Origin of the sequence: Nocardiopsis sp. NPDC006198, assembly GCF_040613895.1 — a bacterium.
GTDB lineage: Bacteria > Actinomycetota > Actinomycetes > Streptosporangiales > Streptosporangiaceae > Nocardiopsis > Nocardiopsis tropica.
The window spans coordinates 1-56,387 of the sequence record NZ_JBEXSY010000038.1 but is presented as its reverse complement, the minus strand read 5'-3'; the positions used below and the strand labels follow the sequence as shown (position 1 = coordinate 56,387).

Annotated in this window: 49 protein-coding genes and 1 pseudogene; 20 read left to right on the top strand and 30 right to left on the bottom strand. The window is 74.8% G+C overall.

Annotated elements, in window-relative coordinates:
• Positions 1-251: 251 nt before the first annotated feature.
• Positions 252-1,091 carry an SAM-dependent methyltransferase gene (locus ABZ234_RS22890; RefSeq protein ID WP_344181377.1) on the top strand — a complete coding sequence of 280 codons (840 nt, stop codon included), beginning with the start codon at positions 252-254 and terminating at the stop codon, positions 1,089-1,091.
• Between the two features lie 62 nt (positions 1,092-1,153).
• Here the strand turns inward: ABZ234_RS22890 and pcaD are convergent, their stop codons facing one another.
• The 7 genes and pseudogenes from pcaD to ABZ234_RS22855 all read right to left on the bottom strand — a co-directional run bounded on the left by pcaD (position 1,154) and on the right by ABZ234_RS22855 (position 8,177).
• Positions 1,154-2,287, bottom strand: coding sequence for a 3-oxoadipate enol-lactonase (gene pcaD / locus ABZ234_RS22885; RefSeq protein WP_355013394.1), 1,134 nt, complete (start codon positions 2,285-2,287; stop codon positions 1,154-1,156).
• Between the two features lie 234 nt (positions 2,288-2,521).
• Positions 2,522-3,853, bottom strand: a pseudogene (pcaB, locus tag ABZ234_RS22880) (3-carboxy-cis,cis-muconate cycloisomerase); the annotation flags it as partial.
• A gap of 12 nt (positions 3,854-3,865) precedes the next feature.
• Positions 3,866-4,429 (bottom strand): protocatechuate 3,4-dioxygenase subunit alpha, encoded by a 564-nt coding sequence (gene pcaG / locus ABZ234_RS22875; protein WP_355013384.1) that lies wholly within the window; start codon positions 4,427-4,429, stop codon positions 3,866-3,868.
• Positions 4,426-5,190, bottom strand: a complete 765-nt coding sequence (gene pcaH / locus ABZ234_RS22870) for a protocatechuate 3,4-dioxygenase subunit beta (protein ID WP_355013383.1) — start codon at positions 5,188-5,190, stop codon at positions 4,426-4,428. The genes pcaG and pcaH overlap by 4 nt, the downstream gene beginning before the upstream one ends.
• Positions 5,191-5,295: 105 nt before the next feature.
• Positions 5,296-6,474 (bottom strand): thiolase family protein, encoded by a 1,179-nt coding sequence (locus ABZ234_RS22865; RefSeq protein ID WP_355013382.1) that lies wholly within the window; start codon positions 6,472-6,474, stop codon positions 5,296-5,298.
• Positions 6,475-6,576: 102 nt separating this feature from the next.
• Positions 6,577-7,332, bottom strand: coding sequence for a CoA-transferase subunit beta (locus ABZ234_RS22860; RefSeq protein ID WP_355013381.1), 756 nt, complete (start codon positions 7,330-7,332; stop codon positions 6,577-6,579).
• Positions 7,329-8,177, bottom strand: a complete 849-nt coding sequence (locus ABZ234_RS22855) for a CoA-transferase (protein WP_344181367.1) — start codon at positions 8,175-8,177, stop codon at positions 7,329-7,331. Before ABZ234_RS22855 ends, ABZ234_RS22860 begins: the two co-directional genes overlap by 4 nt.
• Before the next feature lie 177 nt (positions 8,178-8,354).
• On the opposite strand from ABZ234_RS22855, the gene ABZ234_RS22850 reads away from it, so the two are divergent.
• The gene (locus tag ABZ234_RS22850) at positions 8,355-9,158 is read left to right on the top strand and encodes an IclR family transcriptional regulator C-terminal domain-containing protein (protein WP_267949883.1); all 804 of its coding nucleotides are present in this window, start codon (positions 8,355-8,357) and stop codon (positions 9,156-9,158) included.
• Between the two features lie 132 nt (positions 9,159-9,290).
• Here the strand turns inward: ABZ234_RS22850 and ABZ234_RS22845 are convergent, their stop codons facing one another.
• Positions 9,291-9,827, bottom strand: coding sequence for a CGNR zinc finger domain-containing protein (locus ABZ234_RS22845; RefSeq protein WP_267949882.1), 537 nt, complete (start codon positions 9,825-9,827; stop codon positions 9,291-9,293).
• A gap of 26 nt (positions 9,828-9,853) precedes the next feature.
• Here ABZ234_RS22845 and ABZ234_RS22840 point away from each other — a divergent pair, with 26 nt between their 5' ends.
• Both ABZ234_RS22840 and ABZ234_RS22835 read left to right on the top strand, forming a co-directional pair.
• Positions 9,854-10,024 carry a hypothetical protein gene (locus ABZ234_RS22840; protein ID WP_267949881.1) on the top strand — a complete coding sequence of 57 codons (171 nt, stop codon included), beginning with the start codon at positions 9,854-9,856 and terminating at the stop codon, positions 10,022-10,024.
• A 341-nt stretch (positions 10,025-10,365) separates the two neighbouring features.
• Complete coding sequence (locus ABZ234_RS22835) at positions 10,366-11,247, top strand: aldo/keto reductase (RefSeq protein ID WP_344181366.1); 882 nt, start codon at positions 10,366-10,368, stop codon at positions 11,245-11,247.
• Positions 11,248-11,327: 80 nt separating this feature from the next.
• Here the strand turns inward: ABZ234_RS22835 and ABZ234_RS22830 are convergent, their stop codons facing one another.
• Complete coding sequence (locus ABZ234_RS22830) at positions 11,328-11,849, bottom strand: GNAT family N-acetyltransferase (protein WP_267949879.1); 522 nt, start codon at positions 11,847-11,849, stop codon at positions 11,328-11,330.
• A gap of 228 nt (positions 11,850-12,077) precedes the next feature.
• Between ABZ234_RS22830 and ABZ234_RS22825 the strand changes: the two genes are divergently transcribed.
• Positions 12,078-13,073 carry a glycoside hydrolase family 6 protein gene (locus ABZ234_RS22825; RefSeq protein WP_355013380.1) on the top strand — a complete coding sequence of 332 codons (996 nt, stop codon included), beginning with the start codon at positions 12,078-12,080 and terminating at the stop codon, positions 13,071-13,073.
• Positions 13,074-13,240: 167 nt separating this feature from the next.
• Entirely contained in the window at positions 13,241-15,076 is a 1,836-nt protein-coding gene (locus ABZ234_RS22820; RefSeq protein WP_355013379.1) for a glycoside hydrolase family 13 protein, read from the top strand.
• A gap of 22 nt (positions 15,077-15,098) precedes the next feature.
• Here ABZ234_RS22820 and ABZ234_RS22815 read toward each other — a convergent pair whose 3' ends face one another.
• Both ABZ234_RS22815 and ABZ234_RS22810 read right to left on the bottom strand, forming a co-directional pair.
• Positions 15,099-15,854 carry a thioesterase domain-containing protein gene (locus ABZ234_RS22815; protein ID WP_355013378.1) on the bottom strand — a complete coding sequence of 252 codons (756 nt, stop codon included), beginning with the start codon at positions 15,852-15,854 and terminating at the stop codon, positions 15,099-15,101.
• 622 nt (positions 15,855-16,476) lie between these two features.
• Positions 16,477-16,761, bottom strand: coding sequence for a hypothetical protein (locus ABZ234_RS22810; protein WP_355013393.1), 285 nt, complete (start codon positions 16,759-16,761; stop codon positions 16,477-16,479).
• Between the two features lie 56 nt (positions 16,762-16,817).
• Between ABZ234_RS22810 and ABZ234_RS22805 the strand changes: the two genes are divergently transcribed.
• Positions 16,818-17,453 carry a hypothetical protein gene (locus tag ABZ234_RS22805; protein ID WP_355013392.1) on the top strand — a complete coding sequence of 212 codons (636 nt, stop codon included), beginning with the start codon at positions 16,818-16,820 and terminating at the stop codon, positions 17,451-17,453.
• Between the two features lie 73 nt (positions 17,454-17,526).
• Here the strand turns inward: ABZ234_RS22805 and ABZ234_RS22800 are convergent, their stop codons facing one another.
• From ABZ234_RS22800 to ABZ234_RS22780, 5 genes are all read right to left on the bottom strand, one after another.
• A complete protein-coding gene (locus ABZ234_RS22800; RefSeq protein ID WP_355013377.1) occupies positions 17,527-17,844 on the bottom strand; it encodes an L-rhamnose mutarotase in 318 nt (105 codons plus the stop codon).
• A 77-nt stretch (positions 17,845-17,921) separates the two neighbouring features.
• Positions 17,922-18,986 carry a rhamnose ABC transporter substrate-binding protein gene (gene rhaS / locus ABZ234_RS22795; protein ID WP_355013376.1) on the bottom strand — a complete coding sequence of 355 codons (1,065 nt, stop codon included), beginning with the start codon at positions 18,984-18,986 and terminating at the stop codon, positions 17,922-17,924.
• Positions 18,983-20,086: an ABC transporter permease gene (locus ABZ234_RS22790; RefSeq protein ID WP_355013375.1), complete on the bottom strand. Its 1,104-nt coding sequence runs from the start codon at positions 20,084-20,086 to the stop codon at positions 18,983-18,985. Before ABZ234_RS22790 ends, rhaS begins: the two co-directional genes overlap by 4 nt.
• The gene (locus ABZ234_RS22785) at positions 20,070-21,116 is read right to left on the bottom strand and encodes an ABC transporter permease (protein WP_355013374.1); all 1,047 of its coding nucleotides are present in this window, start codon (positions 21,114-21,116) and stop codon (positions 20,070-20,072) included. The genes ABZ234_RS22790 and ABZ234_RS22785 overlap by 17 nt, the downstream gene beginning before the upstream one ends.
• Positions 21,113-22,633, bottom strand: a complete 1,521-nt coding sequence (locus ABZ234_RS22780; protein ID WP_355013373.1) for a sugar ABC transporter ATP-binding protein — start codon at positions 22,631-22,633, stop codon at positions 21,113-21,115. The genes ABZ234_RS22785 and ABZ234_RS22780 overlap by 4 nt, the downstream gene beginning before the upstream one ends.
• 323 nt (positions 22,634-22,956) lie before the next feature.
• Between ABZ234_RS22780 and ABZ234_RS22775 the strand changes: the two genes are divergently transcribed.
• On the top strand, positions 22,957-24,006 hold the full coding sequence (locus ABZ234_RS22775) for a LacI family DNA-binding transcriptional regulator (RefSeq protein ID WP_355013372.1): 1,050 nt from the start codon (positions 22,957-22,959) through the stop codon (positions 24,004-24,006).
• Between the two features lie 105 nt (positions 24,007-24,111).
• On the opposite strand, the gene ABZ234_RS22770 is transcribed toward ABZ234_RS22775, so the two are convergent.
• Complete coding sequence (locus tag ABZ234_RS22770) at positions 24,112-24,303, bottom strand: hypothetical protein (RefSeq protein WP_344181351.1); 192 nt, start codon at positions 24,301-24,303, stop codon at positions 24,112-24,114.
• Positions 24,304-24,466: 163 nt separating this feature from the next.
• On the bottom strand, positions 24,467-26,734 hold the full coding sequence (locus ABZ234_RS22765; RefSeq protein WP_355013391.1) for a rhamnogalacturonan lyase: 2,268 nt from the start codon (positions 26,732-26,734) through the stop codon (positions 24,467-24,469).
• A gap of 344 nt (positions 26,735-27,078) precedes the next feature.
• On the opposite strand from ABZ234_RS22765, the gene ABZ234_RS22760 reads away from it, so the two are divergent.
• The 8 genes from ABZ234_RS22760 (at position 27,079) to ABZ234_RS22725 (ending at position 33,980) form a co-directional block, all read left to right on the top strand.
• Positions 27,079-27,777 carry a GTP cyclohydrolase II gene (locus ABZ234_RS22760; protein WP_355013371.1) on the top strand — a complete coding sequence of 233 codons (699 nt, stop codon included), beginning with the start codon at positions 27,079-27,081 and terminating at the stop codon, positions 27,775-27,777.
• Entirely contained in the window at positions 27,770-28,504 is a 735-nt protein-coding gene (locus ABZ234_RS22755) for a CDP-alcohol phosphatidyltransferase family protein (RefSeq protein WP_267949865.1), read from the top strand. Before ABZ234_RS22760 ends, ABZ234_RS22755 begins: the two co-directional genes overlap by 8 nt.
• Positions 28,501-29,481, top strand: coding sequence for a zinc-binding alcohol dehydrogenase (locus ABZ234_RS22750; RefSeq protein WP_267949864.1), 981 nt, complete (start codon positions 28,501-28,503; stop codon positions 29,479-29,481). Before ABZ234_RS22755 ends, ABZ234_RS22750 begins: the two co-directional genes overlap by 4 nt.
• A 178-nt stretch (positions 29,482-29,659) precedes the next feature.
• A complete protein-coding gene (locus tag ABZ234_RS22745) occupies positions 29,660-30,043 on the top strand; it encodes a 6-carboxytetrahydropterin synthase (RefSeq protein ID WP_330162148.1) in 384 nt (127 codons plus the stop codon).
• The gene (locus tag ABZ234_RS22740; RefSeq protein WP_355013370.1) at positions 30,040-31,098 is read left to right on the top strand and encodes a glycosyltransferase family 4 protein; all 1,059 of its coding nucleotides are present in this window, start codon (positions 30,040-30,042) and stop codon (positions 31,096-31,098) included. The genes ABZ234_RS22745 and ABZ234_RS22740 overlap by 4 nt, the downstream gene beginning before the upstream one ends.
• Complete coding sequence (locus ABZ234_RS22735; protein WP_355013369.1) at positions 31,095-31,883, top strand: class I SAM-dependent methyltransferase; 789 nt, start codon at positions 31,095-31,097, stop codon at positions 31,881-31,883. The genes ABZ234_RS22740 and ABZ234_RS22735 overlap by 4 nt, the downstream gene beginning before the upstream one ends.
• A 313-nt stretch (positions 31,884-32,196) precedes the next feature.
• Positions 32,197-33,330, top strand: coding sequence for a lysylphosphatidylglycerol synthase transmembrane domain-containing protein (locus tag ABZ234_RS22730; RefSeq protein ID WP_355013368.1), 1,134 nt, complete (start codon positions 32,197-32,199; stop codon positions 33,328-33,330).
• Entirely contained in the window at positions 33,327-33,980 is a 654-nt protein-coding gene (locus tag ABZ234_RS22725; RefSeq protein ID WP_355013367.1) for a DUF6518 family protein, read from the top strand. The genes ABZ234_RS22730 and ABZ234_RS22725 overlap by 4 nt, the downstream gene beginning before the upstream one ends.
• A 126-nt stretch (positions 33,981-34,106) precedes the next feature.
• Here ABZ234_RS22725 and ABZ234_RS22720 read toward each other — a convergent pair whose 3' ends face one another.
• The 5 genes from ABZ234_RS22720 to ABZ234_RS22700 all read right to left on the bottom strand — a co-directional run bounded on the left by ABZ234_RS22720 (position 34,107) and on the right by ABZ234_RS22700 (position 41,491).
• The gene (locus ABZ234_RS22720) at positions 34,107-34,913 is read right to left on the bottom strand and encodes an ABC transporter permease (protein ID WP_355013366.1); all 807 of its coding nucleotides are present in this window, start codon (positions 34,911-34,913) and stop codon (positions 34,107-34,109) included.
• On the bottom strand, positions 34,910-35,590 hold the full coding sequence (locus ABZ234_RS22715; RefSeq protein WP_355013365.1) for an ABC transporter ATP-binding protein: 681 nt from the start codon (positions 35,588-35,590) through the stop codon (positions 34,910-34,912). Before ABZ234_RS22715 ends, ABZ234_RS22720 begins: the two co-directional genes overlap by 4 nt.
• Positions 35,591-35,592: 2 nt before the next feature.
• The gene (locus ABZ234_RS22710) at positions 35,593-37,833 is read right to left on the bottom strand and encodes a polyprenyl synthetase family protein (protein WP_355013390.1); all 2,241 of its coding nucleotides are present in this window, start codon (positions 37,831-37,833) and stop codon (positions 35,593-35,595) included.
• A 536-nt stretch (positions 37,834-38,369) separates the two neighbouring features.
• Entirely contained in the window at positions 38,370-40,055 is a 1,686-nt protein-coding gene (locus ABZ234_RS22705) for an SLC13 family permease (RefSeq protein ID WP_355013364.1), read from the bottom strand.
• 269 nt (positions 40,056-40,324) lie between these two features.
• The gene (locus ABZ234_RS22700) at positions 40,325-41,491 is read right to left on the bottom strand and encodes an enolase C-terminal domain-like protein (RefSeq protein ID WP_355013363.1); all 1,167 of its coding nucleotides are present in this window, start codon (positions 41,489-41,491) and stop codon (positions 40,325-40,327) included.
• A 115-nt stretch (positions 41,492-41,606) separates the two neighbouring features.
• On the opposite strand from ABZ234_RS22700, the gene ABZ234_RS22695 reads away from it, so the two are divergent.
• Entirely contained in the window at positions 41,607-42,308 is a 702-nt protein-coding gene (locus tag ABZ234_RS22695; protein WP_267949854.1) for a GntR family transcriptional regulator, read from the top strand.
• A 117-nt stretch (positions 42,309-42,425) separates the two neighbouring features.
• Here the strand turns inward: ABZ234_RS22695 and ABZ234_RS22690 are convergent, their stop codons facing one another.
• From ABZ234_RS22690 to ABZ234_RS22680, 3 genes are all read right to left on the bottom strand, one after another.
• Positions 42,426-43,118, bottom strand: coding sequence for a hypothetical protein (locus ABZ234_RS22690; RefSeq protein WP_355013362.1), 693 nt, complete (start codon positions 43,116-43,118; stop codon positions 42,426-42,428).
• Between the two features lie 106 nt (positions 43,119-43,224).
• The gene (locus tag ABZ234_RS22685) at positions 43,225-43,980 is read right to left on the bottom strand and encodes a creatininase family protein (protein ID WP_355013361.1); all 756 of its coding nucleotides are present in this window, start codon (positions 43,978-43,980) and stop codon (positions 43,225-43,227) included.
• Between the two features lie 121 nt (positions 43,981-44,101).
• Positions 44,102-44,620: a TetR family transcriptional regulator gene (locus ABZ234_RS22680; protein ID WP_355013360.1), complete on the bottom strand. Its 519-nt coding sequence runs from the start codon at positions 44,618-44,620 to the stop codon at positions 44,102-44,104.
• Between the two features lie 219 nt (positions 44,621-44,839).
• On the opposite strand from ABZ234_RS22680, the gene ABZ234_RS22675 reads away from it, so the two are divergent.
• The 3 genes from ABZ234_RS22675 (at position 44,840) to ABZ234_RS22665 (ending at position 49,299) form a co-directional block, all read left to right on the top strand.
• Complete coding sequence (locus tag ABZ234_RS22675) at positions 44,840-46,507, top strand: MDR family MFS transporter (RefSeq protein ID WP_267949850.1); 1,668 nt, start codon at positions 44,840-44,842, stop codon at positions 46,505-46,507.
• Between the two features lie 308 nt (positions 46,508-46,815).
• Positions 46,816-47,520 (top strand): hypothetical protein, encoded by a 705-nt coding sequence (locus tag ABZ234_RS22670; protein WP_355013359.1) that lies wholly within the window; start codon positions 46,816-46,818, stop codon positions 47,518-47,520.
• 123 nt (positions 47,521-47,643) lie between these two features.
• Positions 47,644-49,299, top strand: coding sequence for a protein kinase (locus ABZ234_RS22665; protein WP_355013358.1), 1,656 nt, complete (start codon positions 47,644-47,646; stop codon positions 49,297-49,299).
• Positions 49,300-49,453: 154 nt separating this feature from the next.
• On the opposite strand, the gene ABZ234_RS22660 is transcribed toward ABZ234_RS22665, so the two are convergent.
• The 4 genes from ABZ234_RS22660 to rhaI all read right to left on the bottom strand — a co-directional run bounded on the left by ABZ234_RS22660 (position 49,454) and on the right by rhaI (position 56,094).
• Positions 49,454-50,851: a condensation domain-containing protein gene (locus tag ABZ234_RS22660; protein WP_355013357.1), complete on the bottom strand. Its 1,398-nt coding sequence runs from the start codon at positions 50,849-50,851 to the stop codon at positions 49,454-49,456.
• 475 nt (positions 50,852-51,326) lie between these two features.
• A complete protein-coding gene (locus ABZ234_RS22655) occupies positions 51,327-52,832 on the bottom strand; it encodes a rhamnulokinase family protein (RefSeq protein ID WP_355013356.1) in 1,506 nt (501 codons plus the stop codon).
• Complete coding sequence (locus ABZ234_RS22650) at positions 52,829-54,928, bottom strand: bifunctional aldolase/short-chain dehydrogenase (protein WP_355013355.1); 2,100 nt, start codon at positions 54,926-54,928, stop codon at positions 52,829-52,831. Before ABZ234_RS22650 ends, ABZ234_RS22655 begins: the two co-directional genes overlap by 4 nt.
• On the bottom strand, positions 54,916-56,094 hold the full coding sequence (gene rhaI, locus ABZ234_RS22645) for an L-rhamnose isomerase (protein WP_344180582.1): 1,179 nt from the start codon (positions 56,092-56,094) through the stop codon (positions 54,916-54,918). The genes ABZ234_RS22650 and rhaI overlap by 13 nt, the downstream gene beginning before the upstream one ends.
• Between the last annotated feature and the right edge of the window lie 293 nt (positions 56,095-56,387).

The window sequence follows — 56,387 nt, the reverse complement described above, 5'->3', positions numbered from 1 at the left end:
GCCGGAGCGGCGACACCCCGGAATCCTTCCGGTGGCATCCCCTCGCCGCACCCGGTCCGGCGCACCCCTCCCGGAGCACCGGCGGCTCCCCACCCGGAGCCCCGCGCTCCACGACGGCGTCCCCGCCCCGGGGTCCCGCCACCGCTGTGTCGGTCCGCACCGGCGGGCCGACGGGTACGCGAACACGACGAAGAAGGAGGCAGGGGCTCCCTCGGCCCGGTCCGCGGACCGGGTACAGCCCCAGACATCTGATGGCCGATCGCTTCCCCCCCGACATCGACATGGAAACCCCCAGCATCGCGCGTATGTACGACTACCTGCTGGGCGGCAAGGACAACTTCGAGGCGGACCGGAAGGCCTGCGAAGTGCTCGCCGCGGGCACGCCCGAACTCGTCTCCTTCGCGAACGACAACCGCGCCTACCTCTCCAGGGCCGTCGAGTACGTGGCGGCCCAGGGCGTGGAGCAGTTCCTCGACCTGGGAGCGGGGCTCCCCACCGCCAACAACACCCACCACGCGGCGCAGCGCGCCAACCCCCGGGCCCGGGTGGTCTACGTCGACCACGACCCGATCGTGCTCGCGCACGGCCGGGCGCTGATCAACGACAGCGCGGAGACGGCCTTCCTGCTCGCGGACATCAGGGAGACGGACCGGGTCCTCGGCGCTCCCGAGACCCGGCGGCTGATCGACACCGACCTGCCGGTGTGCGTGATGCTGGTGTCCCTCCTGCACTGCCTGCCGGACCACGACGACCCGTTCGGCATGGTGCACAGGCTGACGGAGCGGCTGGCCCCGGGCTCCTGCGTCATCTTCTCCCACATCGTCTCCGACGACCCCGCCTCGGGCGCGTGGATGACCGACCAGATCCTCTCCTTCGGCACGCCGTGGGGACGCGTGCGCAGCCCGGAGGAGGCCTCGGCGGTCTTCCGGGGCCTCGAACTGGCCAGCCCGTGGACCGACGGGCGCGAGGACGGCGGGCCCCGGGCCGTGGACTGCGCCTCCTGGCGCCACCCCGACGTGCCCCCCCGGTTCCGTCCCGAGGACCCCGGTGTGAAGCTGTGGGAGCTGTCGGGGGTGGCGTTCAAGCGCTGACCCCGGCCGCTCCGTCCCGCGGCGCGGTCGGCGGGGACCGCGTCCGCGCCGCGGGAGGGCGCTCAGGAGTCCTCGGCCAGGACCTCCTGGGCGATGGCGAAGGCCCTGTTCGCGGCGGGCACGCCGCAGTAGACCGCCGCCTGGAGGAACACCTCGCCGATCTCGTCGGGGGTCAGCCCGTTGCGCAGCGCGGCGCGGACGTGCATGGCGACCTCCTCCCAGTGGCCGTGGGCGACGAGGGCTGTCAGCACCATGCAGCTGCGGGTGCGGCGGTCCAGCCCGGGGCGGGTCCAGACCTCGCCCCACGCGTAGCGGGTGATCAGGTCCTGGAACGGCTCGGTGAAACCGGTCGTGCGCGCGCCGGCCCGGTCGACGTGCGCGTCGCCCAGCACGCTCCGACGCACCCGCATACCGGCCGCGTGGCGGTCGGCGGACGCGAAGTGCTGGGTGAGGAGTGTGTTCACCTTGGCGGCCTGCTGCCAGGACAGCAGGTGCGCGGCGTCGTCCAGCACCGTCAGGCGGGCGTGCGGGACGCGCTCGGCGATGAGTTCGGCGTTGCCCGCGGGCGGGGTGGAGGGGTCGTCGGCGCCCGCGACGACCAGCGTCGGGGCGGTGATGCGGTGGAGCTCGTCGCGCAGGTCGTAGGTCTCGATCGCACCGCAGCAGCCCGCGTACCCCTCGGCGGGGGTGGCGGCGATCTGCTCGCGCAGCCCGGCGGCGTCGCGGGGGTGGGCGCCGAGGAAGCCGGGGGTGAACCAGCGCTCCACCACGGAGTCGGCCACGGCGCCGGTGCCCTCGGCGCGCACCAGGGCGGCCCGCTCGCGCCAGTTCCGGGCCGGTCCCATGTAGGGGGAGGTGGCGAGCAGGGCGAGGCGGTCGATCCGCTCGGGGCGGTGGACCGCCAGCCACTGCCCGACCATGCCGCCGATGGACAGTCCGGCGTAGTGGGCGCGGCCGATGCCCAGCCGGTCCATGAGGGCCACGACGTCCCCGCCCAGGTCCGCCATCGTGTACGGGCCCTCGGGGACCGGTGAGCGGCCGTGGCCGCGGTGGTCGAAGCGGATCACCCGGAAGACCGTGGACAGTGCCTCGACCTGCGGCTCCCACATGTCCACGGTGGCGCCGAGGGATCCCCCGAGCAGCAGCGGCGGCGCGTCGGCCGGTCCGCTCTCGACGTGGTGCAGGTCAACGCTCATGGGTGCGCCCTCCGTTGTTCTCACGATCCGTGTCCTCGGGCCCCGGCCGCGGGTCGTGGCCGGGGCCTCCGCGGGCCCGTGCGCCCGTGGTGTGCCGCCGGGGGCCGGCGCCGCGTGCGCCTCGGGCCCACCCGTCCCCGTACCCGCCCCGGGGGCCCGGGAGACACACGGGCCCCCTGGGACCCCGCCCCCGTCCGGCTCCGGACCGGACCCCGGGGCCGTGGCGGCTCCCCGGCCCGTCCGCCCCCCGGTGACCCGGTCGGTGAACACCGCCGCCGCCCCCAGGTAGCCGGAGGGGTCCAGGAGTTCGAGGACGCGCTCCCGGGTGCGGACCCCGTCGAGGCGCGCGGTGAGGACGTCGGCCAGGTCCCTGCCGGAGGCCGCCGACTCGCGGCAGGCGTCGGCGACGAGGTGGTGGGCCTCCGTCCGGCCGAGTTCGGGGGCCAGGTCGGTGGTGACCCGTTCGGAGAGCGCCAGACCCCCCGTGAGGCCGAGGTTGGCGCGCATCCGCCCGGGGACGACCCTCAGCCTGGAGACGCTGGTCCGCAGCCAGGCCACGGCCCCGCCGGTACGGCGGAACAGGTCGGTGAGGGGCAGCCATTCCGCGTGCCAGCCGCCCGCGGCGCGCTGGTGCTCCTGGATCTGGGCGGCGAGGAGGTTGGCGACGAGTCCGGGGGCCTGGCGGGCGCAGGCCAGGGCGCTGACGGCGGCGACGGGGTTGCGCTTGTGCGGGAGGGTGGAGGACCCTCCGACGCCGGGGCCCCCGTCCTCGACCAGTTCGCCCACCTCGGTCTGGGCGAGCAGGACGACGTCCTGGGCCGCGGTGCCCGCGGCGCCGCAGATCCGGCCCAGGGCCGAGGCGAGTTCGGCGATCCGTCCCCGTTCGGTGTGCCAGGGCAGGACGGGGTCGGCCAGGTCCAGGCGCGCGGCCAGGGCCGCGGTGACCCCGGGGCCGTCCTCGCCCAGGGAGGCCAGGGTGCCGACGGCGCCGCCGAGCTGGACGGCCAGGCGGCCGGTGAGCACGCGGTCGAGCTGGTCGGCGGCCTCGGCCAGACCGTTGGCCCATCCGGCGGCGACCGCCCCGAAGGTCGTGGGCAGGGCCTGCTGGAGCAGGGTGCGCCCGGCCATGGGCGTGTCGCGGTGCGCGGCGGCGAGGTCGCGCAGCTCGTCGGCGAGTCCGCGCAGGTCGGCCAGGAGCGCTCCGCCCGCGCGCCGGGCGACCAGCATGGCGGCGGTGTCCAGGACGTCCTGGCTGGTGGCGCCCCGGTGCACGTGGCGGGCCGCGTCGGGGTCCAGGGCGCGGACGCGGCCGGTGAGCTCCTCGACCAGGGGGATGACGGGGTTGCCGCCGCCCGCGGCGGCGCGTCCCAGTGCGGCCGGGTCGTAGCGGTCGGCGGCGCAGGCGGCGGCGATGCTCTCCGCCCGGTCCCGTGCGAGGCGCCCGGTGTCGGCGAGGGCGTGCGCGAGGGCCGCCTCCACGTCGAGGAGCGCCTGGAGCCAGGCGGTGTCGCCGGTGGCCCCGGCCACGGGACCGCGGTCGAGGACACCGTCGAACAGGCCGGTCATGGGGGTTCCTCGCTAGACGTCGAAGAAGACGGTCTCGCCGTCCCCCTGGATGCGGATGTCGAAACGGTAGCCGTCCGGCGCCGCCCCCGCGACGAGGGTGGCGCGCGCGTCGGGGTCGCCGATGCTGTTCAGCACCGGGTCGGCGGCGTTGGCGGCCTCCTCCTCGGGAAAGTACAGGCGGGTGACGACCCTGTGCAGCATGCCGCGCGCGAACAGGGACACGTCGATGTGGGGGGCCTGGTCCCCGTGGGGGCCGGGGACGGCCCCGGGCTTGAGGGTGAGGATGCCGTAGCCGCCGTCGGCGCCGGTGGGACAGCGCCCGAAGGCGCGGAAGCCGGGGTGGGACCGTGCCCCGCGCGGGTCGTCCGGGTGGTCGAACCGGCCCTGGGGGTCGGCCTGCCAGGTCTCCACGAGGGCGTCGGTGACGGGCTCTCCGGCCCCGTCGTAGACGGTGCCGCGGATCCACACCGCGCCCGGGGCGCCCTCGGCGACGGCGTAGGGGCCGTCGGGCCAGGGCAGGCCGATGTGGAGGTAGGGGCCGACCGTCTGGGCGGGGGTGGTGGGGTGGGTGCTCACTCGTCGTCCTCCAGGATCTCCTCGTCGGACTCGAACGGGGTCTGCTCGCGGCCGCGCAGCACGATGTCCCAGCGGTAGGCCAGGGCCCACTCCGGCCGGGTGGCGTCGTGGTCGTACCGGGCGAGCATGCGCTCGCGGGCCCGGGGGTCGGGTACGGAGTTCCACATCGGGTCCTGGAAGAACAGCGGGTCGTCGGGGAAGTACATCTGGGTGACGAGGCGCTGCGTGAAGGCCCGGCCGAAGAGGGAGAAGTGGATGTGGGCGGGCCGCCACGCGTTGCGGTGGTTGCGCCACGGGTAGGCGCCGGGCCGGACTGTGACGAACCGGTAGCGGCCCTCGGCGTCGGTCATGGCGCGGCCGACCCCGGTGAAGTGGGGGTCCAGGGGTGCGGGCCAGTTGTCGCCGGTGTGGCGGTAGCGGCCCGCGGCGTTGGCCTGCCAGACCTCCACCAGGGTGTGGGGCACGGCCGCTCCGCCGCTGTCGCGCACCTGTCCGTGCACGATGATGCGCTGTCCCTGGGGCTCCCCGTCGTGCCCGCGGGTCAGGTCGTGGTCGTGCTCGGCGACGCGGTCCTCGCCCAGGACGGGCGCGGTGATCTCGGTGAGCGTGTGCGGGAGCAGGGTGAGCGGGCGCCGGGGGTGGCGCAGCGCGGTGCTCCGGTACCCGGGGTGGTCCAGCGGGGGGTGGGTGTCGTGGTCCCGGACGTAGCCGGGGACGTACAGCCCGGACGGCGCGGACGCCGGGTCGGGTGCGGTGGGCATGGGGGGTCGTCCCTTCGTTCGTGCGGCTCCGGCTCCCTGCGGTCCGCGGTGGGCGGGGCGGCCCCGGCGGGCGGGGGCGCCCCCCGGGACCTGTGGCGGGGTGGCCTACCCGGCGTGCAGGACGACGGCGAGGCCCTGGCCGACGCCGATGCACAGCGCCGCCAGCCCCCATCCCCCGCCGCGCCTGCGCAGCTCGTGGGCGAGTGAGCCGAGGATACGGGCGCCGGAGGCGCCCAGCGGGTGCCCGATGGCGATGGCGCCGCCGTTGGGGTTGACGATGTCGGGGTCCAGGCCCCGCCAGCTGCGGACGCAGGCCAGGGCCTGGGCGGCGAAGGCCTCGTTGAGCTCGACGGCGGCCAGGTCCCCCCAGCCGATCCCCGCGCGTTCGAGGGCGGTCTCGGCCGCGCGGACCGGGCCGATGCCGAACACGTCGGGGTCGACCCCGGCGGCGCCGCGCCCGGCGATGCGGGCGAGGGGCTCCAGGCCGGCGGCGTCGGCGGCGGCGCGGTCGCCGAGCAGCAGGGCGGCGGCTCCGTCGTTGAGGGGGGAGGCGTTCCCGGCGGTGATGGTGCCCTCGGCGCGGAAGGCGGGCCGGAGTCCGGCGAGCTTGTCGGGGGAGCCCTCGCGGATGCACTCGTCCCGGTCCAGGTGCGCGTCCCCGACCTGGACGATCTCACCGTCGAAGACCCCGTCCGCCCAGGCGCGGGCCGCCTTGGCGTGGCTGGCGAGGGCGAAGGCGTCCTGGTCCGCCCTGGTGACGCCGTGCTGCTCGGCCAGCCCCTCGGTGGCCTCCCCGAGGGAGACGGTCCACCTCCCGGGCATGCGCGGGTTGACCATGCGCCAGCCCAGGGTGGTGGAGTGCAGGGTGGCGTCGCCGGCGGGGTGGCCCTCGGCGGGCTTGGGCAGGACCCAGGGGGCGCGGCTCATGGACTCCACTCCCCCGGCCACGACGAGGGAGGCGTCCCCGGTCTGGATGGCGCGGGAGGCCTGGACGGCGGCCTCCATGCCGGAACCGCAGAGGCGGTTGACGGTGACCCCGGGGACGGAGGTGGGCAGTCCGGCCAGGAGGGACGCCATGCGGGCGACGTTGCGGTTCTCCTCGCCGGCGCCGTTGGCGTTGCCGAGGACGACCTCGTCGACGTCGGCGGGGTCGAGGCCGGGCGCGCGTCGCACGAGCGAGCCGACGACGTGGGCGGCCAGGTCGTCGGGGCGTACGCCGGAGAGCGCGCCGCCGTACCTGCCGAAGGGTGTGCGGACGGCGTCGAGCACGTAGACGTCGGTCACCGCGGGCCTCCTGGGGGTGGTGCGGCCGGGTCGGGCCCGGCCGCGGGCGAGATGGAACCTAACACTGTTAGGTAACTGTAGGGCGGCGCCTCCGCCGCCCCCTCAGGCGGCCCCCGTCAGGGAGCGCAGCACCGAGAGCTCTGCGTCGGTGGGCTCGGGGGTGACCTCCAGCCCCTCGGCCACCGCGAGGTCCCATCCGGTCGCCGCCCGGACCTCGTCCGCCCCCACGCCCGGGTGCACGCCGGTCAGGACGAGCTCGCGCGTGCGGGGGTCGGGTTCGAGGACGCCGAGGTCGGTGATCACCCGCACCGGGCCGGCGCCGCGCAGGCCGAGCCGCTCGCGGTCGCCGGGACCGGAGCCGTGGCCGACCGAGGTGACGAAGTCGACCCGCTCCACGAAGGCCCGCCGGCTGTGCCGCATGACCACGACCACCTCGCGGCAGGACGCGGCGATCTCGGGCGCCCCGCCCGCCCCCGGCAGGCGCACCCGCGGGTCGGCGTAGTCGCCGATGACGGTCGTGTTGATGTTGGCGTACCGGTCGAGCTGGGCGGCGCCGAGGAAGCCGACGTCGATCCTCCCGGCCTGGAGCCAGTAGTTGAAGACCTCCGGGACCGGGACCACCGTGTCGGCGGCGTCGGCGAGGATCCCGTCGCCGATGGACAGCGGCAGGCGGTCGGGGACCGTGCCCAGGGTCCCGGACTCGTAGATCATCCACAGGCCGGGGGCGTGGGTGCGGCGGGCCAGGTTGGCGGCGGTGCTGGGCAGGCCGATCCCGACGAAGCACGACATGCCGTCGCGCAGCGAGCGGGACGCGGTGACGGTCATGATCTCGTCGGAGGTCCAGGCCACGGTGGTCACAGGCCCCTCCCGGCGGGCTCGGGGGCGGCCGGGCCGGCGGGGGGCGGCGCGGTCGCGGTGAGTTCGGCGAGCCAGGCGGTGAAGGCCTCGCGGTCGCGGCCGATCGCGTCCCAGGCGCGGTAGGCCTCGTTGTCGCGCTCGTAGTAGCCGTGGGCGTAGGAGGGCGCGGCTCCGCCCGCGGCGACGCTGACCCGGTCGAGGACCCGCGCGGGCAGGACGACCTGGCCCGGGACGGGGTCGAGGGCGTCGACGACCTCCTCCACGGTGACCAGGACCCGTTCGGCCGCCAGTGCGGCCTCCTTCTGGACGCCGGTGATGCCCCACAGCTGCACGTTGCCGTCGCGGTCGGCGCGCTGGGCGTGCACGACCGTGACGTCGGGGTTGATCGCGGGGACGGCGGCGAGCTCCTGCCCGCTGAAGGGGCAGGTGATGGTCCTGATGTTGGGGTTGTTCCCGATCAGGTCGGTGCCGGCGTAGCCGCGCAGGATGGCGAAGGGCAGACCGGAGGCCCCCGCGACGTAGCGGTTGGCCATGCCGGCGTGGCTGTGCTCCTCGATCTCCAGCGGGACGGGCCAGCCGTGGGTGACGGCGTCGCGGAAGCGGTGCAGCGAGCCCACGCCGGGGTTTCCGCCCCAGGAGAAGACGAGCTTGCGCGCGCATCCGGCGCCGATGAGCTGGTCGTAGACGATGTCCGGGGTCATGCGGACCAGGGTCAGGTCGCGCAGGCCCTGGCGGATGATCTCGTGCCCCGCCGCCACGGGGATGAGATGGGTGAACCCCTCCAGGGCGACGGTGTCGCCGTCGTGGACGAGTTCGCGTACCGCCTCGTCCAGGGGCACGATCATGGAGAACCTCCCGTTCGTATAGCGAATGGATGTTCTCACAGCGAACACCTTGGGTACGAAGGTAGCGCCGATCCCCGACAGGGTCAAGACGCCGACACGGACGGCCACACCTGTTCGGTATGAGAACATTTCCGGGGACGCCCGTCCCCAGGCCCACACCCGAACCAGGAAGACCACATGCCCGACGAAGAAGAACCGGCCCGCGGCGCCCACTTCGTGCAGTCCCTGGAACGCGGCCTGACGGTCGTCCGCGCCTTCTCCGCGGAGCGGCCGTCGATGACCCTCAGCGAGGTCGCGCGGGAGACCGACCTGACCCGCGCCGCCGCCCGCCGCTTCCTGCTGACCCTGGCCGACCTGGGGTACGTGCGCACCGACGGGCGCCTGTTCTCCCTCACCCCCCGCGTGCTCGACCTCGGCTACGCCTACGTGGCCTCGGCCGGCCTGCCGGACGTGTCCCAGCCCCACCTGGAGGACCTCTCGGCCCGGGTGCACGAGTCCGCCTCCGTGTCGGTGCTGGAGGGCGACGACGTGCTGTACGTGGCGCGCGTGGCGACCTCCCGGATCATGGCGGTCGCCATCACCGTGGGCACGCGGTTCCCAGCTTCGGCCACCTCGATGGGGCGGGTGCTGCTGGCCGGGCGCGACGAGCGCGACCTGGAGGCCTACCTGGGCCGCGTGGAGCTCCGGCCCCTGACCCGGTTCACCATCACCGACCCGGACGAGCTGCGCGCCGAGCTGCGGCGGGTGCGCGAGCAGGGGTACTCGATCGTGGACCAGGAGCTCGAGGAGGGGCTGCGCTCACTGGCCGCCCCCGTCCGCGACGCGGAGGGGCGGGTGATCGCGGCCGCGAACGTGTCGGCGCACGCCAACCGCTCCTCGATCGAGGACGTGCGCCGCGACCTGCTGCCCGCCCTGCTGGAGACGGCCTCGCGCATCGAGTCCGACCTCGCCTCCGTGTCGCGCCGCGGCTCCGGCCGCTGAGGCCGTGCCGCGCGGCCTTCCCCTGAGCGGAGGCGGGCGGCGCGGCACGGGAGGCGGGCGGCGCGGCGGGATGACGCCCGACCGGCGGGGTTCCGGCCGTGCCCGGAGCGGCCGCACCGCGCCCCCGCCGCCCTACAGCGCGCCTTCGCGGTCGTCGGCGCGGGCCCGGTGGCGGCGCACGGCGTCCCTGTTGCCGCAGGCGGGCGAGCAGTACCGCTGGCGCCCGTTGCGGGAGAAGTCGGCGTAGACGCGCGCGCAGCCACGGGCCGCGCACCGGCCGAGGCGGTCCATGCCCCGGCCGGTCAGGTGCAGGGCGGTGCCGACCGAGACCAGCGCCGCCACCTGGCGGTGGGCGGGCAGCACGTCGGGCCGGTAGTGCAGGTGCCATCCGGTGCCGGCGTGGTCGGTCAGGCGCGGGGCGGAGGAGTACTCCGCGAGCAGGGCGTTCAGACGCGCGGCGCGGGTCGGGCGGTCGGAGCTGTCGACCACCCCCTCCCACAGGCCCAGGAACTCCCGGACGGCCTCGACGTCGTCCTCGCCGACCGCCCGCGCGAGGACGAACCCCACCTCGGCGCAGCGCCGCTCCAGATCCTCCGCGCCCGTCGGCGGGCGGTTGACCAGGTCCACCGCAAGCGACAGCGGACCCTGGCCGTAAGGGTTGAGATGCATAATGCCATTACATCAGACTGGGGGCCATGGGTACACGGCACGAACACCTCTGGTCCACCGAGTCCGACCACCCCACCAGCGAGGGCGTCGTCAGCTATCAGCGCTGCGTCTGCGGTGAACGGCGGGTGACGCTGCTCCCGGCCGTCCGCATCGTCCAGGCGCGGGCGGTCCCCTCCGGGGGCCGGTCCGACCGCTGACGGCTCCTCCGGGCCCCGGCGACCCGAGCGGGACCGGGGCCGCGGGGGGCCGGGGCCGCGGGGATCCCCTGTCCGGGGCGCCGACCTCGCCCCCCGTGTTCCGCCGCCGCACCGGCTGCGGGGAGCGCAGCCCGGTCGGGGACGGCCGCTTCGTGTGCGGCCCCCTCCGGAGTCATGGGTCTCCCCCCGGCACCGTGGCGCCTTGCGGCGCTCCCCTCCGGCTGAGATCCTGCCCGCGACACCGCCGGGAGCGCGCGTCCGGGCACACCGCGACCGCGCCACGGCAGAGGCCTTCGGGCCAGGACGCGACCGCGGCCCCAGCGCCGCCCGGAAGGGACACCGTGACCGACGTGCACGCCACACCAGACATCGCAGAGCGGTCGGGAACCTTCGCCCTCGGCGGAGACCTCCCCGTCCACCGGCTGGGCTTCGGTGCGATGCGGATCGTCGGCGAGGGGGTGTGGGGGCCGCCCCGCGACCGCGACGAGGCGCTGGCCGTCCTGCGGCGCGCGGTCGAACTCGGCATCACCTTCATCGACACGGCCGACTCCTACGGCCCCCAGATCAGCGAGCAGCTGATCCGGGACGCCCTGCGCCCCTACCCCGACGACCTGGTCATCGGCACCAAGGCGGGGTTCGCGCGCACCGGTCCCGGCCGGTGGCACGTGCTGGGGCGGCCCGAGTACCTCAAGCAGCAGGTGGAGCTGAGCCTGCGCAGCCTGGGCCTGGAGCGGATCGACCTGCTCCAGCTCCACCGGATCGACCCCGGGGTGCCGCTCGCCGACCAGCTCGGTGCGCTGGTCGAACTGCGCGAGGAGGGCAAGATCCGGCACATCGGCCTGAGCGAGGTGACGGTCGACGAACTGTCGGCCGCCCGCGCGATCACCCCGGTGGCGTCGGTGCAGAACCAGTACGCGCCGTCCTTCCGACAGTCGGAGGACGTCCTGGAGCAGTGCGAGAAGGACGGGACCGCGTTCCTGCCGTGGGCCCCGGTGGGGCGCGGTGAGCTGGCCGGCCCGGAGTCGCCCCTGGCGGCGGTCGCCGCCGAGCACGGTGTCACACCGGTCCAGCTGTCCCTGGCGTGGCTGCTGCACCGCTCGCCGGTGATGCTGCCGATCCCGGGCACGTCGCGGGTGGCGCACCTGGAGGAGAACACGGCGGCCGCGGCGGTGCGCCTGTCGGAGGAGGAGACCGAGCGGATCGACCAGCTCCTGGGCGCCTGAGCCCGCTCGCCGGACGGCGTGGGAGGCCGCGCGCGTGCGGCCCGCCGGCAGACCCGGCCGGCCGCACGCGACCCCCTCCGTCAGCCGGGACGCAGGCGGAAGACCTGGAGGCGCATGTCGTAGTACTTCTCGGTCTCGCCCACCCACTCCATGCCCAGGCGGCGGGCGACGGCGATGGCCCGTTCGTTGCGCGGACGCGCGACGGCGAACACCTCCTCGATCCCCTGCTCGAACGCCCAGGCGATGACGGCCCGGCTCGCCTCCGTGGCGTAGCCGCGGCCCCACACGTCCGGGCGCAGCGCCCAGCTCAGCTCGAAGTCCTCCTCGAAGGGCGGGAGCAGCTTGAGCGACAGCCCACCCACCAGCTGCCCGTCCTGTCGCCGGACGATCGCCCAGCGGCCCGCGGGCGGGATGAGGTTGGGTCCGGCCTCGATCCAGGCGTGCAGGACCGAGCGCATCGCGTCGGTCTCGTTCACCGGATGCCACTCCGGCGTCAGCCAGTGCGCGACCTCGTCGGCCCCGTAGATCTTCAGGGCGTCCTCGGCGTCGCCCAGCTCCCACTCCCGGATGAGGAGTCGGTCGGTTGGCAGCTCAAGGCTCATACCACAACCGTAACCCGGGACCAACGACCACGACAGGGGGGCGGGGGAAGAGTCTGCATCCCCTGCGCCAGCGCGCCTGCGGGGCGACCCGCCGACCCCTCGGGGTGGTACCGGGACCCGATCGTCACGACCCCTTTACACGGAGTTCACCGTTGCCTATCGTGGTGCGCCACGACTGGGAGCGCTCCCAACTACCCCTGTCCCCCGCTCGCACGAGGAGTAGTCACGATGATTCGCAGATCAGCGGCCCTGGGGGCCGTCGGCGCCCTGGCCCTCGGCACACTGCTGTCCGGCGGCGCCGCGCCGGTCGGGGCCGCGTCGGCGCCCGGCGCCGATGCGGCGCGGACCGCCGCCCAGGACGCGCCCTTCTACGTCAACCCCGACACCGGTGCGGCGAACTGGGTCGCCGACAACCCGGGCGACCCCCGCGCCTCCGTCATCGGCGAGCGCATCGCCGGGGTGGCCCAGGCGACCTGGTTCACCCGCTACAACCCCGACACCGTCGAGTCCGAGGTGGCCGCCCTGACCGGCGCCGCCCAGGACGCCGGCGCCGTCCCGATCATCGTGGTCTACAACGTCCCCGGACGCGACTGCGGCAACCACAGCGGGGGCGGCGCGCCCGACCACGCCTCGTACAGGGCCTGGATCGACGCGTTCGCCGCCGGGCTCGACGACCGCCCCGCGACGATCGTCGTGGAGCCCGACGCCCTCTCCCTCATGGGCTCCTGCGAGGGCCAGCCGCCGGCGGAGGTCATGGACTCGCTGGCGTACGCGGGGCGGACCCTCAAGGAGGGCTCCTCCGAGGCCCGTGTGTACATCGACTCCGGCCACTCCGCGTGGCACTCCCCCGCGGAGGTCGCCGAACTGCTGCACGGCGTGGACGTCGCCGAGAGCGCGGACGGCATCGCCGTCAACACCTCCAACTACCGCACCACCGCGGACGAGGTCGCGTACGCCGAGGCGATCATCGGCGCCACCGGCCTGGACGGGCTCGGGGCGGTCGTGGACACCAGCCGCAACGGCAACGGCCCGGCGCCCGGCGACGAGTGGTGCGACCCGGCCGGACGCGCCCTGGGAACGCCCAGCACGACCGACACCGGCAACCCGCTCATCGACGCCTTCCTGTGGGTGAAGCTCCCCGGCGAGGCCGACGGCTGCGCCGGACCCGCCGGTTCCTTCATCCCCGAGCTCGCCTACGAGATGGCAGTGAACGCCGGGGGCTGACCGGCCCGGGACCCGGACCCGCGGCCCGCAGGGGCGCGGAACGGGTCGCCCCCTCCGGTCTCCGTTGCGATACTGGCGCTCCGGACCCCGCCCGTGTGGCGGGGTCCGGTCGCGTGCGCCCGCCGGCCGGCGGGCGCCCCAGCACACGAGCGCACCGGAGCAGCCCCATGAAGTTCGCCGGAGACCCCCACCACGACGGGTCCCCCGACCACGTCCGCGTCGAGGACGGGCAGGCGGTCCTGCGCGTGCGTGTCCCCGGGGGCGCGGACGCGGTGTACGTCCGCGTCGTGGAGGACGGCGAGGGCGTCCTCGTCCGGGCCGAGGAGGCCGGGACGGTCGGCGGCACCGCCTGGTTCGAGGCGTCGGTCGCCCTGCGCCCGGTGGTGACCGGGTACCGGTTCGCCGTCGTCCGGGGAGCCCGGTACACGTGGCTCAACCAGGAGGGGGCCCACGGCCACGAGGTCACCGACGCGGGGGACTTCCGGCTGCTCGCCGGGCCGCCGCCCCCCGCGTGGGTTCCCGGCACGAGCGTCTACCAGGTCTTCCCGGACCGGTTCGCCCGGGACGACGACTCCACCGACCCCCCTGCCGAGCACCCGGACTGGGCGCTGCCGCGCTCCTGGGACGACGAGCCCGAGGGCCTCGGCCGGACGGCGTCCCTGGAGTACTTCGGCGGGACCCTCGACGGGGTGCGCCGCCGCCTGGACCACCTGGCGCGGCTGGGTGTGGAGGTCGTCTACCTCACCCCCGTGTTCCCCGCGCGGTCCACGCACCGCTACAACGCCTCCACGTTCTCCGAGGTGGATCCGCTGCTGGGGGGCGACCGGGCGCTGCGCGAGCTGGTGCGGGCCGCCCACGAGCGCGGCATGCGGGTGATGGGCGACCTGACCACGAACCACACCGGGGACGCCCACGAGTGGTTCCGGACGGCCCGGGCCGACCCGGACTCGGTCGAGGCGGGGTTCTACTACTTCACCGAGCACCCCGACGACTACGTGGGCTGGCTCGGGGTGCGCACGCTGCCGAAACTGGACTACGCCTCGGCGGAGCTGCGCCGCAGGGTCTACGGCGCCGACGACTCGGTCCTGGTGCGGTGGCTGACCGGGGAGGACCCGGTGGACGGCTGGCGGATCGACGTGGCCAACATGACCGGGCGCCACGGCGCCCAGGACCTGAACCGGGAGGTGTCCGGGGAGATCGCCGCGCGGATGCGCGAGGTGGACGCCGCACGCGGCGGCGACGGGTCGTGGCTGCTGGCCGAGCACTTCCACGACGCCGGGCCGGACACCCACCACGACGGGTGGCACGGGGTCATGAACTACGCGGGGTTCACCCGCCCGGTGTGGAGCTGGCTGAACACCGCGCCGGAGGAGGTGAAGTACCTGACCACCCGGGCGCCGCTGCCCCGGACCGGCGCCGAGGACGCGGTACGGGCGATGCGCGCGGCGAACGCGGGGCTGCCGTGGCGGGTGCTGACGCACAGCGTCAACGCGCTGAGCACGCACGACTCCGCGCGGTTCCGGACGGTGGTGGGCGGCGACCCGGTGCGGCACGAGGTCGGGGTGGCGGCCCAGGTGACGCTGCCCGGCGCCCCGTTCCTCTTCGCCGGCGACGAGATCGGCCTGGAGGGGCGCGACGGGGAGAACGCCCGCAGGCCCATGCCCTGGCACCGGCCCGGCGCGTGGGACCGGGGCATCCTGGACGCGTACACCCGGCTGCTGGCGCTGCGGCGGGAGCTGCCCGCCCTGAGGACCGGCGGCCTGCGCTGGCTGGACGCGGGGCCGCACCACATGACGTTCGTCAGGACGCTCGCCGGGCAGGTGGTGCTGGTGCACCTGGCCGACGGCCCGCACACGCCGGTGGCGGCGGCGCCCGCCGACCTGGACGCCGCCCGGCCGGAGGCCGCCGCCTCGGGCGGGGGCGTCCGGCTGGGGACGGACGGGGCCGGAGGGGTGGTGCTCGGCGCCGACGGGCCCGGCTACGTCATCGCCGTCGGGGGCTGAGGCGGGGCGGCGGGGCCGGGGACTACACGCCCGCGGCGAGGGCCGCGCGGACGTCCCTGGTGATCCGCCCGGTCACGTCGTCGATGCTCCCGACGAAGTAGAAGTGCCCGCCGGGCAGGGAGTGCCGTTCGACCGGGCCGTCGACGTGGTCGGACCAGGCGTCGAGCCGGCGGGGCGGCATGCCGGGGTCGTCCTCGCCGCCGAAGACCGACAGGGGCACGCGCAGCCTCTCCGCGCCGGGCTCCGGCCGCCAGGTGTCGACCAGTTCGAGGTCGGCGCGGACGAGGGGCTCCACGAGCCGCCACAGGTCGGGGTCGGCCAGGACCGCGGCGGGGGTCCCGCCCATGGCGGCGATGCCGTCGCGCAGGCGGTCGGAGGGCAGGAGGTGCCGGGGACGGTCGCGTTCGGGGCCGGGTGCGGGACTCCACGCCGACACCCCCAGCCAGGAGGGCCCGCGGTCCCCGACGGCCAGCCGCGACGCCATCTCGTAGGCGACGAGGCCGCCCATGCTGTGCCCGAAGAGCCCGAAGGGGCGGTCCAGCTCGTGGCCCACGCGCCTGTTGAGGTACTCCGCCAGTTCCCCGGCGTCCCGGAAGGGCTCCGCGTCGGCGCTGTGTGCGCGTCCGGGCGCCTCCACCAGGCACACGTCCCAGTCGTCGGGGAAGCGGCGCACCCAGGGGCGGTAGCCGAGGGGCGATCCGCCGGCGTGGTGGAGGAGGAAGAGCCGGAACCGGCTGTCGGGGACCGGTCTGAGCCTGGACAGGACGCCCTCGTGCACTGCTCTCCCCCTGCTTCCTCTCCCGGCCGGCTCGCGGTCGTCGCGACAGGGAGAACCTACCAGTCGGTAATACCCATCGGTAACAAAGGGCGAGCACACGGCGGCCCGGCGGCCGACCGCTCCCGGGCGGCCCACGACGGACCACCCGGTCCGCGTCCGCCCAGGTCAGACCCCTTCGGGGCGGCGCGTCCCCCGGCCCGGCGACAGCGGTACGCCGCGGCCCGCCGGTCGGGGACGGGCCGCGCCCCGTGACCGAACGCACCGGACCGGACCGCCGGCCACGACAGGCGGGGCGGCGGAGGGACGCGCTCCGGGCGGGCCGGGCGGCGCGAGGGGGCCGCGGGACGGCAGGGAAAGCGGTGGCGCGGGAGAGCCGCGGGACGCGGCTGCCCCTTCCGCCGGGCATGGCACGGAGCGGCGGGAAGACCCCCGGGCGGGAGAAGCGCTCCGGGCGCCGGGGGAACCCCGGGGACCGGGAGCGGGCGGCGCGGGGCGGGCGCCGAACGGCGTCGCACCGCCCCGGAGGGACGGACGGAGGCGGGGAGGCCGGCACCGTTCCGGCGGGGCCCGACCGGGGGCCGGGGGCTCCGGGGGCACGCCCCGGGAGGAGGCCGGAGGGGTGTCAGGCCCGCTCGGGGTCGCCTTCGCGGGGTTCGTGGCCGGGGCCGCGGTCGACCCTGGGGTGGCGGCTCACGGCGCCGAGCAGCATCTGGCGCCAGGCGGGCATCCCGGGGTCGTCGGGCGCGGGGAGCGCCGGGGCGGACGCGGCGGGGCCCTGCGCCGCCTCGGCCTCGGCGACGCGTGCGCGCAACCGGTCCCTGACCTGTTCGGGCGTGTAGGCGCGGCGCTGCCGCTCGGCGCGCGCGATCACCGCGCCGGTCGCCGCGACGCCCACGAAAGCGGCCACTCCAAGGACTTTCCACCATCGCATGTGCCTAGGCTATCCCTGTGGCAGACACGAGTATGTCCCTGAACGAGGCGCTGGAGCTCACCCGGACCGGTGACGTGTGGGTCTTCCGGGGCACGAGCGTGCCCGACCGCGCCATCCAGATCACCACCAACAGCCCCGTCAACCACGTCGGCATGTCCATCGTGGTGGAGGACCTCCCACCGCTGATGTGGCACGCGGAGCTGGGCCGCTCCCTGCCCGACGTGTGGACGGGACGGCACCAGCGCGGCGTGCAGCTGCACGACCTCCGCGACGCCGTCCTGGTGTGGGGCCGCAAGTACGGGCAGCAGGGCTGGGTCCGCCAGCTCGACCCCCTGGCCACCCGGGCGATGGAGGACGCCGCCCTGCGCGCCGTGGCGCGGCTCGACGGCACCCCCTTCCCCTCCACCGCGCAGCTGGCGGCGAGGTGGGCGCGCGGTCGCCTGCCCCTGCGGCGCATGCCGTTCGGGAGGCGCTCGCGCGAGCGGGCGCTGGAGACCGCCTACTGCGCCGAGGTGATCGCCCTGACCTACGAGGAGATGGGGCTGCTGCCGAGGGGCCGCCGCACCGGGTACTACGACCCGGGGCGGTTCTGGAGCGGCGACGACCTCGAACTGGAGGGCGGGGCCTCCCTGGGCGGGGAGATCCGGGTGGAGCTCCCCGCGGACTGACCCCGCGCCCCCGGCCGGGGCTCCCCGCCCGGCCCGCGGGGGGCGGCCCGTGCCGAGGGGGGCGGGAGAGGGGTCAGGGCAGGTGGAAGAGCTCGGGCAGTGGGACCATGCCCTCGTCGGGGCGGCCGGGCAGGCCCTCGAAGAAGGGCGCCATCTCGGCCTGCCAGCGGGCGTTGACTCCGGTGCGCGCCATGGCCTCCCGGGCCGCGTCGAAGTCGTCGGTCTCCAGGTAGCCGACGACGGTGCCCTCGTCGGTGCTGAACAGGGAGTAGTTGTGCCAGCCCGCGGCGGAGAGCGCCTCGCGCATCTCGGGCCAGACGTCGGCGTGCCGTTCCCGGTACTCGTCGAGGCGGTCGGCGCGGACCTTGAGGATGAAGCAGACACGCTGCACGGCGTGGTCCTCCCGGTGGGTGGAAGGCGGCGGGCGGAGGGCTCCCCTCCGCCCGCCGCGGACTGCGGTGGGCCGGATCAGAAGTCGAAGTCGTCGATGTTGTCGGCGTCGAAGACGGTCGGCGGGCCGAGGACGATCTCGCCGTCGGCCCCGACGGTGTACTCGCCCAGGTCCCCGGCCTCGAAGGTCTCTCCCTCGGCCCCGGTGATGCGTCCCGCGCTCAGCGAGGCTCCCGCGTACCCGGCGAGGTAGCCGAGCTCCTCGGGGTTCCACAGCGCGAAGGAGTCGACGGTGCCGTCCTCCACGAACTCGCGCATCTGGTTGGGGGTGCCCAGGCCGGTGATGGCGACCTCGCCCTTGTACTCGGAGTCGCTGACGTAGCGGGCCGCCGCGGCGATGCCGACGGTGGTCGGGGAGACCACGCCGTCCAGGTCGGGGTGGGACTGCATGAGCCCCTGCATCTCCTGGAAGGACTGGAGGTCGTCGTCGTTGCCGTAGACGGTGTCGACCAGTTCGAGGCCCGCGTACTCCTCCTCCGCCAGGACCTCCTCCATGGCGGCGATCCAGGAGTTCTGGTTGGTGGCGTTGGGGGTGGCGGACAGGACGGCGAAGGTGCCCTCGCCGCCGATCTGCTCGGAGATCATCTCGACCAGGGTGCGGCCGATGAGCTCGTCGGAGGACTGGTTGACGAAGATGTCCGTGCAGCTGGCGTTGGAGTCGTAGCCGACGATGGCGGCGCCGTTGTCCCTGGCCTGGTCGAGGGAGGGGCACACCGCGTCGGGGTCGTTGGCGGCGATGACGATGACGTCGCTGCCCGCCTGGCTGGCCGCGTTGATGTACTCGACCTGGGAGTCGGCGGTGGGTTCGGTGCCGCCCCGCTCGGTGAACTCCCCGGCCAGCTCCTCGACGGCGACGGCGCCGCCCTCGTTGACGATGTCGGAGTAGGGGTTGTTGAGCTGTTTGGGCAGGAAGTCCATCCTGAGTCCCTCGGGGATCTCGGCGTCCGGGTCGGCGGTACCGGTCGGACCGGAGGCTTCCTCCTCCTGCGCGTCGTCGATGGTGGTGCCGCCGCAGGCGGCGGTCATCAGCACGGCGAACGCGGAGGCGGCCAGCAGCAGGTGTCGGGGGCGGGGGTCGGTCATGAGGGTTCTCCCTGGGTGGGGTCGGGCGCGGGGGCCGCCGCGGCTCGGGGGCGGGGTTCGCGTGCGGCACGGACCCGGGCCGCGATGTTGGGGGTGACGACGGAGGCGATGAGGATGAGGCCGGTGACGATCTGGAGGACCTCGCTGCTGATGCCGAACAGCTGGAGGGCGTTGCGGATGGTCCCGAGGAGCAGGACGCCGCTCATGACCCCCAGGACCGAGCCGACCCCGCCGAAGATGGACACCCCGCCGAGGAGGACGGCGGCGACGACCTGCAGCTCCAGGCCGAAGGCGGTGTCGGCGCGGGAGGTGCCGTACTGGAGGGTCCAGAAGATCCCGGCGCCGGAGGCGACGACGCCGCTGAGCGTGAACAGCCAGAACCTGGTCCACGCGACGGGGACCCCCGAGAAGCGGGCGGCCTCGTCGTTGTTGCCGATGTCGAACAGGGACCGGCCGACCCCGGTGGCGTGGAGCAGGACCGCGAAGGCGGCGGCCAGGACGAGGACGGCCACGGCGATCCACGGCAGGCCCTCGATGCCGAGGAAGGGCGCGCGGGCTCCGCCGACCCAGTCGCGGGGGTAGCTGGCGACGGCGCGGTCGCCGAGGAGCACGTAGGCGAGCCCCCGGTACAGGGCCATGGTGCCGATGGTGACGGCCAGGGAGGGCAGTCCGCAGACGGTGACCAGGAACCCGTTGAGCGCGCCCAGCGCCGCGCCGACGGCCAGGCAGATCCACAGGGCCGTCTCGATGGGGACCCCGGCCTCCCAGAGCACGCCCAGGGTGGCGCTGGTGAGGGCGAGCGTGCTGGCCACCGACAGGTCGATCTCGCCGGTGATGACGATGAGCGTCATCGGCAGGGCCATCAGGGCGATGGCGGCGATGCTCAGCACCAGGAAGTCGATGTTGCGGCCGGTGGCGAACATGTCGACGAACAGTCCGGCGCCGAGCAGGGCCACCACGAGCGCGCCGACGACGGGGGCCTCCCGGGCGGAGAGCAGGGCCCTGGCCCGGGAGCCGGCCGTCCGCGTGTCCGGTGCGGCCGCCCGGGCCGGGGCGGCCGCCCGGGCCGGGGCGGCGGTGCGTTCAGGCGCCACGGGCACCTCCTCCTCGAAGCTTGCGCGCCGTGCGCAGCGCGAGCAGCCGGTCCAGGCCGATGGCGGCCAGGATGAGCGTGCCCACCACGGCCTGGTGCCAGAACGGGTTGATCTGCCAGATGGGCAGGGCGGCGGTGATGGTGGTGAGCAGGACGGCGCCGAGGGCGGCCCCGTAGACGGTGCCGACGCCGCCGGCGATGGCGACGCCGCCGACGACCGCGGCGGCCACCACCTGGAGTTCCATGCCGGTGCCGACGGTGGAGTCGACGGTGCCGTAGCGGGCGGCGAACAGGACCCCGGCGAGGCCCGCCAGGGCTCCGTTGGCGGCGAAGGCCAGGATGATCCGGCGCCCCGCCGGAATGCCGGACAGGCGTGCCGCGTCGGCGTTGGAGCCGATGGCGTACAGCTCGCGGCCGGAGCGGTGGTTGGCGAGGTAGAAGCCGACGGCGGCGACCACCGCGATGGCGATCGCGGCCGGCAGCGGTACGCCGAGGACGCCGACCCGACCCAGGAGCAGGAAGGACGCGGGCATGTCGGTGGCGTTGACCTGGCCGCCGTCCGCCCACCAGTGGCCGAGGCCCCGGTAGGCGTAGAGGGTGCCCAGCGTGACGACCAGTGCGGGTACCTGTGCGGTCGTGACGAGCAGGCCGTTGGCCAGCCCGCACGCGAGGCCGATGAGGATGCCGGCGAGCATGGCCACGGGGACCGGCAGGCCGGGGAGGGCCACGAAGAGGGCGCCGGTGCCGAAGGCCGACAGCCCCATCACCGATCCGACCGAGAGGTCGACGTTCCTGGTGATGAGGACGAGGGCCTGGCCGGCGGCCAGGACCGCCAGGACGGTGGCGCCCAGGAACAGGTCGCGGACGCCCTGGGCGGACAGGAACCCTGGGTTGTGCAGCCAGGTGGCGGTGATCAGCAGGACGACCGCGAGCAGCACGCCGAGTTCGCGGAACTGCCGCCGGCGCCGGGCCGGGCGTCCGGGGGGCCGGGGAGGGGCCGCCGCGGAGGCCCCGGGGGCGGTGGGGGGCGCGTTCATCGGGCGGCCCCGTTCGGTCGCTGTCCGGTGGCCGCGTACATGACGGACTCCTCGTCGGCGTCGGCGCGGTCGATCTCGGCGGTGATTCTGCCCTCGTGCATGACCAGGACCCGGTCGGCCATGCCGAGGACCTCGGGGAGCTCGCTGGAGACCATGACGATGGCGAGCCCCCGTCCCGCGAGGGTGGAGAGCAGGCGGTGGACCTCCGCCTTGGTCCCGACGTCGATGCCGCGCGTGGGCTCGTCCACGAACAGCACCCTCGGCTCGGTGGAGAGCCACTTGGCGAGGACGACCTTCTGCTGGTTGCCGCCGGAGAGGGTGGAGACGGGGTCGTCGATGCGGCCGTAGCGGAGTTCGAGCCGTTCGCCCCACTCGCGGGCGGAGTCGCGCTCGGCGCGCGGGCGCAGGAGGCCGAAGCGGCTGAGGGGCCGGCGGCGGGTGGCGGTCGCGTTGCGTTCGATGGAGGACTCCATGACCAGGCCCTGCTGGCGGCGGTCCTCGGGGACCAGGGCCATGCCCGCGGCCATGGCCGCCCTGGGGCGGCCCGCGGGCAGGGGCGTGCCGTGGACGCGGACGGCGCCCGCGTCGTAGCGGTCGACGCCGAAGACCGCGCGGACGACCTCGCTGCGCCCGGCGCCGACGAGGCCGGCCAGGGCCACGATCTCGCCGGCCCTCACCCGGAAGGACACGTCGGCGAACACGCCGCGGCGTGTGAGTCCGTCGACCTCCAGGACGGTGTCGCCGCGCTCGGCGTCCTCCTTGGGGTAGAGGCTGGTGACGTCGCGTCCGACCATGCGCCGCACGACGGTGTCCACGTCCAGGTCGGGGGTGGGGTCGCAGGAGACGAACGCGCCGTCGCGGACGACCGTGATGCGGTCGCAGAGGGCGAAGACCTCGTCGAAGCGGTGGGAGATGAACAGCAGGGCCGCCCCGGAGTCGCGCAGGGTGCGGGCGACGGTGAAGAGGCGTTCGGCCTCCACACCGGAGAGGGCGGCCGTGGGCTCGTCCATGACCAGGACCCGGGCGCGCCGCGTGAGGGCCTTGGCGATCTCGACGAGCTGCTGGTCGGCGATGGAGAGGCCGCGTGCGGGGCGGTCGGGGTCCATGTCGACGCCGAGGCGGGCGAAGGCCTCCCCGGTGTCGCTCCGCATGCGCTTGCGGTCGATGGTGCGCAGGCGGGTGAGGGGCTGGCGGCCGACGAAGATGTTCTCGGCGACCGACAGGTCGGGGAACAGGGTGGGCTCCTGGTGGATGACGGCGACGCCGGCGCGCTGGGCGTCGGCCGGCACCCCGAAAGCGGTCGGGACCCCGTCGACCAGGAGCTGCCCGCTGTCGGGCCGGTGTACGCCCGCGATGGTCTTGACCAGGGTGGACTTGCCGGCCCCGTTCTCGCCGACCAGCGCGTGGATCTCCCCGGGGCGCAGTTCCAGGGACAGCCCCCGCAGGGCCCTGACGCTCCCGAAGGACTTGGTGACGTCCACCAGCGCGAGGGGTGGAGGGACCTCTGTCGGGTCCACGTGCCCTCCTTCTCCGGTGCTGGTTCGACGAGGATCCGTCGAACATTACAAAAACGTTTTAATATGAAGGGGATGTTAAGTGGAACACACACCCCCGTCAAGAGGATCACCATGGAATTGCCAGGTATCGCCCTGGTAACGGCCTCCGGGAGGAGGTCGGCCGACCCCGGATACCGAGGCGCGGGAAGGCCCCGTCACAGGATGGTTGTTGACACGTTTCAATCCGGGTGTGAGCATGATGCCCCGCGCATCGGGGCCGGATCAGTAGCATGCGTTCGCGCAGTCCCCTGATGACCGTACGAACACGCCCCGGGAGAAGCTCCTTGTCCACCAGGCCCCGATCCACCCGCCCCTCCGTGGGCATCACCGAGGTCGCCCGGCACGCCGGGGTCTCCCCGGGCACCGTCTCCAACGTCCTCAACCGCCCCGAGCGCGTCGCCGAGGCCACCAGGGCCAGGGTCGAGGCCGCCATCGCCGAGCTCGACTACGTGCGCAACTCCTCCGGCAGCAGCCTGCGGTCGGGCCGCAGCGGATCCGTGGGCCTGCTCGTCCTGGACGTCACCAACCCCTTCTTCACCGAGGTCGCGCGCGGCGTGGAGGACGAGGCCGCCGGGGCGGGGCTGGCCGTGGTGCTCCTCAACTCCGCCGAGGCCCAGGACAGGCAGCGGCGCAACGTGCGCCTGCTCGCCGAGCAGCGCGCCGCGGGCGCGGTGGTGATGCCGGTGGACGACGACCTGTCCGACCTGCTGTGGCTGAGCCACCAGGGCACCTCCTGGGTCGCGCTGGACCGGGGCGACGTCGCCGAGGAGGTCGGGTGCAGCGTCAGCGTCGACAACCACGCGGGCGGCCTCGCCGCGGGGCGCCACCTCATCGGCCTGGGACACGAGCGGGTCACCTTCCTGACCGGTCCCTTCGCCATCGAGCAGGTGCGGCGCCGCCACCAGGGGCTGCTCGACGCCTTCACGGAGTCCGGCATGGACCCCGACGCCCACGTCCGGGTGGTCGAGCAGCCGCTGCTCAACCCCCAGCAGGGCGAACGCGCCGTGGACGCGGTACTGGCCGGCGGTCCGCGCCAGCGGCCGCAGGCGGTGTTCTGCGCCAACGACCAGCTCGCCCTCGGCCTCATGAAGGGCCTGGGGCGGCGCGGCCTGCGCGTGCCGGACGACATCTCGGTGGTCGGCTACGACAACGTCGACCTCGCCGACCTGGTCCACCCTGGGCTGACCACCGTCGCCCAGCCCAAGTACGACCTCGGGCGCGCGGCGATGCGGCTGCTCCGCTCGGAGCTCGACGACCCCGGCCACCGGCACGAGCGCGTCCTCTTCACCCCGGAGCTGGTGGTGCGGGGGTCCACCGCCGCGTACCGCTCCTGACCGCGCGGCGTCCCGGCCGTGGGCGATGACGAGCTGCGCACCCGCACCGCGATGCCGATGACGGACCGGATCGGCGGGGGGCCGCGGGGCCGTGGCCGGGGGCTCTCAGCAGCCGCCGCCCCCTCCCCCGCCGTCACCGCCCCCGGACCCGCCCTCGCCCCCGCCCCGGTGGCCGTCGCCGGGGCCGGACCCGTCCCGCATCTCGCGCACCATGCCCGCCCCCATGACGACCAGCGGGACCACGCCCACCACGGCGACGACCAGGACCGCCAGCAGCACCTCGCCCACCGAGCCCATCCGCGCGCCCTCCTCCGCCCGGCACCGCTCCCGGGCACGGTGCGCGGCCGGGTGCCGGAGTCCGCACGGTAGCGCAGGCCCCGGGGCCGCGGCCGGCGGCCGAACCGGGCGGCGGCCGGGGCCCCGCGCGACGGCCGCCGCCGGTACGGCTGACGCCCGACGGTTACTCCGGGTAGACGGCGTCGGGCACCGGGACCCTCGCCCAGTCGGTGTCCGACCCCAGGTGGAAGGACGGCTGGGCGGGCTGGTTGTAACCGGTCTGCTGCCGGGCCGCGCCCACCCGGTACTGGGGGTCCTGCATGAGCGTGTGAAGCTTGCGGTCGGTCACCTCGGTGCTCGTGTGGATCCTGAGGGCCGTGCTGTCCGCGGTGCGCAGGACCAGTTCCTCCCGCCAGTCGCCGAGCACGTCCGCGACGAGGGCGGGGTTCCCCTTCGTCCCGTTGTTGGTGAGGGTCCCCTCCGCGGTGAGCAGCGTGCCGCGCCTCCAGTCCACGACCGTCGGGACCTGCGCCTGCTCCCCGGTCCCGGTGCGCTCCACGACCTGGGTGGTCATGTCGGCGGCCCAGCGGATGCTCATGTCGGTGCCCGGGGTCCTGTCCCCCAGGTACTCCCCGCCGGCGCTCCACAGCCCGGCCTCGACGTCGTCGCCGGGGGGCATCGAGGACCACGCCTCCAGCCCGGGGACGTCCGGGTCGATGTCGCCGACCATGGCCCTGCCGGTGTCCACGCCCGTGTACCCGCCGAAGAGGACCTCCCCCGTGGCGGCGTCGCGCATCGCGAAGCCGTAGGGCGCGTGCGCGCCCCCCTCGTGCACCGTCCAGACCTCCAGGCCGTCCCGGTCCGGGTCGAGGTCCCCCACGTGCATCGCGTCGCCGTGCCCGAGCTTGGTGTACTCGCCCTCCACCGCGCTTCCGGGGGGCCCGGGGGCGTGCGAGGAGTACAGGAGCGTCCCGTCGTCGTCCAGCGTCGCCGCTCCGTAGACGATCTCCTGGCGCCCGTCCCCGTCCACGTCGGCCACGTCCAGGGAGTGGAACCCCTGTCCGGCCAGCGCGCCCAGCGCGGGGTCCGAGCCCCGGCCCGCGTGCGGCGAGGCGTCGAAGGGGTTGTCCATCGGGACGTGTCCGCTGTCGGCCAGCCAGCGGCGGCGGATCGACTCGCCGTCGAAGTCGTAGGCCGCCACGGCCGAGCGCGTGTAGTAGCCCCGGGCGAACACCGCCGACGGGCGCTCGCCGTCCAGGTAGGCCACGCCCGCCAGGAAGCGGTCGACCCGGTTGCCCGGTTCGATGCGCGCCATGGCGTAGTCGCCCCACAGGAGCCCGTCGTCGCCCCGGCCCGGCTCGTAGCGGACGGTGTCCAGCTCCGCGCCGGTCAGGCCGTCGAAGACGGTCAGGTACTCCGGGCCGTCCACGACGAAGCCCTCGAACTCCCGGAGCAGGTTGCGCCCGCTGCGCCCCGGGGCGTACTCGTCCACGAAGAAGTCCGCGAGCGCGGCGGCGTCGTCCCTGTCGAGCGGGTGGTCGTACTCCGGTTCCAGGCCCAGGGCCTCCTCCACGGTGCCGGGCCAGTTCCCCGCCACCACCTCGGGGTGCCCGTGCCAGTCCTGGAACATCCCGACCAGGTGCTCGTGGTAGTCCGCCGCGCTCATCCGGTGGTCGTCGCCGTGGCCGTGGCCGGCCGCGACGTCCTCCTCCGGCAGCGTCACGTACTCCTCCGTCACGCCCCCGTCCCCGTCGAAGGACAGCGTCCTGGTCCCCGGCGCGGTCTTGAGCATCAGCTCGGACCGTCCGTCGCCGTCGAGGTCGTAGACGAGGAACTGGGTGTAGTGCGCCCCCGAGCGGATGTTCACGCCCAGGTCGACGCGGTGCAGCAGTTCGCCCTCCAGCGTGTAGGTGTCCACGTAGGTGTTGCCGGTGTACCCCCGCTGGGAGACGTCCTTGGCGTTGGTGGGCTCCCACTTGACGACGAACTCGTACCGGCCGTCGCCGTCCACGTCTCCCACGGCCACGTCGTTGGCGGTGTACCCGTACCGCTCCCCCGCCGGGGTCGTGCCGCCCTCCGGCTTGCGCAGGGGCAGGTCGTGGTGGCCGTCCGCCCACACGGACGCCTCGCCGGCGGGGCCGATGTCGAGCCGTCCGCCGGAGCTCCTCGGCAGCGGCACGACCTCGTACCGGGAGTCCTCCGAGCCCCCGGGGTCGAGGAGGTTGGTGCTGTCCGCCACGGTCGCGATGCCCCTGCCGTCCCGGTACACGGCGAACCTCGGCCCCCTGAGCCCGGTGTCCGTGTGCCCGGTGACCTCGTGGGCGAGCAGCCGCCAGCTCAGGAGGACGCCGTCCTCGGCCTGGACCGCGACCAGGCCCCGGTCCAGCCGCTCCAGCCGGATCCCCGGGCCGTCCCGCGGCTCGGCCGGGGCGGGGCCGGCGGAGGCGGCCAGGACGACCGCGCACACACCTGCGATCAGGGGGCTTCTTCTCAGGACGGGACTCCGGGGGATGTCCACGGGCGGCGCCTCCTCGTGCCGGGGTGGCCCACCCTACTGGGCAAGCGCTTTCCAGCCAAGGCCCCCGGCCTGCCCCCGGTCGTGGAGGGCGGAGCGGGGCAGTCCGCGGAACGGGCCCCGACGCCTTCGGCCGGACGGGCCGGGGGCGGGGCGGAGCCCCCGCCGGCCCCGGCCCGCGCCTCCCCGGCCCCGCGCCCGACCTGTGCGAGGTTTTCCCCGGGGGGCCACCGGGCACCGGGCGTGTGTGGCCGCTGTTCCGAGACGGATCGAGGGGGCTTATGAGCTGTCAGGGCGTGGGCGGGGCGGACGGGAGCCGTTCGGACGGGGCGGGGCCGGAGGGGCTGGGCGCGGGAGTGCCGGCCGTGGGCCCCGCGGCCGTGGCCGAGGCGGAGCTCGCCACCAGGCGGGGGCCGTTCCGCATCGTGGCCCTGCGGGACCCCTCCGACGGCCGGGAGCACGCCGCGCTGGTTCTGGGCGAGGTGTGCGGGGGCGAGGACGTGCTGGCCCGGGCGCACTCGGAGTGCGTGACCGGCGACGTCTTCGGAGCGCTGCGCTGTGAGTGCGGGGACCAGCTGGAGGCCGCCCTGGACCTGATCTGCGCCGAGGGGCGGGGCGTGGTCGTGTACCTGCGCGGGCACGAGGGACGCGGGATCGGGCTGGTGGAGAAGGTGCGCACCCTCGCCGTCCAGGACGCGCACGGCCTGGACACCGTGGACTCGGCGACCGCCCTGGGGCTGCCCGTGGACGTGCGCGACTACGGTCCGGCCGCGCGGATCCTGCTCCACCTGGGGGTGCGGTCGGTGCGGCTCCTGTCGAACAACCCGGCCAAGGTGCGGGCGCTCCGGGAGCACGGGGTGGAGGTGGCCTCCCGGGTTCCGCTGCTGATGCCCGCACGCCGGGAGAACGTGGCGTACCTGACCGCCAAGCGGGACCGGCTGGGCCACGACCTCCCGCACCTGGACGGTCCGCGTGGGTGATCCCGCGGCCCTGGGGGCCGCCGCGTGCGCGCAGGCGGCGCTGCTGGTGCTGCTCGCGTGGGCCCCGGGCCTGGGCCCGGCGGGCTGGGCGGCCGGTACCGGCTTCCTGCTGGCGGGGGCGGCCGCCGTGGCGTGGGCGGTGCGCAGGTCCGGGCGGTCCCGGCTGGGTCCCGCGGACCTGGTGACGCTGGCGCGGTCGGTGCTCATCGGCGGCGTGGTCGCCCTGGTGGCGGACGGCGGTCCGGCCTGGCCCCTGGTCGCCCTGGCGTCGGTCGCGCTGGCCCTGGACCTCGTGGACGGCCTGGTCGCCCGGCGCACGGGGACCGAGTCGTCGTTCGGGGCGCGGTTCGACATGGAGGCGGACGCCTTCCTGATCCTGGTGCTGAGCGTGCGGGTGGCGGCGGAGCTGGGGTGGTGGGTGCTGGCGATCGGCGCGATGCGGTACGCGTTCGTCGCCGCCGGGCGGGCGGCGCCGTGGATGCGCGGACCGCTGGCGCCGAGCCGGGCGCGCAAGGCGGTGGCCGCCGTCCAGGGCGTGGCCCTGGTGGCGGCCGCCGCCCCGGTCGTTCCCGCGGGGGGTGCGACGGCCCTGGCCGCGGGCGCCCTGGCGCTGCTGGCCTGGTCCTTCGGGCGCGACGTCGCGGGGCTGTGGCGGGCCGGGCCGGGGGCGGGCGGCACGCGGGCCGTCGGACACGGGACCGGCGCACGGCGAGGAGGAGGGTCATGAGCCGTACGGCACGGGCGTTCTGGGTGGGATCGCCCGGCGAGGGCGAGATCCGGGAGGGCGTGCTGCCCCCTCCCGGGCCCGGCGAGGCGGTGGTGCGCTCCCTGTACTCGGGGGTGAGCCGGGGCACCGAGGCCCTGGTGTTCCGCGGCGCGGTGCCGCCGAGCCAGCGGCAGGTGATGCGGGCGCCCTTCCAGGAGGGGGACTTCGGCTCCGCGTTCAAGTACGGCTACCTCAACGTCGGCGTCGTGGAGGAGGGCGCGCCGGACCTGGTGGGCACGACGGTGTTCAGCCTGTTCCCGCACCAGACGCGGTTCGTGCTCCCGGTCGGGGCGCTGCGGCCGGTGCCCGGGGACGTGCCCCCGGGGCGCGCGGTCCTGGCGGGGGCGGTGGAGACGGCGGTGAACGCGCTCTGGGACGCCCCGCCGCTGCTCGGCGACCGGCTGACGGTGGTCGGCGCGGGGATGGTCGGGTGCACCGTGGCCCGGCTGGCTTCCCGGGTGCCGGGGGTGCGGGTGCAGCTGGTGGACGTCGACCCCGGGCGCGCGGACCTGGCGGAGCGGCTCGGGGTGGAGTTCGCGCTCCCCGGGGACGCCGGCGTCGGGCGCGACCGGGTCTTCCACACCAGCGCCGACCCCGCGGGGCTGGAGCGCTCCCTGGAACTGGTCCGCGACGAGGGGGAGGTGGTGGAGATGAGCTGGTACGGGGACCGGCGGGTGTGCGTGCCCCTGGGCGAGGGCTTCCACTCGCGCCGCCTGACCGTGCGCTCCAGCCAGGTCGGGGCGGTCTCCCCCGCGCGCCGGGGGTCGCGGGGGCACGGCGACCGTCTCGACCTCGCACTGGAGCTGCTGTCCGACCCCGTCTTCGACGCACTGGTCACCGGGGAGAGCCCGTTCGAGGAGCTGCCGGCGGTGATGCCGCGCCTCGCCGACGGGAGCCTCCCCGCCCTGTGCCACCGCATCGTCTACCCGGAGCCCTGAACGCCGCCGCGTCCCGCGCGGGCGCGGCCGTGGTCGGCCACCACGTCGACCGGTCGAACCCGCGTCCCGCGCACGGGCGCGGGCGGACCGGACGTGCGTCCGCGCCCGCCGAACGGCCTCCCCCACCACGACGCCGGCCGGAACGTCCGGCCGGCCCCCACCGCAGAGGAGCCCGCCGATGTACAGCGTCACCGTCCGCGACCACCTGATGGTCGCCCACAGTTTCCGCGGAGCGGTGTTCGGCCCCGCCCAGCGGCTGCACGGGGCGACGTTCGTCGTGGACGCCACCTTCCGCCGCCGCGAACTCGACGCGGACAACATCGTGGTGGACATCGGCCTGGCCACCCGTGAACTGGGAGGGCTGGTCGCCGAGCTCAACTACCGCAACCTGGACGAGGAACCGGACTTCGCCGGGGTGAACACCACCACGGAGTTCCTGGCCAGGGTGGTCGCGGACCGGCTGGTGGAGCGCATCGACGCGAGGGCGCGGGGCCTGGACTCGGTCGCGGTCACCCTGCACGAGTCGCACGTGGCCTGGGCGAGCTACGAGCGCGAGCTGTGAGGACCGTCCTCGTCGTCCCGCACGGGGGCGCTCCCAGCGGCGGCGGGGTCTACGACCGCCGCCTGCGCGAGGCCCTCGCCGGGCTGGGGCGCCCGGTGCGGGAGGAGGCGGTGCCCGGGGCCTGGCCCGTCGCGGACCCCGCCGCGCGGGCCGGCCTCTCCCGCGTGCTGGAGGGCGTCCCCGACGGGGCCGCGGTGCTCCTGGACGGCCTCGTCGCCTGCGGGGTGCCCGAGGTCCTGCTCCCCCACGCGCCCCGGTTGCGGCTGGTGGTCCTGGTGCACCTGCCGCTGGCCGACGAGACGGGGCTTCCCGAGGCGCGGGCCGCCGCCCTGGACTCGCGTGAGCGTGCGGTCCTGCGGGCCGCCTCCGCCGTGGTGGCGACGAGCCGGTGGGCGGCGCGGCGGGTGTCCGCCCACCACGGGGTGGAAGGCGTGCACGTGGTCGAGCCCGGCGCGGACCCGGCGCCCCTCTCCCCCGTCGGCGACGGCACGCGCCTGCTGTGCGTGGCCTCGGTGACCCCGCGCAAGGGGCACGACGTCCTCGTGTCCGCGCTCGCCGCGCTGGCGGACCTGCCCTGGGGATGCGCGTGCGTCGGCCCGGTCCCGTCCGGGGACGCGGGGGCACACGCGGCCCGCCTCCGCGGCCTGGTCCGCGAGCACGGCCTCGCGGACCGGGTGGCCTTCACCGGGCCCCTCACCGGCGCGGACCTGGAGGCCGCCTACACCGCTTGCGACCTCCTCGTCCTGCCCTCGCGCGGGGAGACCTACGGCATGGTCGTGACCGAGGCGCTGGCCCGGGGCGTCCCCGTGGCCGCGACATCGGTGGGCGGGGTGCCCGAGGCTCTGGGCTCCGCCCCGGACGGCTCCCGTCCGGGGCTGCTGGTGCCTCCCGGGGACCCGGGGGCCCTGGCCGCCGCCCTGCGGCGCTGGCTCACCGACCCCGGCCTCCGCTCCCGTCTGGGGCGTTCGGCCCGCGCACGGCGGGAGGGCTTGGCAGGATGGGAGGAGACGGCCCGGCGCATGGCGGCCGTCCTGGACGGGGAGGCGACGCCTTGAGCACGACCGGTGTCCCGGCGTTCGCGCCGGAGTGGCTGGCCCTGCGCGAGGGCGCGGACGCGCGGGCCCGCTCCACCGCCCCGCTCGCGCTCCTGGCCGGCCACGGGCGGGTGGTCGCCGACCTGGGCTGCGGGACGGGGTCGCTGGGGCGCTGGCTGGGGCCGCGGCTGCCCCGGCCCCAGCACTGGCTCCTGTTCGACCGCGACCCGGCCCTGCTGGAGGAGGCGGGGAGGCGGGTCCCCGCCGATTCCGTGCGGACCCTCCGCCGGGACGTGGCGGCGCTGTGCGCCCGCGACCTGGAGGGGGCGACCCTCGTGGTGGCCTCGGCGCTCCTCGACCTGCTCACCGGGGCCGAGGTCGCGGCGCTCGCGGAGGCGGTGTCCGCCTCCGGGTGCCCGGCGCTGTTCTCGCTCTCGGTGGTCGGGCGGGTGGAGTTCTCGCCCGGGGACCCGTCGGACGCGGCGTTCGCGGAGGCGTTCGACGCCCACCAGAGGCGGGAGGGCCGGCTGGGACCGGAGGCGGTCGGGGCCGCGGCCGCCGCGTTCGAGGACCTGGGCCGGCAGGTGCGGATGTTCCCGAGCCCGTGGCGCCTGGGGCCCCGGGACGCGGCGCTGACGCGGGCCTGGCTGCGGGGCTGGGCGGGCGCCGCCGTCGAGCAGGACCCCTCGCTCCCCGGCGCCGCGTACCTGGAGCGGAGGCTGGAGGAGTGCGCGCGGGGGGAGCTCGGCGTGACGGTCCACCACACCGACCTGCTGGTGCTCCCGCGTCCCCCGGCCCGCGGATGAGCGCGGCGCGACCGGGCCCGCCGTGCGCGTCCCGGTCCCCGGGCGGGCCGCCGGGCCCCGGACGCCGCCGCCCGGTGGGCGGCACGCCCGGACCGCCGGTCGCGGGCTCCCCGCGGGAGCGGCCGGGGCCGTCCGCTCCGGGATACGGGCGCGCCGCCCCGGGTAGGTGCGGGACATACGCCCCTCCGGGTCGGACGGGGCGCCCGGGCGCGGAACCGGCACGCCCTCGGAGCACGCCGCGGCCGCCCGGAGAAGGCACGGTGGACCGCGGCGGCCCCGCCGGGACCGCCGACGTCGGAGGGGCGACGAGCGCATGACCGCCACGACCGCACGGGGGACACGGGAGGGGCCGCGAACCGGCGGCGCCCCGTCCCGCCGGTGGCGGGTGTGGGCCCGGACCTCGGCCGGGGCCGCGATCCTGGCGGCGGTGGTGTGGTGGTTCCCCGGCGGGACGTTCACCGACGCCTTCTCGGCCGTGGGCGCCGGCCCGGTCCTGACAGCCCTCGGGATCGGCGCGGCGACGACGGTGCTGTGCGCGTGCCGCTGGCGGGAGGTGGCGCTCGGGGTGGGCCTGTGCCTCCCGTTCCGGCGCGCGGTGGCCGACTACTACTTGTCCGTGTTCCTGAACGCGGTGCTGCCCGCCGGGGTACTCGGGGACGTGAACCGCGCGGTCGGCCACGGCCGGTACAGCGGCGACCTCGGGCGGGGCGTGCGCGCTGTGGTCCTGGAGCGCATGGTGGGGCAGGCGGTGCTGGCTGCGACGGGAGCCGCGCTGCTCCTCGCCCTTCCGGCCGCGCTGCTCGGTCCGGGCCTGTGGGCGGTGGGGGCGGCGTCGGGCTCGGTCGCGGCGGTCGCCCTGGCGGCGGCGTTCGGCCTGCGGGCGGGCCGTGCCCGCGGAACCCGCTGGTGGCGGGCCCTGCGCACCGCCGCGGCCGACGTCCGCTCGGGGGTGTTCGCGCGCTGGCCGCGCGTGGTTCTGCTGTCCGCGGCGGCGCTGGCCGGGCACGTGACCCTGTTCGCGGTGGCGGCGCGCCTCGCCGGTGTCACCGCGCCGGTGCAGCAGCTGGTCCCCCTGGTGGTGCTGGCCCTGCTGGCGATGAGCCTGCCGGTGAACGTCGGCGGCTGGGGGCCGCGCGAGGCGGTCACGGCGCTGGCGTTCGGCGCGGCCGGCCTGGGCGCCGCCACCGGGGTGACGGTCTCGGTGCTCTACGGCCTCCTCTCCCTGGTCGCCGCGCTGCCCGGCGCGGCGGTCCTCGTGTCGCGGTCGCCGCTGCGCCTCCGTGCCCGGGGGCGCCCGGGCGCCGCCCGCGCTGCGCGCCGTGCGGACGGGGACGCGAGCGCGGACCTGCGCCGGGGCCGCCACCGCGAGGGGCCCGGGCGGCGTCATGCATTCGTTGCCCCCGCCGCCGAACCCGGCGGGCCCGGAGAGGCGATGACGCAGGCATGAGCACCTCTACGACGACCCCGCACCCGACACCCCCCGGCCTCGCCGCCTCCGTGGGCGCCCTCGCCGCGGCCGCGCTCGGCGGTCTGGCCATCGGCGCGCTGACCTCCTTCAGCCAGGGATGGCTGCCCTTCCACCTGAACTCCCTGAGCAACTCCAGCGGTTCCTGGAGCGTGGCGGCGTTCCTCCTCGCCCTGCTGCCCCGGCGCCGGTGGGCGGCCGTGGCCGCCGCCGCGGCGGCGCTGGCGTGCATGATGCTCGGCTACGACCTGGCCTCGGTCCTGCGCGGCTACCACGCCTCGACGGGCACCACGGCCTTCTGGCTCACCGCGGCCGTCCTGGTGGGCCCCTTCCTCGGCCTGACGGCCCACTCCCTGCGCTTTCGCACCGGCTTCGCCCCCTGGGGCACGGGCATGCTCAGCGGTGTGCTCATCGGCGAGGGGGTCTACGGGCACCTCGTGGTCGCCGAGACCACCTCGGTGGCCTACTGGAGCGCGTCCGTCGCCGCGGGCCTGGCCTTCCTGGTGTGGGCGTGCGCGCGGCGCTTTCCCGCGCGGCGCCCGGTCCTGACCTCGGTGGCCGTCACCGCGGTCGTCGGCGGCGCGTTCGTCGCCGTCTACGGCATGAACCCGATCCAGTGGTTCTGGTTCTGACCGGGCCCGGGCCGTGTTCCGCGGACCGTCCCGGACCCGCGGCCGCCGGGAGGGGGTCGCCCCTCCCGGCGGCCGCGGGTCCTGCCCCCCGGGGGCGCCGCGCACGGCGGTTCGGCGGGGCGTCCCTCATCCCCTACGCGGAACACCCCTGCGCATCCCGGCCAGGGGCGAACGGCGGTCACGGGTGCGCATCCACAGCACCGTCCCTGCCACCACCACCGCACACACGAACCACAGCGGCCCCAGCGCCATGTGGGCCCAGGGGACGTCCTCCACGAACCCCGCCGCCGTTCCCGACTGCATGGTCCCGTAGGCGGGCAGGTAGCGCACGACGTCGCTGTCGGCGGCGGGGTTGGCCACCGGGTTCTGGAGCCCCATGTCGATGATGCTGAGCATGATGACGACGAACATGCCCTCCAGCTCCCCGCGCAGGGCCACCCCGAGGGCGATCCCGATCCCGCCGAACGCGAGCGCGGCCCCGCACAGCGCCATCCACAGCGCCACCGGCCGCTCGGGGGTCCAGTACACGGCCGTCACCGCCGTGGCGTAGGCGCACACCGCCGCCGTGGCCAGGACCAGCGCCGTGAGCTTGCCCGCCAGCAGGTGACTGCGGGGATAGCCCGCCAGGACCAGCCTCTCGTCGAAGCCGACCGACCGGAACGTCACGATGAACATCATGAAGCCGACGATGAGCGTGACGGCGTTGACTGCCCCCGAGATCTGGCTGATGTGGTTGCCGTTCACCGTCAGGTGGTCGCCGCTGGCGCGCAGCAGGAACGTGACGTCGCCGTCGGCGATCACCAGGTGGACCAGGGTGATCCACAGCGGCACGAAGCCCAGCACGAGCACGAGGGCCAGGCGGTTGCGCAGGTGCTCGGTGACCGCGAACACCGTCGCGGTCCGGTAGCGGTCCCAGGCCCGACGCACGTTCACCGCCCCTCCCCCGCTCCTGTGGACGCCGGTACCGGTCGGCCCTGTTCCAGTCGCCACAGGCGGTCGAAGCGGGTCGTGTCGAAGGCGATGTGGGAGACCACCAGCACCGACCGGCCCCGGTCGCGCAGGCGGGCGGCCAGCTCCCAGAAGCGTTCGTAGGTCTCCCAGTCGAAGCCCTGGTAGGGCTCGTCGAGGAGCAGCAGGGGCGGATCGTGCATGAGGGCCAGGGTGAGGTTGAGCTTCTGCCGGGTCCCCCCGCTGAGGGAGCCCACACGGTGGCGCCGGTACCCGGCGAACGACAGGAGGTCCATGAGCTCGTGGGCCAGCGCCAGGCCCGGCAGGTCGTAGGCGACCTGGAAGAACCGCAGGTGCTGTTCCACGGTGAAGGACGGGTTGAGGACCGTGTGCTGGGGGCAGTACCCCAGCCGCCCGGCGTAGGCCACCTCCCCCCGGTCGGGCGACAGCTGTCCGGCGAGGATCCGCAGGAGGGTGGACTTGCCGGCGCCGTTCTCGCCGACCACACCGCCCAGGCACCCCGGGGGCAGTTCCAGGTCGGCGCCGCGGAGTACGCGGTGGTGGCCGTAGGACTTGTGGACGCCTCGGACGCTCAGCGTTGACGTGGCGGGCGCGGGCGTGCCGGCCGTCCCCTGCGGGCTCGGTGACGCGGAACGTACCATGCTCAGCACTCCGCGTTCCGGTGGACGGCCCAGGTCCCCAGGGCGTGGAGCCCCAGCGCCGACCAGTTCCGGGGCAGGTCCCCCCGCAACCGCCCCCAGCCCTCGTCGACCAGCGCGCGGCACTCGTCCTCGCAGGCCCGCACCGCGCCGCAGGCGATGAGCTCGTCGGCGATCTCCGCGGCCTCCGCCTCGTCCGCCACGCCTGTCCGCACGCGTTCCCAGATCACGCGTACGCGGTCGGGGGGCAGGAGGGCGACGGCGTGGGCCAGGGGCATCGTCACCTTGCCCTCCCGCAGGTCCTCGGCCCGGAGTTTGGTGGACGTCAGCGCTCCGGAGGGGTCGCGCACGGTGACCCCCCTCAGGTCCAGCATGTCGTCTCCGATCTGGAAGGCCAGGCCGACCTTCTCCCCGTAGACGCGGACGCCCCGGAGCTGCTCCTCGGAGGCACCGGACAGGAGCGCGGCGATCTCGGCCAGGCTGCGTATGGGCAGGGCCGTCTTGAGGAGGTGGGCGGTGCGGATCCGGCTCAGGAGGGGGTCGGCCTCACCGGTGCGCACGGCCTCGTCCATCGCGGCGGCGTGGCCGGTGATGTCCAGTGCCTGGCCCGCGTGCCCGGCGCGCATGATGCCCATGACGATCCGGTACACGGCCAGGAGCAGGCGGTCGTCCCCGCGCACGAGCGGGGGGAGGACCTGGTCGACGAGGAAGTAGGCGTGCGTCCCGGCGTTGATCGTCAGCGCGTCCCCGAACACCGTGTGGGCGGCGGGCCGCCCCCTGCGCATGGGCGAGCGGTCCTGGATGTCGTCGATCATGAGGTTGCCCGTCTGGAGTGCCTCGATGACCGCGAGCATGGGCCGGAGCCGTTGGGGGTCTCCTCCGTACAGGTCCACGATCTGCAACCACAGGTAGGTCCGCATGCCCTTGCCCGCGCCGTCCGTGGTGTGGCGGAGGGGGCGGACGAGCGCGGCGTGCAGGTCGTCCGCCGTCGAGGCGTCGAGCACCCCGGGGCGCTCCTCCAGACCCGCGAGTGCGGTGAGGGCGTCCCGGTCCGGGCGGTCGGGGTAGACGCGCCTCAGTTCCTCCCTCACCACGGCCTCTATACCGCGCATGTGGGGCTCGAAGCGCGTGATCCTGCCGGCCGGGCGGGATTCCAGGTGTCCGCGTCCGCGGACGGGCACACCGTCCCGGACGCCCTCGACGTCGGCGTGGGCCACGAGGGTGCCGGTGCCGTGGAGGAGGGCGCGGGACTCCTGGGAGGGGGACCACGCCCGCACCCGCAGGCGCAGACCGCCGTGGGCCTCGATCACCCACTCGGTGACGTGGACGCGCAGGCTGGCCAGGGAGGTCCAGGTCGCGGCGTCGGTCACGCTCGCCCGCACCGTCGTGCAACCCCCCTCCGGCGAGTGCAGCAGGACCTCCACCGGCTCGGTGCGGGTCCGCCCCGTGAGGGCGTCCACCCGGCCGCGCCGCGTGGCGGTGACGGTCCATCCGTCGTCCAGGAGCGCCACGGCACGGGTCCACACGGGTTCGCTGTCCGGGACCGGTCCGGCCGCGTCGCGGGGAGCGTCCGGCAGGACGCGCTCGTACCAGCCCGTACCGTGGACGGGCCGCTCCCCGTCGGCATCGGTCCGGGTCCCCTCCACGACGACACGCGGCACGACCCGGGACGGCCGCGCCGAGGGGAGGCCGTCCACGGCCGTGTGGGGGGACGCGGGCGCCGCGGGGGTGAGACGCAGGCGCCAGGAGCCCTCGTCGCCGCGCAGGTCGAGGAGGAGGCGGTCCCCGTCCGCGCGCAGGCGGACGACACCGCCGTAGTCGAGGTCGAGGCGGTCCTCGGCCGCCACCACGGGCCCGGGCAGCTCGCGGTCGGGGTACAGCCCGTCGCCGGGCTTGAGGAGGTCCAGCATCGCGGCGCGCACGCTGCGGTCCAGGAAGGGGTCGTTCTCGGCCGCGGCGCGCGCCAGGTCGAGGAACCCGGTGTCCGTCCAGGAGGCGTCGGCACGGTGGCCCGTCCCCCGGTCGCGGACGTGCCAGGTGGCGGCGTGGGCGTGGGTGGGGCGGCCGTCCGCGCTCTCGGCCCCGTACCGGGCCACATGGACGGTGAGGCCGACGGTGGCGCCGCCGTCGTCGAGCCAGGTGACGAACCGCCAGTAGCCCTCGTCGTGGTCCGTCCCCGGCGGGGTGCGCGCGGCGGCGCCGGCGCGCGCCCGCCGGTCCGTGTCGTCCTCGGGCGTCGTCGCCATGCTCACACGTCTCTCCTCACGGAAGAAGGTCGACAGACCGCTGCTGTTTTCCGAACGGACCGTTCTCCCGAAGGGGGCACAGGGCACGGGAACAGAAACCACCCCGTGCCCGACACCCTGAAATACGGCCCACCGGCGAATCTATCGCGCCGGAGGGCTTTTCTTTCCGGTTCCCCCGGAACGGCCCTCCGAACTGCGTTATCCGGCACGACAAAACACCGACGAGGGAGCAACTAGTGGAACAAATTCTTCTATTTCACAAAAGGGATTTTCGACTCAGGCGCCTTCGGAAATGACTTTGTCCTGATCTTTCGCCGCGGTCGTCGGGAGGAGCACAGGGACACGGACGCGGGCGTGCCCTCGGGGGCGGGTCCGGTCCCGCCCCCGAGGGCACGCGGCGGTGCTGCGTGGGCGGCCGGCAACCGGACCGGGCGGCGAACGCGTCCCCCGGGACCGGCGCGGAGCACCCGGCGGAACCGGCCCGGAGGGGCGGGGTCCACGCCCCTCCCCTCCGGGTCGGTGTCACCGGCCAGGCCTCACCGGAACCCGGCGGGAAGGGACATGAGGTCGATCCCCCACATGAGCGGCAGCATGTAGAGCGTGCCCGCGACGATGAGGGCGAGGGCGATGACGTTCAGCCAGAACCCGGTCCTGACCATCTCCATGATCGTCACCCGGCCGGTGCCGAACATGATCGCGTTCGGAGGGGTGCCCACCGGAAGCATGAACGCGCAGTTCGCGGCCATCGCGCAGGGGACCATCAGCGCGTAGGGGTGAACGTTCAGCGAGATCGCGAAGGCCGCCATGACGGGGAGGATCATCGTCGCCGTCGCGGCGTTGGAGGTGATCTCCGTCAGGAACAGCACGAGGGCGGTGGCGATGACGATGACCAGGACCACGTCGATCCCGTCGAGCGTGCGCAGCTGCTCGCCGATCCACGCGGACAGGCCGGTCTCGACGAACCCCGCGGCGATGGCCAGCCCGCCGCCGAACAGCAGGAGGATCCCCCAGGGGATCTTCTTCGAGTCCTCCCATCGGAGGATCTTCCTCTCCTCGTCGTTGCGCGACGGAAGAGTGAACAGCACCACCGTGGCGACGACGGCGATCACGCCGTCGCTGATGCCCGGGAGGAGGTCGTCCCAGAGGAACGAACGGGTCACCCACATGAACGCCGCCCCGAGGAAGACGACGAGCACGGCCTTCTCCTCGGCGGACATCCTGCCGAGGGACCTCCTCTCCCCCCGGATGATCTCCTTGCCGCCGGGGAGGTGCTTGAACCGGACCTTGAACACGACGCCCGTCAGGTAGAACCACGCGAAGGCCATGAGCACAGCGGCGATCGGGACTCCGAACACCATCCATCCGCCGAACGAGATGCTCTCGCCGAAGAGTTCCCCGACGGTCGCCGAGAGAATGGCGAGCGGCGGCGTCCCGATGAGCGTCCCGAGACCGCCGATGGTGGCCGCGTAACCGATACCGAAGACGATGGACTTCTCGAACTTCGGCAGGTCCGCGGCGAATTCCCCGCCCCGCAGCGAACGGGCGGCCTGGTAGACGACCGCCAGCCCCACGGGGATCATCATCATCGTGGCGGCCGTGTTGGAGACCCACATCGACAGGAAGCCCGTCGCGACCATGAACCCGAGGACGATACGGCGCGGACTCGTACCGATCGCCGCGACGATCGAGAGGGCGATGCGTTGGTGGAGGTTCCACTTCTCCATCGCGATCGCGATCGAGAAGCCCCCGAGGAACAGGAAGATGATGTCGTTGCCGTACGCCGCGACCACCGCGTCCCCGCCCAGCGCACCGGTCAGCGGCAGGAGCACGATCGGGAGCAGGGACGTGACCGGGATGGGGATCGCCTCCGTGATCCACCAGGTCGCGACCCACAGGGTGGTGGCGAGGACCGCCCGCCCCTCCGGCGAGAGCCCCTCGGGCTCGAAGAACACGAGCGTCACCGCGAAGAGCAGCGGCCCGAGTACCAGTCCGATGACGCGTGCGGGCGTGTACCCGGGTCCGGGATCCCCGGAGCCCCGGGCCGGTCCCGGGCCCTCCGGGGCGCCGGGGGCCCGCTCGGAGACTCCGCCGCCCCCGGGGGACGACGCCACCGGCTCCGGCCCCGGTGCCTTCCTGCGGCTGGAGAACGTCAGGAGCTCTTTGATCTCGCGGTGCGAGGCCCACAGGTTCCCCCGGAGGGGATACAGGTAGGAGTGTGCCATTGCCGTACCTTCTTCGGTCTCTTGCTCGGCGCGACTTGCTGCGGGGGGGGTCGGCGCGGGGGGTACGCGGGTCGACATCGGCCATGAGGGAAAAGGGGGACGTGGGCACTCCGCCGGGGAGCCCAGGGGTCCGTCGTCGGTCATGGGGCCGACTTCGTCGGGGGTCGCCGCGGGGACGGTCGTCCAGACCGCCCCGGGGCGGTCGCGGGTGTCGTCGGGACCGGCGGCCCCGCCTCCGCGGACGGTTCGGGGCCGCCGGTCCCGGCCGGTCAGGCGTGCAGGCCGCGGAGGAGGCGGTGGAACTCCGCCTTGCCCTCGAGCCCGATGCCCGGCAGCTCCCCCGGCGCCACACGGCCGCGGGCGACCACCGCGTCGTCGGTGAAGCCGCCCGTGGGCTGGAACTCCCCGGGGTAGGACTCGTTGCCGCCGAGCTTGAGGGCCGCGGCGATGTGCAGCGAGAACTGGTGCCCCCCGTGGGGGACGCACCGGCGGGAGGACCAGCCGTGCAGGGCGAGCATGTCCAGGACCCTGCGGTACTCCGTCAACCCGTAGCTCAGCGCCGGGTCGACCTGGAGGAAATCGCGGTCCGGGCGCATTCCGCCGTAGCGGATCAGGTTCCGGGCGTCCTGCAGCGAGAACAGGTTCTCGCCGGTCGCGATGGGGTGGCGGTAGTTCTCCGACAGCGTCGCGTTGAGGCCGTAGTCCAGCGGGTCGCCGACCTCCTCGTACCAGAAGAGGCCGTACCGTTCGATGGCCCGGCCGTAGTCCAGCGCGGTCTGCAGGTCGAACTTGCCGTTGACGTCCACCATCAGGCGGGACCCGTCGCCGTCCAGGACGTCGATGACCGCCTCGATGCGCCTGAGGTCCTCGGCCAGGTCGGCGCCGCCGATCTTCATCTTGACGATCTCGTACCCGGCGTCGAGGAAGCCCCTCATCTCGTCCTGCAGGTCCTTCAGGGACTTGCCGGGCGCGTAGTAGCCGCCGGCGGCGTAGACGAAGACGTCCTCGTCCGGGTCGCCGTCACCGTAGTGGTCGGAGATCCACCGGTACAGCGGCACACCCGCGGCCTTGGCGGCGAGGTCGTGCAGCGCCATGTCCACCACGCCGACGGCGACGGAGCGCTCACCGTGCCCGCCGGGCTTCTCGTTGCGCATCATGACGTCCCACGCCGCGGCGGGCGAGAGTTCGCCGTCGCCGTCCAGCAGTTCCTCCGGCGAGGCGTCCTGCAGCCGCGGCAGCATCCGCTCGCCCAGGATGGCCGTGGCGTTGTACCGGCCGTTGGAGTTGAAGCCGTAGCCCACCAGGGGCTCCCCGTCGACCACCACGTCACTGACAAGCGCGAGGATCGTGCAGTCCATCTTGCTGAAGTCGATGTAGGCGTTGCGCATCGACGAGCTGATCGGGATGGTCCCGACATGGGCGGAAACGATCTTCATGGCCTTCTTCCTGCCGAACCAGTTCTTATAAGTCCCTTATAAGTTATGCGGAGCCTATACTGACCGAGACGGGGGTCACAAGCCCGCGAGCGAGGATTGTGTGAGAGAGGCCACGATGACCAGCGCGAACGTCTTCTCCAGCAAGGGCGGCCTGGCCTACGCGGAGCTGCGCCGCCGCATCACCTCCGGTGAGCTCGCCCCGGGATCACGCCTGTCGCAGTACGAACTGGCGGAGGAGATGGGGATGAGCATCACCCCCCTGCGCGAGGCGATCAGACGGCTGGCCAGCGAGGACTGGGTCGTGATGGACGCCCACCGGGACGTCCGCGTGGCGCCCATGAGCGCCTTCGAGGCGCGCGAGCTGCTGGAGGTCCGCTTCTCGCTGGAACCCTCCGCCACCGAGCTCGCCGCGCTGCGCCGGACGGACCGGGAGATCGCCGCGATGAGGGCGGCGGCCGACGCCCTGTTGCCGGTCACCCGCAGCTGGGGCGAGGAGGCCATCACGGCGCACCGGGCCTTCCACCGGGCGATCTACGCCGCCTCCCACAACAACGTGATGGTCAGGCTCCTGGACGACCTGTGGGACAAGGCCGACCGGTACCGGCGGATCGGGCTGGAACTGCCCGCGGGCGCCGAGCCGCGCACCATCGACCTGAACCAGCACCACAGGATCCTGGAGCTCGTCGTCGCCGGCGAGGGCGCCGCCGCGGCAGGACTGGTGCGCTCCCACATCCGCAACAGCCTGGGAGCCATGGTCACGGACGCCCTCGAGGGCCGGGAGCGCGCCTACCACCCCATCGCCGGGCGTTCGGCCTGAGGCTCCGGCCGCCCGGCCGGCGGACGGCACCGACACCGGCGCCGGGCGGGCCGCCGGCGCCCGCCGGACTCCTCCCCCGCGTCGCCGCCGCGCGTTCCCCGGCAGCCGCGGGAGTGCTCAGCGGGCCGGGGGCGCCTCCCGGGAGCGCGTCCACGCGGGCCGCACCGGCGTACCGGCGCTGCCCGCCTTCCGCGCGGTGAGGGCGAGTCCGGCGATGAGCGCCACCTCCCCCAGGTTGCCCACCGCCAGCGGCGCGGAGGGCGCCGCCGCGGTCGCGAACATGAACACCGCCCCGGCCAGCATCCACGCGCTCCGCGCACGGACCAGCAGCGCGGCGCCGACCAGGATCAGCACGACGATGGCCGTGACGGAGGGGATCGGCACGGAGGACTCGGCGGCGGAGTAGCGCAGCGCGTCCCCCTCCCGGCCGGGGACCAGGGTGAGCCCCACCGCCTCGGTGGCGAGGCCGTAGGCGATGAGCGCCAGCGCCAGGAGCCAGGAGGCGGCGTGGACGGCGCGCCCGCGCGCCCAGCCGAGCCCGAGGTCGCGGGCGGCTCCGACGGCGAAGACGACCAGCAGCGGTGTGACCAGGGCGTGCACGAGGAACCGGGGCAGGTTCAGCGCGTACAGCAGGTCGCCCGCACCGAGGGTGGAGCCGAGGGCGACGATCCCGTTGTCGTAGACCAGGCCCGCGGCGACGAGCGCGACGAGCCAGGTGTGGGCGGAGCGCCGGGTGGCCGCCAGCCACACCAGCCAGAGGGTCAGGCACAGGTGTGCCAGCGCGAACACGGCGAAGACGAGGGAGGCCATCGGCGCCTTTCTATCTCGTTTTCCGAGATGGTAGCAATCCGAATCTTCGTCTCGACACAGGGCGGGACGCCCCGTCCGGCGGCGCACCGGCCTCCGGGCGGCGGCCTCAGGCCGGGGCGCCGCCGGGGCCGGGGGCCGCCCCGGGCGCAGGGCGGGGCGCGCCGGCCAGGGCGGCCAGGCACCCCTCGAAGGCCCGGTCGAGCGCGGCCAGGAGGGCGTGCCCCTTGGCCGCCGTGGCCAGCGAGGGCCTGCCGGCCACGCCCGAGGCGGTGTAGGGCGCCAGCCCCACGGTGAGCAGGTGGTCGCGCGGAGGGGTGACGTGGTCGGCGTGCTCGTAGCCCTCGCGGACCAGCTCCGGGGCCGCGTGCAGGAGCACGGAGGTCTCCAGTTCGCCGGCGTGCATGTCGCCGTCGTTGCCGGTGGCCATCCCCGCGGCCGCGCGGGCGGCCTCCCAGTCGCCGGGACAGGGGAAGAGCGCCATCCGGCCGCCGGACTCCTGGACGGTGTTGGCGAGCACGTGGTTCCCCCCGTGGCCGTTGACCAGGACGAGCCGGGTGTCCCCGAGGGAGGCGGCGATGTCGGTGACGACGGCGTGCAGGGTGGGGGCCGAGATGCTGACGGTGCCGGGCCAGGCCGCGTGCTCGTGGGAGCAGCCGACGGTGACGGGGGGCAGGACGCGCAGGCGGCGGGCGCCGGCGAGGACACGGGCCAGGACGCAGGCGACGACCGTGTCGGTGACCAGCGGGAGATGGGGACCGTGCTGTTCGAGGCTGCCCACGGGCAGCAGCGCCACCCGCGCGGCCCGCTCCCCCTCCTCCGCGCTGGTGGTCAGGGGCAGCAGGGAGCGTACGAGGTCGTCCATGGGCCCAGTATCCCGGCCGTGCGCGGGACCGCCGGAGCGCGGCGCGGCCCTGGGGCGGGTTCGCGGCCGCCCGCGCGCGACTGCCGAACCGGCCGGGCCCGACCGGGGGACCGGCCCGCCCTCAGCCGCCGAACGGGGCCTCGACCTCGTCCAGGACCTCGTCGACGACCGCCAGCAGGGCGCGCTCCCCCTCTTCGCTCCACGTGACGACCGCCGTGCGCAGCCCGGCGAGGAACACCGCGACGAGCACTCCGTGGCGCACACCCGGCGGCCCCGCCCTCCCGTCGAGGGCGGCCTCCAGGTCCTGGGCGAGCCGTGCCTGGTTGGCGAGCTGCCGGGCCAGGAGCGAGGGGTGGTCGCGGGCCAGGCGGGTGCGCGCGGCCCACTCGCGGTCCATCGGCTTGCCCCAGGACAGGTAGAGGGCGCGCACGGCGGCGCGCAGCGCGGGCCAGGCCGCCTCCTCCTGCGGCCGTTCGCGCAGGTGGCGCACGAAGGCGTCGATGTAGAGCCGCTCCCCGTGCAGCAGCGCCTCCTCCTTGCACGCGAAGTAGTTGGAGAACGTGCGGCGGGAGATGTTGGCGGCCTCGGCGATGGCCTCGACGGTGACCTGGTCGAACCCGCGCTCGACTGTGAGGCGCACTGCAGCGGTGTGTACCGCTCGTCTCGTCTCGGCCTTTTTACGTTCCCGCAGCCCCGGTGTCCTGTCCACGGTGTTATTCTACATGGAGTGCAAAAATGCCCACCATGCAGTTTTGCCCCCTGAGCAGTCTTCGCGGCCCGTCGAGGCCGCTTCCGTTCTCGCAGAGGTCGTTCTTTGAGCACTACGCGTTCCCTTACCGACACCGGGCAACCACCGATCATGCGCTCCCTGAGCGGCCTGCTCATAGTGCTCGGCGTGACGATGCTCAGCGGCACCATCGTGTCCGTGGCCCTCCCGCAGATCGTCGGCTCCCTCAACGGGACCCAGGCGCAGTACACCTGGGTGGTGACCGCCACCCTGCTGGCGTCGACGGCCTCCACGCCCGTCTGGGGCAAGCTCGCCGACCTGTTCGACAAGAAGAAGCTGCTCCAGCTGTCGATCGTCCTGTTCGTCGTGTCGTCGCTGCTGGCCGGGTTCGCGCAGACCACCGGCCAGCTGATCGCGTTCCGCGCCGTGCAGGGCCTCGGCATGGGCGCCTCCCAGGTGCTGGTGCAGGTGATCATCGCCTCGCTGGTCAGCCCGAAGGAGCGCGGTCGCCTCAACGGCTACATCGGCGGCATCATGGCCGTGGCCACCGTCGGCGGACCGCTGATCGGCGGGGCCATCACCGACATCTCCTGGCTCGGATGGCGCTGGTGCTTCTTCATCGGCGTGCCGTTCATGGTCATCGCCTCCCTCGTGCTGGGCCGCACCCTGAAGCTGGCCGACGTCCGCCGCGCCGACGCCAAGGTCGACTACGCCGGAGCCCTGCTGATCGCCTCGGGCGTCAGCACGCTGCTGCTGTGGGTCACCTTCGTCGGCAACGACTTCGCCTGGATCTCCTGGCAGTCCGGCGCCATGGTCGCCGGCAGCGCCGTCCTGCTCGGCCTGGCCGTGTGGGTGGAGTCGCGGGTCTCACAGCCCGTGATCCCGCTGCACCTGGTGGTGCGCCGGGAGACCGCCATCGCCATCCTGGCCAGCATCGCGGTCGGCATGGCCATGTTCGGCGGCGCCGTCTTCCTAGGCCAGTACTTCCAGCTCGCACGCGGCTACTCGCCCACCGAGGCGGGCCTGCTGACCACCCCGCTCATGCTGGGGGTCCTGGTCTCCTCGACCGTCTCCGGCCGCATGGTGTCCAACTCCGGCCGGGTGAAGCCGTACGTGGTCACCGGCCTGGTCTCCCTGACCCTGGGCTTTCTCCTGCTGTCCACCATCGACGAGACCACCTCGCTGCTCATCGTCTCCGCCGGGATGCTCCTCGTGGGGACCGGCGTGGGCATGTCCATGCAGAACCTGGTCCTCGTGGTGCAGAACTCCGTCCCGCTGAGCGAGCTCGGCGCGGCCAGCGGGGCCATCACCTTCTTCCGCTCCCTGGGCGGCACCATGGGCGTCTCGGTGCTGGGCGCGATCCTGGCCAACCGGGTCGGCACGAACATCTCCGAGGGGCTGGCGGGGGCCGGTGTCGACGCCTCCGCGGCGGCGGGCAGCGGGACGCTGAACCTGGCCGCCATGCCTCCGTTCGTCCGGGAGATCGTGGAGTCGGCGTACGGCTCCTCGACCGGCGACATCTTCCTCGTCGCCACGGGCATCGCCGCGGTGGGCCTCGTGGTGGGCCTCTTCCTGCCCAAGGTGCGCCTCCGCGACACCCTCGACCTGCCCGGCGCCGAGGAGGCCCCGTCGGACGGCGCGGCCGAGGACACGACCGGTGACGGGGAGGCCGAGGCCGGACCGGCCGCGGCGAACGGACGGATCCCGGCCGCCGGGAACGCCCCGGGGACGCGTGTGGTGGCGCGGGGGCAGGCCGCCCGGGTCGTCCGAGCCGCGAAGAAGGAGGACGGCACGGGCTGAGCCCGCCCCTGGCGTCCGGCGCGTCCGCGCGCCGCGGGGGCGCCTCCACCGGGAACACCTCCCGGCGGGGGCGCCCCCTCGTCGTGCCGGGCCCGAACACCGCACCGCCCGGGGCTGGGCGGGCTCCGGACCTCCCGTGCACGGGCGGGATGGACGCCGTCCGCGTGTGAGCCCCCGGGAGGGAGGGCCGGTCGGCCGTCGGACGGGAATCCGCGGACCGCCCGCCGAACGGCCGTTCCGCTGCGGGCCCGGCCGCCCGTGTGACAGCATGGCGCGCGTCACGTCCGCTTCCACGCCGAAGGGCGCCGATGAGCTACGCGGGTCTGGTCCGACCGGTCATCGACCGGGTCCACATGGGGGTGCGCGCCCTCGCGCTCCCCCGGCTGCTCCCCCTCTACGACCGGTGGGGGCGGGACCCGGGTTTCGAGACGAGCCTGTACGCCGGGCTGCTGGCCCGTCCGATGGGCGCCGCGGCGTTCGCCGCCGCGTCCGTGTACGCCCGCAAGCCCATCGCCCCGGAGATCGCGGGCACGGACGCCGACGGGGCCCGCACGCTCACCCCGCTGGGCCGGGAGGTCGCGCTGGCCGTACAGGAGGTCGTCGGCGCAGCGGCCGAGGAGCTGTGGTCGGTCGGCGTCCCCCCGAACCGCGTGTCCGTGGAGCGGCTGTGCGAGCTGACCGGGCGCCTGCTGGAGGCCGGGGCGGCCACCGGGGGTCCGGCGTTCGGCGCGATGTCCCCGCCGTACGAGCCCGAGGGGGCGGGCGCCGCACTCGTCCTGACCTCACGCCTCAGCGCGCTGCGCCACCACCGGGGGGACGCGCACCGTGCCGCGTGGGCGGCGGAGGGCCTGTCCGTCGAGGAGGTCCGGGAGCTGACCGGCGGACCCCTGTGGGAGCGGATCGAGGCGGACACGAACCGGCGGGACGAGCCCGTCTACGCCGTCCTCTCGGAGGCCGAGCGCTGGGAGTTCGCCTCGGGGCTGGGCTCGCTGCCCGACGGCCTGCGGGGCTGATCCGCCGGGGCCGCGACGGGTCCGCGCGCGCCCCGGGAGGGAGGAGGGGAGCGGCCGCCCGCGCGGACTGGGATAATCCTTCGCGCCCCCTTCCTGTCCCCACGTCCGGAAAGCCGACGGAAAGTGCAACCACTCCACCCGACCGATCCCCGGCGCGTCGGCCGCTACCGGCTCACGCACCGCCTGGGCGCGGGCGGTATGGGCCGCGTGTACCTCGCCCTCACCCCCGCCAGCAGGCGGATCGTCGTCAAGGTCGTCCTCACCGAGTACGCCGACGAACCGGACTTCCGGGCCCGGTTCGCCCGCGAGGTCGAGGCCGCCCGCCGCGTGGGCGGGTTCCACACCGCTCCGGTGGTGGACGCCGACCCCGAGGCGGAGTCGCCCTGGATCGCGAGCGCGTTCATCCCCGGCCCCTCCCTGGGCCGGGCGGTGCGCGAGCACGGCCCTCTGCCCGAGCAGGCCCTGCGCGCCCTGGCCGCGGGTCTCACCGAGGGCCTGGAGGCCATCCACGCCTGCGGGCTCATCCACCGCGACCTCAAGCCCGACAACATCATCCTCGCCTCCGACGGCCCGCGGATCATCGACTTCGGTATCGCCCGGGCCCCCGACGCCGCGCGGGTGACCATGACCGGTATGCCGGTGGGCACCCCCTCCTACATGTCCCCCGAGCAGACCGAGGGCGCGGTGGTGGGCCCCTCCTCGGACGTGTTCTCCATGGGGACGGTGCTCGCCTACGCCGCCACCGGCACGAACCCGTTCGCCGCGCCGTCGGTGCCCGCCGTCATCCGGCGGCTCATCGGCCCGGCCCCCGAGCCCGAGGGGGTGCCCGGCCCGCTGCGGGACCTGGTCGCCGCCTGCTGGCGGCACGACCCCGCGGCCCGGCCGGCGCCGGTCGAGATCCTCTCGCTGTTCGGGGACGACGACCTCAGCGGGGCGTGGCCTCCGCCGCACCTGGCCGGCCCCGGGCCGGAGGGGTCTTCCCCGGAGGCCGGGGTCCCGGCACCGGGGACCGCGCCTCCCACCGGCTCCCCCGCACCGCTGCCGCCCCCCGACACCGCCGCCCCCGGCACCCGGTCGGACGCGCTCACCGTGCTGGAGGACAGGGCCCGGGCCTCGGCCCAGGCGGGGGGTCCCGCCTCCGCTCTGAGCGCCTACCGCGCCCTGCTGCTGGAACAGCTGCGCGTCCTGGGGCCGCACCACCACGGCACGCTGTCCACCCGGCGGGAGATCGCGCACTGGACGGGGGCGCGGGGCGACGTGGAGGACGCGCAGCACGCGTACGAGGCGCTGCTGGTGGAGACGGAGCGCGTGCTGGGGCCCGACCACCTCGAGACGCTGCGGACCCGGCGGCACGCCGCCCTCCTGGTCGACCGGGTGCACGGGCACGACCGCGCCCTGCGGGTGGCCGTCCCCCTGCTGCGCGACCATGCCCGCGTGCTGGGCGGGGACCACCCCGAGACCCTGGCCCTGCGGTTCAGGGTCGTCCAGTGGGAGGCCTCCGGCGGGGACCGCGCGGGCGCCCTCGCGGCGTTGCGCTCGCTCCTGGACGACATGCTGCGCGTGCTGGGGCCCGAGCACGCCGAGACCCTGCGGTGCCGCGCCTACGTCGCCCACTGGAGCGGTTGGGCCGGGGATCCGCACGGGGCGGTCGGCCAGCTGCTCACGCTGCTCTCGGACCAGGCCCGTGTGCTCGGTCCCGACCACGAGGACACGGACCGGACGCGGGCGCTCCTGGGTGAGTGGCGGAGCGTGACGGGCTCCCCCGACCGGCGCTTCTGAGGGGTCGGCCCCTCCCGGCGTGCCGATGGTCCGGGAGGGGCGGTGGCGGGCGCGGCGCACAAGGTTCTTCCCGAAGGCGTGCCGGGGCACCGCGGCCGACCGCCCCTCCGGCCCCGGGCCGTCCGCGCCCGGACGGGCCGCGCGGGGCCCCGGGTCAGAGGGCGCCGTCGCGCACGGCCGTCTCCAGCGTCCGTTCCAGGGTCCGCAGGTACCCGCCCGTGGTGGTCCGCGCCCGGGGCGTGTCGGGGAAGGCCGTGTTGACGTGCAGGCCCGAGTGGTTGCGGTAGAACCAGAAGAAGATGCCGTCGCTGTGCGACCCCCACACGTGCCCGCACGCCTTGCGCGCGACGTGGCTCGCCCCTCCCGGGGTCCTCCTGAAGTCGAGGTAGGAGAAGAAGTTGACGGGGTAGGGCCAGCTCCTCGGTTCGGCCCCCTGCTCCGTCATCACCTCCACGGCCCGGTCGAAGGGGACGTTGACGTTCCTCAGCATCGCCAGGAGGGCCGCCCGCACCCGGGAGACGACCTCCCCGAAGTCCCCTCCGCCCGCCACGGAGAACTCGACCGGGAGCGTGTTGACGTACCAGCCCATGCTGCGGGCGTGGGCGACGCGGTTGCGGCGGCTGACGGGGAGGAGTCCGCGGTAGATCTCCGGTCCCCCCTCCTTCGCCTGGCTGACCGCCACGGCGGCCAGGATCCCGGCGGTGGGCTCGCTGCCCGCGGCCCGGCAGCGGGCCTCCAGCGCGTCGGCCCAGCGCCCGTCCAGCAGCGTGCGCGCCTCGTTGACGACGGGGTGGAGCACGCCCGGCTCGACCCCCAGGTCGAGCGGGAACCTCGGGAACACGGCGCCGTTGCGCTCCACGAACCCCTTCCAGTGGTCCAGCCGGCTGTCGTCGGGGCCGAGGGCCCGGCCGCGGCGGCGCTCCAGGGCGGCGAATTCGCCGTAGCCGCCGGTCTCGGGCAGGTCGACCGGGCGGCCCGCCGAGAACGCCTCGTAGGCGGTGGCGACGTCGTCCACGACGACGGCCGTGGACACTCCGTCCGACACCAGGTGGTCGCAGGCGAAGTACAGGGTCGTGGCCTCCTCCCCGATCATCGCCCCCATGACGAACCAGGGCCCGCGGAGGGTGTCGGTCCCCTGCAGGAACCGGTGCACGTAGTCCCGGGCCTGGGCGGACGTGGCCACGGGGCCCGCGTCGACGGCGTCGAGCTTGACCTCCTCCGGGTCCAGGACGCTGACGTCCAGGCCCTCGGCCGCCCCCTGGAACACCCAGCGCAGCACCTCGTGGCGGCGTACGAGGTGCAGCAGCGCGGCCTCGAGCGCGGGTCGGTCGAGCCGGCCCCGTATCTCGAACGACCCGCCGAGGTAGGACGGGCAGGTGATGCCCTCCTGCTCCATGTGCCGGGCGACGGCGAAGTGCTTGTCCTGGATGTAGGAGGCGCGGCGGCGCGGCCGTCCGGGGCCCGGGGCGCCCCCGTGCGTCGGGAAGGCGATCGTCCATTCCACGGCGTACCCGGGCGCGATCCGCAACTCGTCGATGGGAATCTGGAGCACAACGGCCCTTTCCTGTGGTCGGCTGCCTGGTGGCTGGCGCGCGCTGGGCCACCGGGGCCGACAGGAAGTCGAAGGGCCTTGGGAGCGGGCCGTTTCGCCGGGGCAGGGAGATCCGTCGTGCCGAGGGCAGGGCGGCTCACTCGCACCAGGGACGGGGTTCGGTGCTGAACCGCTCATCCTTGCCCAAGATTATAACCATGAGTTACATCACTATTACACATAGTACTTGACGGATGCGTGCGTACCGGTGTTCACCGTCCGGCGGCAGGGCCTCTCCACCGGAGGGTCCGGACGCGCGCCCCGCCCGCGCGGGAGCGGAGCCGCGTCGGGGACCGGGACGGGAGCCGGACCCGCGCCTCCGCGCCCGGAAACGGCCGCGCCGCCCCCGCGTGCGGGCCGCCCCGGGCCCGTTCGCGAGGGACGGGGCCCGGGGCGGCCGGGTGGAGGGGCGGCGGACGGTTCCGGGCGCGGCGCCCTACCCCCGCAGGAGGCGCTCGGCGGCCTGCCACGGCGCGGCGGGGCCGCTCGGCTCGTAGCGGCGCGTCACGGTGGAGTCCGCGACGATCCGGCGCAGATCCGCCAGGCCGCCGTGGACCTCCCCGACCGCCCGGGCCTGCACGAGCAGGTTGCCGACGGCCGCTCCCTCGGCGGGGCCCGCGACGACCGGCAGGCCGACGGCGTCGGCGGTGAGCCGGCACAGCAGGGCGTTGTTGGCCCCCCCGCCCACGACGTGCACCACGTCCACGCGCCTCCCGCTCAGCTCGGAGGCCTGGCGGACGGCCCGCCGGTAGGCCAGCGCGAGGGAGTCGAGGACGCACCGCGTCGTCGCGGCCTCGTCCGCGGGGGGCTCCTGCCCGGTCTGCGCCGCGAACTCGCGGATGCGCGCCGGCATGTCGCCCGGCGGCAGGAACCGGGGGTCGTCCACGTCCACCACGCAGGACAGTGCGGGCACCGCGGCGGCGCGGTCCAGCAGGGCGGCCAGGTCGACCTCCCCGCCCCACACGCGCAGGCACTCCTGGAGCACCCACAGGCCCATGACGTTGCGCAGGTAGCGGACGGTGCCGTCCACGCCGAGCTCGTTGGTGAAGTTGGCGGCCCGGCTCTCCTCGGTCCGGACGGGCGCGTCCAGCTCCACACCGACCAGCGACCACGTCCCCGAGGAGACGTAGGCGAAGTTCGGCGTGGCCGCCGGCACCGCCACGACCGCGGACGCGGTGTCGTGGGAGCCCACCGCCACCAGGGGCGTCCCGGCCGCCGCGCCCACCGCGTCCCGCCGGAGCAGGGGGCCGACGACGGTGCCCGGCTCGACCAGGCCCGGCAACAGTCGGCGCGCCGGAACCCCGAAGGGCCCCTCCAGGACGTCCAGGCACGCGTCGGCCCAGGCGCGCGCGTCCACGTCGACCAGGCCCGTGGTGGAGGCGTTGGTCAGCTCCGCCACCCGTTCCCCCGTCAGCCAGAACCCCAGGAGGTCGGGGATGAGCAGCAGGTCGCCGTCCAGGGCGGCGAGCCGGCCGCCCTCGGACGCGGCCGCCAGCTGGAAGACCGTGTTGAACGGCTGGACCTGGAGGCCGTTGACGGCGTACATCTCGGCGGCGGGCAGGTGCTCGAACACCCGCTCCGGGGCGCCCGCCGTCCGCGCGTCGCGGTAGTGCACCGGGTTGCCGAGGAGCGCGGCGTCGCCGTCGAGCAGCCCGTAGTCGACCGCCCAGGAGTCGATGCCCACCGAGGCCAGGCCGCCGTGGGGCTCGGCGGCGCGGCGCAACCCCTCCAGGACGCCGCTGTACAGGGACAGGATGTCCCAGTACAGGGTGTCGCGCCCCCGCGCGGGCACCGGGACGGGCCCGTTGGGGAAGCGGGCGACCTCCTCCGTGTGGAGCCGGCCGCCCTCCAGGCGGCCGGTGATGACCCGGCCGCTGGAGGCGCCGAGGTCGACGGCGGCGTGGACGGCCGGGCCCGTCCCGGGGGTGCGGGCGGCGCTCATCGCAGGAACGCGGCGGCCACGCCGCTGTCGACCGGGATGTGCAGGCCGGTGGTGTGCGAGAGCTCCCCGGCGGTCAGGGCGAACACGGCGTTGGCGACGTGCTCGGGCAGCACCTCGCGGCCCAGGATGGTGCGCTGGGCGTAGAACGCCCCCAGGTCCTTCTCCTCGACCCCGTAGACCTTGGCCCGCTGGGCGCCCCAGCCCCCGGCGAAGATCCCGGAGCCGCGCACGACACCGTCGGGGTTGACCCCGTTGACGCGGATGCCCCGGCCGCCGAGTTCGGCGGCGAGCAGCCGCACCTGGTGGGCCTGGTCGGCCTTGGCCGCGGAGTAGGCGACGTTGTTGGGGCCGGCGAACACGGCGTTCTTGGAGGCGATGTAGACGATGTCGCCGCCCATGCCCTGGGCGGTCATCACCCGGGCGGCCTCGCGGGAGACCAGGAACGAGCCCTTGGCCATGACGTCGTGCTGGAGGTCCCAGTCGCGTTCGGTGGTCTCCAGGAGGGGCTTGGAGACGGACAGCCCGGCGTTGTTGACGACCAGGTCGACGCCGCCGAAGGCCAGTGCGGCCTCCTCGAAGGCCCGCGCGACCGCGTCGGCGTCGCTGACGTCGCAGGCCACGCCGACCGCGATGTCGGCCCCGCCGAGTCCGGCGGCGGCCTCGGCGGCCCGGTCGGCGTCGAGGTCGGCGACGACCACGCACGCGCCCTCGGCCGCGAGCCTGGCGGCGACGGCCCCGCCGATGCCGCCGGCCGCGCCGGTGACGAGGGCGACGCGGGAGGCCAGGGGCTTGGGCCGGGGCAGCCGGGCGAGCTTGGCCTCCTCCAGGGCCCAGTACTCGATGCGGAACTTCTCCGACTCCTCGATGGGGCGGTAGGAGGAGACGGACTCGGCGCCGCGCATCACGTTGACGGCGTTGACGTAGAACTCGCCGGCGACGCGCGCGGTCTTGGCGTCCTTGCCGAAGGAGAACATGCCCACGCCGGGGACCAGCACGATCGCGGGGTCGGCGCCGCGCATGGCGGGGCTGTCGGGGCCCGCGTGGCGCTCGTAGTAGGCGCGGTACTCGTCCCGGTAGGCCGCGTGGAGCTCCTTCAGGCGGGCGACGGCGTCGTCGAGGGGGGCGTCGGCCGGCAGGTCGAGGACCATCGGGCGGACCTTGGTGCGCAGGAAGTGGTCGGGGCAGGAGGTGCCGAGGGCGGCCAGGCGCGGGTGCTCCGCTCCGGCGAGGAAGTCCAGGACCACGTCGGCGTCGGTGAAGCGCCCGACCTGGGGGTGGTCGGTGGAGGCCAGGCCGCGCAGGACGGGGGCCAGTGCGGCGGCCCGCTCGCGGCGCTCGGCGGCGGGCAGCGCGCCGTAGCCGGGCAGGGGCGGCCCGAAGGGCCGGGGGCGCCCGCGTTCGGCGAGGAACGCCTCGGCGGTGCGGATGATCTCCAGGGAGTTGGCCTGGCACTGCTCGCTGGTGTCGGCCCAGGAGGTGATGCCGTGGCCGCCCAGGACCGCGCCGATGGCTCCGGGGTTCTCCTCGGCGATCCGGGCGATGTCCAGGCCCAGCTGGAAGCCGGGCCGCCGCCAGGGCACCCAGACGACGCGGTCGCCGAAGCACTCGCGGGTGAGCCGCTCGCCGTCCTCGGCGGTGGCCAGGGCGATGCCGGAGTCGGGGTGCAGGTGGTCGACGTGGGCGGCGCGGACGAGGCCGTGCATGGCGGTGTCGATGGAGGGGGCCGCGCCGCCCCTGCCGAACAGGCAGTGGTCGAAGGCGGCGACCATCTCGTCCTCGCGCTCCTCGCCCGGGTAGACGTCGACGAGGGAGCGCAGGCGGTCCAGGCGCAGGACGGCGAGGCCGTCCTCGGTGAGGGTGCCGAGGTCGCCCCCGGAGCCCTTGACCCACAGGAGTTCGACGGGCCGTCCGGTGACGGGGTCGGTCCGGGTGCCGGCGGCGGAGGTGTTGCCCCCGGCGAAGTTGGTGTTGCGCGGGTCGGCGCCCAGGGCGTTGCTGCGGGCGATGAGCTGGTCGACGACGGAGTCGGGCACGGTGCTGTCTCCCTGAGGGGTGCTGTGGTCGGTGGGTGCGTCCGGCTCGCTCACGCGCCCCACCCGGCCTGGGTCCCGCCCCTGCGCTCGTCGGTGACGCGCTCCATGTAGCCGGAGCGGGCGTGCGCGGCCATGGGGTCGGCGTCGAGCCCCCGGTCCTCGCGCATCTGGGCGAGCATCGGCCGGACGTCGGTGTTGTAGGCGTCCATGAGGGCGGCGTTGGCGGCGAGGACGTCGCCCTCGCGCTGGGCGGCGGCGAGCGCGTCGGCGTCCACGAGCAGGGCCTTGGCGGTGGCCTCCTGCACGTTCATCACCGAGCGGATCTGTCCGGCGATCTTGGGCTCGATGTTGTGGCACTGGTCGAGCATGAACGCGACGCCGGTGTCCTCGGCCGTCCCGCCGCCCCTCACGACCTCGTACATGATGCGGAACAGCTGGAAGGGGTCGGCGGCGCCGACCATGAGGTCGTCGTCGGCGTAGAAGCGCGAGTTGAAGTCGAAGGCGCCGAGCCTGCCGGCCCTGAGCAGGAACGCGACGATGAACTCGATGTTGGTGTGCGCCGCGTGGTGGCCGGTGTCGACGCAGACCACGGCCTTCTCGCCGAGTTCGAGGCAGTGGGCGTAGGCGGTGCCCCAGTCGGGGACGTCGGTGGCGTAGAAGGCGGGCTCGAAGAGCTTGTACTCCAGGAGGAGGCGCTGGTCGTCGCCGATCCGGCCGTAGACCTCCGCCAACGCCTCGGCGAGGCGGTCCTGGCGCGCGCGCAGGTCGTCCTGTCCGGGGTAGTTGGTGCCGTCGGCGAACCACAGCTTGAGGTCGCGGGAGCCGGTGGCGTCCATGACGTCCACGCACTCCAGCAGGTGGTCGACCGCCTTGCGGCGGACGGCGGGGTCGGGGTTGGTGACGCTGCCGAGCCGGTAGTCGTCGTCCTGGAAGACGTTGGCGTTGATGGTTCCGATGCCCACGCCCAGGTCGCGTGCGTGGGCGGCGAGCGCGGCGTAGTCGTCGACCCGGTCCCAGGGGATGTGGAGGGCGACCGTGGGGGCGGCGCCGGTGAGCCGGTGCACCTGGGCGGCGTCGGCGATCTTCTCCCAGGGGTCGCGCGGGACCCCCGGCTGCGCGAACACCTTGAACCGGGTGCCGGAGTTGCCGAAGGCCCAGGAGGGGAGTTCGATGTGCTGGCGCCGCAGGACGGCCAGGGCGTCGGCGCGGCGGTCGGAGGGTGCTGCCACGGTGGGCTCCGTTCGGGGGACCTGCCGGTCGGACCGGCGTCATTGAATCGTTTCACTCAGGTTTCGCCGAAACTACCTCCAGCTCTTCCCGTGTGTCAATATCCCTCCAACACAGAGGGGATGACGTGCATGCATGTGGTCTTGAAACGTTTTATGAACGGGGGTGCCGAGACGACGCCGGCGGGCCCGCCCCCCGGGGCCGGGCCCCCGGGGCGGGGCGGGGGGGGGGCGGCGCAGGCGCCCGGGGGCCTACGGGCGCCGGGGGGGAGCATGAATGGGGGGAAGAGCGCGTC

What these genes read in the sequence shown, in the direction of transcription:
- ABZ234_RS22855 (WP_344181367.1), bottom strand. Translation starts at nt 8,177, where the DNA reads ATGATCGTGCCCCTGGACGAGGCGGTACGCGAACTCGTCCACGACGGC.
- pcaH (WP_355013383.1), bottom strand. Translation starts at nt 5,190, where the DNA reads ATGCCCACCGCACCCGACCCGGCGTCCGCGCCGTCCGGGCTGTACGTC.
- rhaS (WP_355013376.1), bottom strand. Translation starts at nt 18,986, where the DNA reads ATGACCGACCCCCGCCCCCGACACCTGCTGCTGGCCGCCTCCGCGTTC.
- ABZ234_RS22700 (WP_355013363.1), bottom strand. Translation starts at nt 41,491, where the DNA reads ATGAAGATCGTTTCCGCCCATGTCGGGACCATCCCGATCAGCTCGTCG.
- ABZ234_RS22695 (WP_267949854.1), top strand. Translation starts at nt 41,607, where the DNA reads ATGACCAGCGCGAACGTCTTCTCCAGCAAGGGCGGCCTGGCCTACGCG.
- ABZ234_RS22820 (WP_355013379.1), top strand. Translation starts at nt 13,241, where the DNA reads ATGAAGTTCGCCGGAGACCCCCACCACGACGGGTCCCCCGACCACGTC.
- ABZ234_RS22705 (WP_355013364.1), bottom strand. Translation starts at nt 40,055, where the DNA reads ATGGCACACTCCTACCTGTATCCCCTCCGGGGGAACCTGTGGGCCTCG.
- ABZ234_RS22845 (WP_267949882.1), bottom strand. Translation starts at nt 9,827, where the DNA reads ATGCATCTCAACCCTTACGGCCAGGGTCCGCTGTCGCTTGCGGTGGAC.
- ABZ234_RS22690 (WP_355013362.1), bottom strand. Translation starts at nt 43,118, where the DNA reads ATGGCCTCCCTCGTCTTCGCCGTGTTCGCGCTGGCACACCTGTGCCTG.
- ABZ234_RS22655 (WP_355013356.1), bottom strand. Translation starts at nt 52,832, where the DNA reads ATGAGCGCCGCCCGCACCCCCGGGACGGGCCCGGCCGTCCACGCCGCC.
- ABZ234_RS22730 (WP_355013368.1), top strand. Translation starts at nt 32,197, where the DNA reads ATGACCGCCACGACCGCACGGGGGACACGGGAGGGGCCGCGAACCGGC.
- ABZ234_RS22670 (WP_355013359.1), top strand. Translation starts at nt 46,816, where the DNA reads ATGAGCTACGCGGGTCTGGTCCGACCGGTCATCGACCGGGTCCACATG.
- ABZ234_RS22825 (WP_355013380.1), top strand. Translation starts at nt 12,078, where the DNA reads ATGATTCGCAGATCAGCGGCCCTGGGGGCCGTCGGCGCCCTGGCCCTC.
- ABZ234_RS22850 (WP_267949883.1), top strand. Translation starts at nt 8,355, where the DNA reads ATGCCCGACGAAGAAGAACCGGCCCGCGGCGCCCACTTCGTGCAGTCC.
- ABZ234_RS22745 (WP_330162148.1), top strand. Translation starts at nt 29,660, where the DNA reads ATGTACAGCGTCACCGTCCGCGACCACCTGATGGTCGCCCACAGTTTC.
- ABZ234_RS22710 (WP_355013390.1), bottom strand. Translation starts at nt 37,833, where the DNA reads ATGGCGACGACGCCCGAGGACGACACGGACCGGCGGGCGCGCGCCGGC.
- ABZ234_RS22890 (WP_344181377.1), top strand. Translation starts at nt 252, where the DNA reads ATGGCCGATCGCTTCCCCCCCGACATCGACATGGAAACCCCCAGCATC.
- ABZ234_RS22785 (WP_355013374.1), bottom strand. Translation starts at nt 21,116, where the DNA reads ATGAACGCGCCCCCCACCGCCCCCGGGGCCTCCGCGGCGGCCCCTCCC.
- ABZ234_RS22685 (WP_355013361.1), bottom strand. Translation starts at nt 43,980, where the DNA reads ATGGACGACCTCGTACGCTCCCTGCTGCCCCTGACCACCAGCGCGGAG.
- ABZ234_RS22840 (WP_267949881.1), top strand. Translation starts at nt 9,854, where the DNA reads ATGGGTACACGGCACGAACACCTCTGGTCCACCGAGTCCGACCACCCC.
- ABZ234_RS22715 (WP_355013365.1), bottom strand. Translation starts at nt 35,590, where the DNA reads ATGGTACGTTCCGCGTCACCGAGCCCGCAGGGGACGGCCGGCACGCCC.
- ABZ234_RS22770 (WP_344181351.1), bottom strand. Translation starts at nt 24,303, where the DNA reads ATGGGCTCGGTGGGCGAGGTGCTGCTGGCGGTCCTGGTCGTCGCCGTG.
- ABZ234_RS22725 (WP_355013367.1), top strand. Translation starts at nt 33,327, where the DNA reads ATGAGCACCTCTACGACGACCCCGCACCCGACACCCCCCGGCCTCGCC.
- ABZ234_RS22750 (WP_267949864.1), top strand. Translation starts at nt 28,501, where the DNA reads ATGAGCCGTACGGCACGGGCGTTCTGGGTGGGATCGCCCGGCGAGGGC.
- ABZ234_RS22830 (WP_267949879.1), bottom strand. Translation starts at nt 11,849, where the DNA reads ATGAGCCTTGAGCTGCCAACCGACCGACTCCTCATCCGGGAGTGGGAG.
- pcaD (WP_355013394.1), bottom strand. Translation starts at nt 2,287, where the DNA reads ATGAGCGTTGACCTGCACCACGTCGAGAGCGGACCGGCCGACGCGCCG.
- ABZ234_RS22675 (WP_267949850.1), top strand. Translation starts at nt 44,840, where the DNA reads ATGCGCTCCCTGAGCGGCCTGCTCATAGTGCTCGGCGTGACGATGCTC.
- ABZ234_RS22805 (WP_355013392.1), top strand. Translation starts at nt 16,818, where the DNA reads ATGTCCCTGAACGAGGCGCTGGAGCTCACCCGGACCGGTGACGTGTGG.
- ABZ234_RS22760 (WP_355013371.1), top strand. Translation starts at nt 27,079, where the DNA reads ATGAGCTGTCAGGGCGTGGGCGGGGCGGACGGGAGCCGTTCGGACGGG.